Genomic DNA, 55,766 nt, shown 5'->3' on the forward strand with positions numbered 1-55,766 from the left:
ATTAAATATCCTCCTGAAAATTAAACTAGTTTTTTTATAATTAATAATCATGTGATCAATGAGTTACAAAATAATTTTTAGTTCGTTCTTGTTTAACGACAAGCCATACTCTAACAGAAAAATTGATGTTTGTGTGCATTGTTATTGATTTGTAATTTTTTGCTAATATTGTTACACAATCTCATTTAACCCAATTAATTTATGTAATATGAATAGAAATGATACGCTCAGCATTTTTAAAGTATTTGATTTTGAGCAACACAAACATTGTTACATGAATGTAAAATTACTGAAAATTCTTTTTGATAATAATTAACATAGCAATGTGAATAAACAGTATTTGAATTTTTGATATTTTACGTTGATTTGATGATATGATTGAGCAATATTTTGAGAAAGCTATATAAATAGAAAAGAAAATTGATATAATTAAAATCTAATTTGTTACTACTAATTTTTTGAGAGTTGTATAATAGACACTGAAAAATAGATGTTGTCTAGTTAAATTTAGTTTAGCAATCGGGGAGAAGTTTAATTTAAAATACACACTAGGACATCGTGAGGAAGACATATGAGAGAAAATTATTCGATACGTGTTTTTAATAATTTAGCCATTAATACAGAAAAGGCACTGAGTGTAAAGGTATTTTATTGTTTGAAAGGGAAATGTGAAATCACTATCAATGTTCAGAAACATACATTAAAGAAAGATGATATAGCGTTTGTAGTAATGAATGATACGTATTCACTGTTAAGTAATACGGATACCATGTGTTGTATTATCGATATACCAATACATCGATATACTAGTCAGAAGGATACGCAATTTTTAATAAGTGGTACAAAGATTGATGAACGTAGTAGAGATAGAATAAAATACTGGATATTAAAAATATTAGAGTTACATTGTTTATCTTATAATGATGTGTCCGAGATACAAAGATTGATACAATTTTTACTTATTGAATTGAGTTATCTAAAGAAACCAAAACTTGATGTCAATAAAGATTTTTATTTATCTGAAGATATACATCAATATTTAGTGGATCATCATGACAGTAAAATCAACAAACATGAACTAGCTGAAGCTGTTAACCTATCAAATCAAGCACTTACATCTATGTTTAAACAAACGCCATTTCAAACATTTAATCAATATTTAAATCAACTTAGATTAAAATTTTGTCTTATAGATATTTTGACAACCCATAAACCTATCGAAGAAATAGCTATAGATCATGGTTTTCATCATTATTCTCGATTTATACAATTATTCAAAAATACATATGGTTACACACCTAAATTGATTAGAAAAGATTATATAGCGACGTCTATCTTCAAAAATACTGCTGAAGAAATTGATTTAGATAGACATTTTCTTATGAACATTCACGAATTACAAGATTTAGATTCAAAAATAATAAGTAAAAAATATATTGAGATGTCAGATAAAGAGAAAAAATATCGTTCTTATGATATTTATATTGAAGATAACCGAAGTACTATTCTTGATCAGGAGCAGATAATTCATATAAAGCGTAATTTAAGTTTAAGTCAAAAATCAATGCGCTATGTAATAGAGCTTAACTACACTTCTATGATTGAAAACAAAGAGTTATGTCGTTATGAGATGTTGAAAATTTTACGTTTTTGTTCCGGTTTGAATTTAATTCCAACATTTAAAATCATTACCGATCGACATGATACTTTTACATCAAAGGAAAAAATGGCCCTGAAATTAACATTTCAAATGTTATTCATCATGCTAAGAGAATTTAATCAACTTGAGATTGAATTTATTGTAGAGGACATGATGTTAAAACAAGTAGTGCAGTTAAAAAAGATGATTAGTTCTTATTTTGAATATTATAAGTTAAATTATCGTATTAAAAATGAGAAAAATGGAAATGTTAATTATCAAAATTTAGAAAAACAAGTGACTCAAATTTTCATTCCTATTAATCAATTACATTTATATATTAAAGAGATATCATTTGAAAAAGTCATTTTGGAAACTAGCTATTTGACCGATTTAAAAAGTGAGATTGTGGAATATCCATGGATTCAACATATTCATACATTAATTAAAATGTGTGGAGAAGTGAGAGGTGTTTTAATACAACCTTCCTCTGATTACGCTACCACAGTAACATATCATTCAAATTTAAAACCGTATCATATCTTGTCATATGTAATAAGAATGTTTAACCAATTAAGGGGGACAATCGTCTATAAAGATGATGCAATCATTATGACTAAATATAAGTATGAATATCAGGCCATTGCTATCTCTTTAAAAAATACGATTAAGGAAAATGTAAACCATCAACAATTAATTTTTTCAGATATTCAATCACTCAACCATGCAGAATATGAATATATAGAAATGATACCACTTTTAATGAATGAGAATGATGAGCTAGATAGTCATATACCATACCCACATCAATATTGGTTAGCAAAGTTGAAGAGTAAAGAAAGCCAACAAGCAATAGTTGATCTTCCTAAAATGAGTATTGCTCATTTAACATTTCTTTGTTCGTAGTCGTGCAAGGTTGTTGACTAAGAAAGGATTATCATCAAATGCAACAACAGAAGATTAAACAATTCTTAGCCCATTTTGTATTAGATCACGTCACAATAGAATATTTGAAATATGGCTACCAGCTGACAATTGAACAGCTTAAATTATTAATATTTATATTACATTTCACTGAAAATCATAAAGAAGAATTAAGTTTAAATATGATCATCTTTTACAAAAATTATCAAAAAAACAAATTGTTAAAAAGTATTACACATCTATATGAATTTAATTGGATTTCAAAAAAACGACATCCATACGACCAACGTAGACTAGTTATTACGTTAACTCAAAATCAATGTAGTAAAATAACTCAATTAATTGAAGAACTAGAACACTTCTTAGAGGTGAAATCTACATTAATAAACGAAATCAATCATTCAACTTTATTATCGTATTATTTAAAATGCCATAGTCAATTTAGAGTGATTGAAAAATCTTGTACCCCTCAACATTTAACATTAGAAGAATTATACCTTCTTGGGTTACTTATCATTAGTGATAACAAGACTACATTTAAAAGCATAAAAGTACATTCTTTAAAGGGAATCATTTCATTGGGACCTATTATTAAGACCTTACAGTCAAAAGGTTATCTCATTAAAAGTCGTAGTAGAGATGATGAACGCTATATTGTATTAACACTTAGAAAAGAAAAAATTAATGTGATTCAGTCAGAAATCGAGGAATGTTACAATAAATTAGAACAGGGAATACAGCATGTGTAAAATAAAATTTGTATTAACTAAAAGGAGTTGAAAGAATGATTTTAGACAATGTGAATCCAGATGATTTATTTCCTACCGAGAAAAAAGGCCCCTCTGTATTAGGTGTAATTGAGTATAACGTACAGGGCCAGACTAAATTTGAAGGTGCCTTCATAGCAACAAATGAGCGGTTAATTATGAATGTTGATATGAATGGACAATTTTATTATCGAAATATACGTTATGATGAAATTAATCAAATTCATTTTGATGGTTCAGATATTATATTTGAGTTCAATATTGGAACAGTTCCAATGCGTGAAATTAAGACTGAAGATGTACAAGCTTTTGTTGATTATATAAAACAACAAATTCAATAAATATACTAGTTTATTATGTGGTATTTACAATGAACTTAAAATTTTGAATTGTAAAAGATTTGATACCTTTAAAATGCCTTATGTAAAAAATTTGACTGCTCTTTTGATGTATACGAATTAATTCCAATTAAACAGATATGTTATATTAAAATTTTAAAAAATACGATGACGTAATTAGTGATATATTATTAGTATTAATATTTTTAATTACATCAATTTCACTATTATAAATGTTTTGGTTAAGAAATAAATGTATAAATGCATTTTGTAGTTATAAAAATATTGAATTCTTATACTTATTTGTTTAAAATGTACCTTGTAACATGGGCGGAGAAATTTTCGGTTAGATAAAATACATGTGAACCTTGCTACAACAAGATGTGCATCAGAGGAGTGGTTTTATAATGGGAAAAATTAAAGACATCAATGATTTGGTTAATGCGACATTTCAAGTTAAAAAATTTTTTAGAGATACTAAAAAGCAATATAATTTAAATTATGAAGAAATTTATATTCTTAATCACATTTTGAAAAGTGAATCTAACGAAATATCTTCAAAAGAAATTGCTACATGTTCAGAGTTTAAACCGTATTATTTAACTAAAGCATTACAAAAATTAAAAGATTTAAATTTATTATCTAAAAAAAGAAGCGTGCATGATGAAAGAACAGTAATTGTATTTGTATCCGATGAACAACGAGAAAAAATAAAAAAATTGATTTTAGAATTAGAAAACTATATCAAATAATACTAAGACACTGGCGTTTCATGTGTGTTTTTAAGATGAAGATTTCTAAAAAAGACTAGGTATCCCACTTTAAAGTGAGTACCTAGTCTTTTTATTTGAAAAAATTAATATTTTCTTAAGGAGTTAATTTGTCGATGATAAATCGTTTGATTGATATATGATTGAACACGAGTCAAAATTTCTTCTATTATTTGAGTTCTTTTAGTCAAAATACGAACAGCCAATCCATGAGTAGGTAATTGTGAGATACCTATTCTACAGTCGTATTGTTTTTGAAAATCAGCAACCGCCACGTAAATATCGTCTATGAGACTTTGATTTACGTCCGGATGGATAAAATAAGCAGAACCTAGATGTGTATAGTTTTCCATATACCCAATACCGTCGAGTTTACTTTTCTCAGGACTTAACATCATATTATCAAAAACAACTAATTGATTTTCAATGTAAATTTCATTAATAAGATGCATATATTTATACGTAAAATCTTGCCCTTTAGATGAATATCCTGGTGTTAATATATCAGTGTAAAACATAGCACTATCTTCTTTAAGATGGAACGTATTATGCTGGTAAAATTTAGCATTTTCGTAGGCAATAATAGGATCTGCCACAAATTCCATATATGACTGATTTGATAAATGAAATGTTTGATACTGTTCTACATGATCATTGGGCGTCTTATATATTTTAGTTGCACCTTGAGAAGTGAGTACTACTTGTGCTTTATCTTCTAAGTTGACGTTGACCCGGTATCTATCTCCATCTAGATAACCTCCACCAACATTCACAATATAGAAAGTTGGTACAGGAGATTGTTCTAAGTATATAGGGCGTAGGACTTTGAGCGCTTTTTCAAAATATATATTTCGTGCTTTTGAGCTTTGGCCATTATTAAAAACTGTTAAATCCAATTGGCCAGTCCAACTCTGATTACCCATTAAGCTAATCCTTTGAGTAAGACGTCTTGCTCAATCCACTCAATAACTTTTTCTAAACCTTCATCAGTTTTTAAATTTGTAAAAGCAAATGGACGATTTCCACGAAATACTTCAGTATCTTTAGCCATTTGATCTAATGAAGCGCCCACATATGGTGCAAGGTCTGTTTTATTAATAATGAAGAAATCAGATTTAATCATACCTTGACCACCTTTACGTGGTATCTTTTCGCCTTGTGCAACATCAATGATATAAATTGAAAAGTCAACAAGTTCTGGACTAAACGTAGCCGCTAAGTTATCGCCACCTGATTCAATAAAAATGAGTTCAATATCATCATTACGTTCTAATAACTCATCTATGGCTGCGAAGTTCATTGAGGCGTCTTCACGAATCGCTGTATGAGGACAACCTCCAGTTTCTACACCAATGATTCTATCTTCTGGTAAAACACCAGTATTAACTAATATTTTTTCATCTTCTTTAGTATAGATATCATTTGTTATAACGCCAATGCTCATTTCTTTGGCAAGACGTTTAACCACTTTTTCTATTAATTGGGTTTTACCTGCACCAACAGGGCCCCCGATACCAATTTTAATTGGATTTGACATCTCATATGCCTCCTATGAAATAAAGATTCTAACATGAACATTTTCATGTTCCATTTGATTAAGTTCTAAGCCAGGAGCAGTCATACCAAAATCACTCTCAACTAATTCTAGTATGTGATTACGTACCTTCTCGATATGGGATATCATTTCAGTTACGACTTGCTGCCCAGCTGTTTGTCCTAAAGGAATCGCTCTAACTGCATTTTGGGTAAGGCTAGAGATATTTTGATATAAGTAATAATCAATGATGGACTCTACATTGACGCCTAAATCATGTCCTAGCATAGTAAAGCACACAGCTGGATGAAGCTGTATTTTATGACTTTTCATTTGGTCATAATACCATTGAATCCATTCACTTTCATAAAGATCTAAAGCTAATTTTACCATGCGTGTGCCCATTTGCTTAGCGCCAATACGTGTTTCTTTAGGTAAATTTTGTACGAATAGTTTTTGGTTAATATCTAAAATTTTATCTTTATCATTGCGTATTAATGCGTTGTACACAATTCTCATAGCTAACCCATCTGAATAAGTTAATTGTTCATTTATAAACAATGTTAACCATTCAATAAATGTCTCAGTATCATGAACAGCTTCTCTTTGAATATATGTTTCAAGTCCAAATGAATGACTAAATGCACCAGTTGGAAACTGAGAATCACAGAACTGAAATAGTCTTAAATGTTGATGATCAATCATGCGAATGTCCTATATGTCGAAATGCTTGATTGACCTTTCTGTCTTCATGTGAGTAGGGGATACCCAACTCTTTTAATAAATCTTCAACAAGATAGTCATATTGAATAAGCATTTCAGTTTCTGTAAATTGGGCAGGCAGATGTCGATTACCAAGTTGATGGGCAATATCTCCCATTTCTTTTAAACTTCTAGGCTTAATTACTAGTAAGTCTTCACTATTTACATCGACAATAATCATGTTTGTATCGTCTTGATATAAGATATCACCATACTGTAAATCAATGGGTTGTTTAAGACGTATTCCTATTTCATTACCGTGATCTGTTTTAACACGTTGTATACGTTTAACCAAATCTGAGTTTTCAAGATAGACTTTTTCAACATGTTTTTGCTTTTCATCTTGTGATAAATTAGCAATATTTCCTTGTATTTCTTCTATAATCATGATTTACGTCCTCCTAGAATAAGAAGTATCTTTGCGTTAAAGGTAATTCTTTTGCTGCTTCACTCGTAATCTTATTACCATCAACAAATACTTCATATGTTTGTGGATCCACATCTATTTTAGGTGTAGCATTATTATTTTTCATATCTGCTTTAGTTAAATTTCTAATATTTTTAACAGGACGTACCATACGTTTTAAATTAAGTTGACGATAAATACCGTTTTCGTATGCAGTATTAGAAACAAAAGTCATAGCAGTATGTGTAATGTTACCGCCAAATTGACCATACATTTTGCGATATTTCAAAGGCTCTGAAGTTGGTATGGAGCCATTGGCATCACCATTTACTGCTGAGTTAATCATGCCACCTTTAACAACAAGATCGGGTTTGGCACCGAAGAACTCAGGTTCCCACATTACTAAATCGGCAAGTTTACCCGCTTCTACAGATCCAACATAGTCAGAAATACCATGTGTAATGGCAGGATTGATTGTATATTTTGCAATGTAACGTTTAATACGATTATTATCGTGATATTCAAAGTCACCATCTAATGGTCCGCGTTGTTCTTTCATACGGTGTGCAACTTGCCAAGTACGTGTTACAACTTCACCGACACGTCCCATTGCTTGTGAATCTGAACTTACCATACTAAATACGCCCATATCTTGTAATACGTCTTCTGCTGCTATAGTTTCCTTACGTATACGAGAATCTGCAAATGCAATGTCTTCTGGTATTGAAGCATTAAGATGGTGTGTGATCATAACCATGTCTAAATGTTCATCTACAGTGTTATGAGTGTAAGGTAATGTTGGGTTTGTTGAAGAAGGTAAGATGTTTGAATATGCAGCTGATTTGATTAAGTCAGGTGCATGACCACCACCAGCTCCTTCAGTATGATACATATGCAATACACGATCTTTAACAGCAGCCATAGTATCTTCCATAAATCCAGCTTCATTTAATGTATCTGCATGTAAAGCGACTTGAACATCAAACTCATCTGCAACGTCTAATGCATGACTTAATGCTGAAGGTGTAGCTCCCCAATCTTCATGTACTTTAAGACCTATAGCGCCTGCATGAATTTGTTCAATAAGTGCAGTATGATTGACAGCTTGACCTTTACCAGTAAATCCTACATTAATAGGCATCTCTTCTGCTGCTTCTAACATACGATGAATATGCCAAGGTCCTGGTGTTACAGTAGTCGCTTTAGCCCCTTCAGAAGCACCAGTTCCTCCACCGATATGCGTTGTAATACCACTCTCAAGTGCAACTTCAGCTTGTTCCGGATTGATGAAGTGCACGTGTGTATCGATACCGCCAGCAGTAACAATTTTACCTTCAGCAGCAATAATATCAGTTGTTGCACCAATGATGATGTCAACGTTATCCATTATATCTGGGTTTCCAGCTTTACCGATCTTAAAAATATAACCATTTTTAATTCCGATATCTGCTTTAACAATTTTGTCATAATCAATAATTAATGCGTTAGTTAAAACTAAATCAGCTACATTTTTATCATCTCTTGTCACATTAGGATTTTGAGCCATACCATCACGAATTGATTTACCGCCACCGAAAGTAGCTTCATCGCCATAATTTGCATAGTCTTTCTCAACTTGTGCAAATAAGTTCGTATCTCCTAATCTCACAGAGTCTCCTACAGTTGGTCCATAAAGACTAGTGTATTGAGATTGTGTCATTTTAAAACTCATGCTTATTTACCACCTTTTTTATTCGCATTGTCTTCGCCTGCATCGTTTTTAACAGCGGCGTTTTGATTTGAATCATTTGGACGAAATACGCGTTCTTCATCAATATCGCCATCGACTAAACCACGGAATCCATAAATTTTACGTCGTCCAGAATATTCGACAAGTTGTACTTTTTTTTCATCACCAGGTTCAAATCTCACAGCTGCGCCTGCAGGAATATCCAAATGTTTACCATATGCTTTCTCACGATCAAATTCTAATGCCTTATTTGCTTCGAAAAAGTGGAAATGTGAACCTACTTGTATAGGTCTATCGCCTGTATTTTTTACTTCGATCACCGTTTCGGGGTGATGCTTATTGATTTCTATTTCAGTGTTTTTAACAATAATTTCACCAGGAATCATTGATATAGCCTCCTTAAACGATTGGGTGATGGACTGTTATTAACTTAGTACCATCTGGAAAAGTTGCTTCAATTTCAAGTTCTGTAATCATGTTAGCTACGCCTTCCATGACATCGTCCTCATTTAAAATTGTTTTTCCATAACTCATGAGTTCAGCCACCGTTTTACCATCACGCGCGCCTTCTAATAATTCATCACTGATTAAAGCAAGTGCTTCAGGATGATTAAGTTTAAGTCCTCTTGCTTTTCTACGACGTGCAACTTCAGCAGCTACAACTATCATTAATTTGTCTTGTTCACGTTGTGTAAAGTGCAAAACTATCCCTTCTTTCAAATTAATTTGTCTTGCGAATTTTATATTAAAACCATTTAATGAATTATACAAGTATAATACTTTGATAATTTTATAGAATTAACAATGTTTTTTTAAAATTAAGTGTATAAAGTTGAATAAATATGAAAAATATCCAGCGTACATAAACATTATTTTAGTAAAATGTAATTGATATGGTGAATATTTAGTGGTAATTTGAAAATTGTCTTTATTAAATAATTAATGTTGTGAATAAAAGGAGGCTATAAAATTGAAATTGATAAAAGTAATTTTAAGTAGTATCTCTCAAGTGGTTTTAATTAATAATCCATATACTGGATTGTTCATTTTAATTGGATTGTTTGCAGTGAATTGGAAAGTAGCAATCAGTGCTATAATTGCAAGTGTAATGACTTGGATATTGGCACCACATATGAATTACACAAAAGATGAAATCGAAAGTGGATTAGCCGGGTTTAACCCTGTATTAACAGCAATTGCACTTACTTTATTTTTGGATAGCAATTGGAGCGGTATATTAATCACATTCGTATCCACTATTTTAACGTTACCGATTGGAGCAGCGGTAAGAGAAGTATTGAAACCACATAAAATAGCATTTTTAACTAGCCCGTTTGTTATTATGACGTGGATTACTTTGTTAATACCTAATCAACTTAAAACGTTACATACTCAGATTGATATTATTCCGGAGCATATAGAAAAGGTATCTTTAAATAATGACCACATCCGTGTTCATTTTTTTCAATCAGTTTTAGATGGATTTGGACAAATATTTTTAATGCCCAGCATAATAGGTGGTTTATTAATTCTAATAGGGATTTTTATAGGTTCTAAAAAAGCTGGAATTGTTTCTATAATTGCAAACATCATTGGGTTCCTAATAATTATATTATTGGGTGGAGACTATAGTAGTATAAATGACGGCATTTTTGGCTATAATGTAGTTTTATCTGCGATTGCGCTAGGTGTCACTTTTGAGACAGCAATCCATAGTTATCTCGCAATGATTTTAGGAATAGTGCTCACTGCATTCATACATTTAGGTTTGAGTACATTGCTCGCACCTCTAGGTTTACCACCTTTAACATGGCCATTTATTTTTGCTACATGGATTATGTTGTTTGCAGGAATTAAAAATCAATCTGTATAAATAATGCATAATTAAAGTGAAAATATTAAAATTTGCAAATTGAGTTAACCTTAATTGATACACTATGATTATTTTTAAATTTATAATCACAACTGTTTTAGAACAGATATTTAATTCACTACGTTTTATGTCCGAAATTTTAGCATTACTTTATAAAATTTAAATGTATTTGAAAATCAAAATTCTACTAAAAAGCATCTGTCTTCATTATGAATGTGGCGATGATTTTATATTGAAATTTTATAAAAGAAATAAAATTGACTAATTAGATATATTCATAGTTAAGTTATGTATATATTTATTGGTAACTTTTCAATATCAGAGAAAAATGCGTATGAAGATCCATTCGTAAATTTTGAAAAAATAAAGTCGAGTGTTAAACTATGAATAATTAATTTTAAAATAAAATGAGTCATAGGGGGCGTGAATGTGATGGAGTCTTTTTTAATTCACACTGACATTCAAAAGAAGTGGATTCGTAAATTTAAAAAGATTGAAAGTGAATTCAAAACACGTGCAGCTGAAAATGATATTCAATCTAGATTTCCATATGAAAATATTGAATGGCTGATAAAGGAAGGATATACTAAACTAACTTTGCCTGTAGAGTATGGAGGTGAAGGTGCTACTATTGAAGATATGGTGATTTTACAAAGTTATTTGGGTGCTATTGATGGAGCGACTGCTTTATCTATAGGGTGGCATTTGAGTGTAATTGGTCAATTGTACGAGCAACATATGTGGACACCATCAATGTTAGATTCCTTTGCTAAAGAAGTTGTTCACGGTGCACTGATCAATAGAGCAGTCAGTGAAGCGGAAACTGGTAGTCCTACTAGAGGTGGTCGCCCATCTACACATGCTGTTAAAGTTGAAAATGGTTATGTTATAAACGGTGTTAAAACCTTTACATCTATGAGTAAAGCATTGACACATTATATTGTTGGCGCCTATGTTGAAGAAACTAAATCGATAGGATTCTTTTTAATTCCTCGGTCAACTAAAGGAGTAAGTATTGCTGACAATTGGGATATGGTTGGTATGAGAGCGACTGAGAGCCATGATTTAATTCTTGATAATGTTCATGTTCCTAATGAAAATTTTGTAGAATCAAAACGTGAATCAAGACCTAATGGTTGGCTTCTTCATATACCGAGCTGTTATCTAGGTATTGCACAAGCAGCTCGTGACTATGCAGTAGATTTTGCAAAAAATTATCGTCCTAACAGTATTACAGGTACGATTGATAGTTTACCTACAGTGCAACAAAATTTAGGGAAAATGGAAAGTTTATTACTTTCTGCAAGACATTTTCTATGGAGTACAGCTAGAGGATATCAATCATATACAGAGGATGCACAAATATGGAATGAAACCTCAGCAAGTAAAGTGGTGGTAATGAACCAAGGTATAGAAATCGTTGATTTAGCTATGAGAATAGTTGGAGCTAAGAGCCTAGAAATGAACAGACCTCTTCAGCGGTACTATAGAGATATACGTGCTGGATTACATAATCCACCAATGGAAGATATGGCTTACACTAATATTGCTAAAAGTATTACAAACAAACTCTAATGTTATATTGATATTCTTTAAAGGAATGAGATGGAATTTAATGTTCTTCATTGCAACGCATATAAATTTTAAAAAAAGCGCGATGTACATTAATAATTTAATTTAGTCATTGATAGACTTCAAGTTAAGCAAGCCTGTGACAATCTTTTTGTCACAGGCTTTTCTAATGCAATCATAATGAAATCGCTGTGTAACTGCTAAATATTTATAGATTGGCATGTATTCAATGATCAACTTGAAATTATTTGGTGTCATAAAAGATTTCAAATATAATTAAGTTATTCATTAAAAAACGTTAGGAGTATCAACTATGACCAAAGTATATTTTAATCATGATGGTGGCGTTGATGATTTAGTGTCACTATTTTTATTATTACAAATGGAAAATATAGAACTTGTTGGTGTAAGTACGATTGGTGCAGACTGCTATTTAGAACCTTCATTAAGTGCTTCATTAAAGATTATAAATCGTTTTTCAGACGTTGAAATTAATGTAGCACCATCATATGAAAGAGGGAAAAATCCTTTTCCAAAAGAATGGAGAATGCATGCTTTCTTTATGGATGCCCTACCAGTGCTAAATGAGTCTTGTATACCCAAAAGATGTAAGGCTAGTGAGGACGAGGCGTATATAGATATTATTCGTAAGGTGAAGCGTTGTGATGAGAAAGTTACATTGTTATTTACTGGACCGCTTACAGATTTAGCTAAAGCTATAAACTATGACAACTCAATTTTAAAAAATATAGAGAAATTAGTTTGGATGGGTGGAACGTTTTTAGACAAAGGAAATGTTGAAGAACCAGAACATGATGGTACAGCTGAATGGAATGCATTTTGGGATCCCGAGGCTGTAAAAGTTGTATTAGATAGTGATATGATTGTCGATATTGTTGCTTTAGAAAGTACAAATCAAGTCCCTCTAACAATGGAAGTTCGTCAAATGTGGGCAGATAAAAGACAATATTTAGGCGTTGATTTTCTGGGCACAAGTTACGCAGCAGTACCACCACTCACACATTTTGTGACCAATTCAACATACTTTTTATGGGATGTATTAACTACTGCTTATGTGGGTTCTCCAAATTTAGTTGAATCAACGAAATTGAAAATTGATGTAGTCAGTCAAGGACCTAGTCAAGGGAGAACATTCCAATCTGAAAATGGACGTGAAGTTCAAGTCATTACGGATGTAAATAAACAAGCATTTTTTAAATACATAACGGATTTAGCAAAGAAAATTGAGTCCTAAGTTTTATTTGTTAATAAAAAGGTGCATCTACTTCAACTTATTGTAAACTTTTCGTTCATAAAAGTTTACAAGGGTGCTATAATAAAATCTATGTAAGGAGGATGAACAAGTGACTACAAAACATTTAGTATATACAGCTTTAATGACTGCTATCATTTGTATTTTAGGTTTAGTACCAAGTGTACCTCTGCCATTTATGCCAGTACCTATTGTATTACAGAATATAGGAATCTTTTTGGCAGGAATTATTTTAGGGCGAAAACTTGGTACTACAAGTGTTATTGTCTTTTTATTATTAGTAGCTACAGGTTTGCCAGTGCTTTCTGGAGGCCGTGGGGGAATTGGCGTATTTGCAGGACCTTCGGCAGGATTCTTATTCTTATATCCTGTTGTAGCTTACTTTATAGGTATTATTCGTGATGCATATTTGCATAAAATTAATTTCTTAGTGATTTTTATAGCTACACTAGTTATCGGTGTATTAGGATTAGATATATTAGGTACAATCATTATGGGCTTCATTATACATATACCTATCTCTAAGGCATTTATATTATCATTTACATTTATGCCAGGTGATATTATTAAGGCTATTATTGCAAGTTTAATAGGTGCAGCAATTTTAAATCATTCACGTTTCAAGACTCTTATTCAGTAACTAAAAAATAATAATGAAGTTGATGAGGCGATATTTATGTCGAAAATAACTTTTAAAGATATTTATATTGATGGAAATAAAATAACTGAAGATTCTAGAAAGGTGATTTATCTCTTACCTTCTCAACCTTTAAAATATGCGAGTAACACGTGGATTTATAAAACGATGCCAACAATGAATCAATGGCTTAAAGACATTGAGGTTCAAAAGAAAACGCATCTAAATCAATCATCCTATCATCTTTCATTTTCATTTCCAGCTAATGAAAATATAGATGAAGTATTGATGGAAAAAATACGTGACCTAGGTTTTCAGATAGGAGTACTTGAGCTTTATGTCATTGAAGCTAAAGCGTTAAAGGAACTTTCACGCAAAAGAGACGTAGATATTCAACTTGTAACAAGTAGTAATATCAATGATTACCTTCATGTCTATGATGCGTTTGCACGGCCTTTTGGTGATAACTATGCCAACATGGTTAAACAACATATTTATAGCTCACACAACTTGGATGACATTGAACGTTTAGTTGCATATGTTAACCAACAACCAGTAGGAATAGTTGATACTATAATGACGGATAAAGCAATAGAAATAGATGGTTTTGGGGTTTTAAAAGAATTCCAACATCAAGGTATTGGTTCTGAAATACAAGCTTACGTTGGACGTATGGCTAACGAGCGACCTGTTATTCTTGTTGCAGATGGAGAAGATACTGCTAAAGATATGTATCTAAGACAAGGATATGTATATCAAGGTTTTAAGTATCATATTTTAAAAGAAAATATTTAAGTTAATCGAAATTTTACATCGAAGTGATAACCTAAGATGGATTATTAAATCTATCTTAGGTTATTTTTTATATGTTCAAAGGTGATCGGACATGTAGTGTTAACCTTAAAATTCATTTAAGTTTAAAATTAATTTATGATTCTTTCTGGATGACTATAGATATTAAAATGATTTTCTCGAATAAACCCAATTGCGGTAATGTTTAAATCTCTTGCAAGTTGTATTGCAAGTGAGGTAGGGGCAGATTTAGATAATATAATTCCTACACCGATTTTAGATGCTTTGATTAAAATTTCTGATGAAATACGGCCACTAAAAATCAAAACCTTATCTCTCACCGATATATGTCGTTGAATACAATAACCGTATAATTTATCAAGAGCGTTATGACGTCCGATATCGTGGCGATGTTCAAAAAAGTCTTTTCCATCACTGATAGCAGCATTATGAAGACCACCCGTTTGTTTGAAAATAATACTTGCATCCTGTAATTGCGTCATCAAATTAATAACTTGTTTGGGTTGAAGTTGAATGTTTGTCATTGATGTTTTGGCAATAGCAGCATCATTTTGAAAATAAAAGGCTCTGCTTTTACCACAACAGGAAGCAAGCACACGTTTTGTAGGATGTTCGAATTGTTGACCTACTGATTGAGTTAGTTTTACATGAGCGAATCCTTTACTTTCGTCAATATGAATGGATTGTAAGTCATTCCTCTTTAAGAATATACCTTCAGATGCAAGAAAACCTAAAGTCAATTCTTCTAAATGGTTTGGACTACAAATAATAGTTGCAAACTCAATATCGTTGACTTTAATTGTTAATGGCATCTCTGTTACACATGAATCCGATGCTGTATATAAGTGTCCATTCTCAAATTTGATTATAGTTTGTTTTTGCGTCACATCTTTTTTCATTTTTTTACCCCTTTAATCATGACTACTTATTATCTTAAATGTAACTCACTTCTCACTCTTTTGTATATCCTATTATTAGGAAAGGACTTTTAAGAAGATTTTATAAAGTCAATTCGAGTACATTTAGTTGTATAAATAATGACATAATTTATCACATTTTATTTCTTTTTCAAATATTATTTAAAGCGTATAATAAAGGTTAAATGGAGGTAGGCTATCATGAAAATTAAACATATTTTTATTACTATTTTAACATTAAGTATAGTATTAGCAGGTTGTACCAATGAGAGAGGTCTGAATAAAGAACAGAATGAAAAACAATCGCCAAAAGGTGATAAACAAGAACTTCAAGTTTCTGCTGCAGCAAGTTTGACTGAAGTCAGTAAATCATTAGGAAATGAATTTAAAAAGGACCATCCAAATGTAGAGATTAAATTTAACTATGGCGGATCAGGTGCGTTAAGACAACAAATAGAAGCGGGTGCTCCGGCAGATGTCATGATGTCAGCTAACACTAAAGATATAGATCTGTTGAAGAAAAAAAACAAAGCATATGATACTTATAATTATGCAAAGAATCAGCTTGTATTAATTGGTGATAAAAATAAAAGTTATACCTCTGTAAAAGATTTAAATCAAAACGACAAACTCGCACTAGGACAAATAAAAACAGTGCCTGCAGGTAAATATGCAAAACAATATTTAGATGATCAACATTTATATGGTGATGTTAAAGATAAAATTATTTTTGCTAAAGACGTAAAACAAGTATTAAATTATGTAGAAAAAGGAAACGCACAGGAAGGATTCGTATACAAAACAGACTTATATCAACAAAAGAAAAAAGCAAATAAAGTTAAAGTCATCGAAGAAATTAAATTAAGTAAACCAATTACTTATAAAGCAGGTGCAACTTCAGATAAAAAATTAGCTAAAGAATGGATAAACTTCTTAAAATCTAATAAAGCTAAACAAATTCTTAAAGAATATCAATTTTCTGTATAAGGGGTTCTGAGCTATGCCTGATTTAACGTCCTTTTGGATTTCTTTTCGTGTTGCTTTAATTAGTACAATGATAGTTACTATTTTTGGCATATTGATTTCTAAATGGCTATACAATAAAAATAGATATTGGGTAAATCTATTAGAAAGTTTTATCATTTTACCAATTGTGTTACCACCTACTGTTCTTGGTTTTATATTATTAATTATATTTTCAACAAGAAGTCCTGTAGGAGAATTCTTTACTAATATCTTACACTTACCAGTTGTATTTACTTTGACAGGTGCAGTGATTGCATCTGTCATTGTTAGTTTTCCCCTTATGTATCAACATACAGTGAATGGGTTTCGAAGTATAGATTCAAAGATGTTAAATACTGCAAGAACCATGGGAGCAAGTGAAACAAAAATATTTTTTAAATTGGTGTTACCATTATCTAAACGTTCTATTCTTGCAGGTATTATGATGAGCTTTGCAAGAGCAATAGGTGAATTTGGTGCTACTTTGATGGTTGCTGGCTATATTCCAGACAAAACAAACACATTGCCTTTAGAAATTTATTTTTTAGTGGAGCAAGGGAAAGAAAATGAAGCTTGGTTATGGGTGCTTGTATTAGTTGCATTTGCGGTAACTGTCATAGCGACTATTAATCTAGTTAATCGTGATACGTTTAGGGAGGTTGATTAAATGCTCACAATTAAATTGAATGGTGTGCTTAATCAGACGAAAATTAATATAAACATAGATGATCAACTCCCTAAGATATATGCGATACAAGGACCATCTGGAATTGGAAAGACAACAATTTTAAATATAATTGCCGGTTTGAAAGCTATAAATTATTCATATATAAAGGTTGGTAAACGTGTATTAACTGATTCACGACATCATTTGAATGTTAAGGTTCAACAACGTCGTATAGGATATTTATTTCAAGATTATCAACTTTTCCCTAATATGAATGTTTATAACAATATAACGTTTATGACTAAGCCTTCTGAACATATCAATCAACTTATTCATACTCTAAAAATAGAGCATTTACTTGAAAAGTATCCTGTGACCTTATCAGGAGGTGAAGCTCAGCGCGTCGCTTTAGCTAGGGCGCTAAGTACGAAACCCGATTTAATTTTGCTTGATGAGCCTTTTTCAAGTTTAGATGATAAGACAAAAAAAGAAGGTATCAAATTAATTTTAAAAATATTCGAAGCATGGAAAATTCCCATTATATTTGTAACGCATTCAAATTATGAAGCGCAACAAATGGCACATAAGATTATAACAATTGAAGATTAAATAAAAATATAGCAAGAAGTGCTATTTACCTGTTAATTTTAACAATTATTCGTATATTCAAAATATAAAGAGAGGTATAGGGATTTGATGCAAGAAAGATACTCGAGACAAGTGTTGTTTAAGCAAATTGGTTTAAAAGGTCAAAGTCAACTTGAGAAAAAACATGTACTTATAGTAGGTATGGGGGCGTTAGGAACACACTTAGCTGAGGGATTAGTGAGAGCAGGAATAAATAAGTTAACTATTGTTGATAGAGACTACATTGAATTTAGCAACTTACAACGACAAACACTCTTTACAGAGCGTGATGCAGAAGATGTACTACCAAAAGTAATCGCTGCACAGAAAGTTTTAAAAGAGATACGTAAAGATGTAGAGATAGATGCTTATATTGAGCATGTCAATTACAATTTCTTAGAGCAACATGGAATAGATGTCGATATTATATTAGATGCAACTGATAATTTTGATACGCGTCAGTTAATTAATGACTTTGCTTATAAACATCAGATTCCTTGGATATATGGTGGTGTTGTTCAAAGTACATATGTTCAGGCAACGTTTATTCCTGGGCAAACACCGTGTTTTAATTGCTTAATGCCTCAATTACCATCTATTAATTTAACATGTGATACGGTTGGAGTTATTCAACCAGCTGTAACAATGACAACCAGTTTACAACTCAGTGATGCATTAAAGTTATTGACTGGTAATAAGGTTAACACACACTTCACTTACGGGGATATTTGGGAAGGGGATTATTATACATTTGGTTTTAGTCGTATGCAAAATGAAGATTGTAAAACATGTGGTCATGCTCCAACATATCCACACCTTAATCAACATCAACAAGATTACGCGACCTTATGTGGAAGAGACACTGTTCAATATAAAAATGCTGATATTTCTCAGGAAATATTACTATCATTTCTCGAACGAAATCATATTCAACATCGTACGAATTTATATATGACAATGTTTAGGTTTAGAGAATATCGAATTGTTGCATTTTCTGGTGGTAGATTTTTGATACATGGAACGACAGAACCTAAAAAAGCAATTCAATTAATGCATCAACTATTTGGTTAAATATAAGGGAGTGGATAAACATGCACAAACATCAACATCAGAATATTCATTTAAACAGACCGATTCATGTAGCAATTTTGACTGTATCGGATACGAGAGATTATGATTCTGATAAAGGTGGTCAACTGATTCAATCTTTGATAAATCAACATGAAAATCATGTTGATATTAATTATTATCGAATTGTTAAAGACGATATAGAAGCTATTACACACCAACTTAAGCTTTGGTTAGCTTCACCAAATCAACTAGATGTCATTATTACAACGGGAGGAACAGGTATCTCACAAAGAGATGTGACAATAGAAGCTGTTCGCCCATTATTAACTAAAGAATTAGAAGGTTTTGGTGAATTATTTAGATACTTAAGTTATACCGAAGATGTTGGTACAAGAGCATTATTAACTCGAGCTATTGCAGGTACCTGTGATAATACCTTGATTTTTGCACTTCCTGGCTCAACAGGTGCAATTAAACTTGCAATAGAAAAATTAATTAAACCTGAATTGAGTCACTTAGTGTTTGAATTAAATAAAGACATAAGGAATTAAGTAATTTCAAGATTTTAGATATAATGTAGGAATTTTTAATGTATATAATGAATAGAATTATAAATTTTTTCTGTGGAAGTCGCCAGATTTACCACCAGATTTAGATTCTAAGTACGTTTCGCCAATTACCATGCCTTTGTCTATAGCTTTTGTCATATCGTAGATTGTAAGTGCTGTAACTGAAGCAGCAGTCAATGCTTCCATTTCAACACCAGTTTTGCCTGTTGTAGACACGACCGCTGTAATATTTAAACGATATGAATCATCATTATTTGAACCCCATTTGAAGGATACATCTATACCTGTAAGTGGTAATGGATGACACATTGGAATGATTGTAGAAGTGTTTTTAGCTGCCATGATACCAGCAATTTGCGCAGTATTAAGTACATTTCCTTTACTATTAGTATTTTGAGTAATTTGTCTATAAATTTTTTCATTAACTATTATACTTGAGTGTGCTTCTGCTACACGTTTTGTAATTTTCTTATTAGAAACATCAACCATTTTAGCATTACCTTGTTTATTAATATGTGTGAAATGAGTCATTTTTTCCCTCCTATTAGGAGTAAGTATATCATGAAAATTAATATTTTTTGGAGATGAGTGTATGTCTGTAGAGAAAAGAACGCCAATATCAGTTAAAGAAGCAATTAATCGTATTATGAAACAACATGTAGAAGTGAAGAATATCAATGTTAATTTAGATGAAAGTTTAGGACATATTCTTGCTGAAGATATTGTTGCGACCTATGATATACCAAGGTTTAATAAATCACCTTATGATGGATTTGCAATTAGAAGTGAAGATTCACAAGGTGCAAGTGGCGAAAACCGTATTGAATTTGAAGTAATAGATCATATCGGTGCAGGTTCAGTTTCAGAAAAAACAATTGATAAAAACCAAGCAATACGAATAATGACTGGTGCTCAGATTCCTTCTGGAGCTGATGCAGTAGTAATGTTTGAACAAACTATTGAATCTGAAACAACTTTTACAATTAGAAAATCTTTTAAACATTTAGAAAATATTTCACTACAAGGTGAAGAAATAAATGCTGGTGATATCGTACTGCATAAAGGTATGCGTATTAACTCTGGTGTGATAGCAGTCTTAGCAACATACGGTTATACTAAAGTGCGAGTGTCTCGAAAACCAACTGTTGCAGTAATTGCTACAGGTAGTGAATTGCTTGAAGTAGAAGATGAGCTTGAACCAGGAAAGATACGAAATTCAAACGGACCGATGATTAAAGCATTAGCTAAACAATTCGGAATACAAGTTGGAATGTATAAAGTTCAGCATGATAATCTAGAAAAGAGTATTGAGGTCGTAAGAAAAGCTTTATCAGAGCATGATTTAGTAATTACTACTGGAGGTGTGTCGGTAGGAGATTTTGATTACTTACCAGAAATATACAAGTCCATCCAAGCGCAGATACTATTTAACAAAGTGGCTCAAAGACCAGGTAGTGTTACTACGGTTGCATTTGTAGATGGTAAATATTTATTTGGCTTATCTGGAAATCCTTCAGCCTGCTATACAGGATTTGAATTATATGTTAAACCCGCTGTAAATAAGCTCATGGGAGCTAAAGCTTGTTATCCGCAAATAATCAAAGCTACACTTATGGAAGATTTTAATAAAGCTAACCCATTTACACGATTGATTCGTGCTAAGGCAACATTAACAAAAGCTGGAATGACAGTAATACCATCTGGATTTAATAAATCAGGTGCAGTTGTAGCTATTGCGCACGCTAATGCTATGATTATGCTTCCTGGTGGTACACGTGGATTTAAAGCAGGTAACATTGTTGATGTGATTTTGACCGAATCTAATAGTTTTGAAGAGGAATTGATACTATGATTTTACAAATTGTAGGTATGAAAAATTCAGGGAAAACTACATTGATGAACCATGCGATATCATTTTTAAAAGAACGAGGTTATTCAGTAGCAACAATTAAACATCACGGGCATATTGGTGAAGAAATTGAATTACAGTCATCTGATGTTGACCACATGAAACATTTTGCTGCGGGCGCAGATCAAAGTATTGTTCAGGGGCATCATTTACAGCAAACAGTGACACGTAATAAGAAACAATCGCTTAGAGAAATAATTGAAAATTCTGTTACAATTGATTGTAGTATCATTTTAGTTGAGGGCTTTAAAGAAGAAAATTATGATAAAATTATCGTTTATAAAAATAATGATGAATTAAGAACTCTACAAAGACTTTCTCACGTCATAGGGAAAATAGAAACCAATCATCCACGAGCAAATAATCAACTTGAGCACTTACTCAACAAATTAATTAAGGATAAGGGAATGAATTAAATGAAGCAATTTGAAATCGTGACTCAACCTATTGAAACAGAACAATATAGGGATTTTACGATTAACGAACGTCAAGGTGCCGTAGTCGTATTTACTGGTCACGTAAGAGAGTGGACTAAAGGTATTCGTACACAACACTTAGAATATGAGGCTTATATACCAATGGCTGAGAAAAAATTAGCTCAAATTGGAAAAGAAATTGAAGAAAAGTGGCCTGGAACAATAACAACAATTGTACATCGAATTGGGCCGTTACAAATATCAGATATAGCAGTTTTAATTGCAGTATCTTCTCCTCATAGAAAAGCGGCATATGAAGCAAATGAATACGCCATAGAGCGCATAAAAGAAATTGTTCCAATTTGGAAAAAGGAAATTTGGGATGATGGTGCTGAATGGCAAGGCCAACAAAAGGGAACATATAATGAAGCAAAAAAGGGGTAAGCAAGATGAAAATTTTATATTTTGCAGAGTTAAAAGAGTTGCTCAATCGATCTACTGAAACAATACATTTAGATACGACATTAACTGTTCAAGAATTCGAGTCATATTTATTAAAACGCCATAGAGAACTTAAATCTAAAAAATTTCAAATTGCTGTTAATGAAGAATTCGTCAGACAAGATGATATGGTCCAACCAGGAGATACAATTGCGCTCATTCCACCGGTCAGTGGGGGTTGATCAAGATGAAAGCAATTATTTTAGCAGGTGGAGAATCTAGCCGATTTGGTAAAGCTAAAGCTTTTGCTAAAATTGATAATCAATATTTTTATCAAAAAATTATAGAAACGTTAAAATCTACAAATATGTTTAATCGCATTATCATTAGCACTAATTCACAATTAGCTTCTCAGTTTGAATATGAATATGTGATTATTGATGACGAACATCATCAAAATAAAGGGCCGCTAACAGGAATTTACTCAGTGATGAAGCAATACATGGATGAAGAATTGTTTTTCATTGTATCTGTTGATACACCAATGATTACAAGTAAAGCAGTGAATGGGTTATATCATTTCATGGTATCAAAATTAATTGAATCACGTATAGATATTGTAGCATTTAAAGAAGGACAAATATGTATACCGACGATTGGTTTTTATACACTTTCGACGTTTCCTTTTATTGAAAAAGCTTTAAATTCAAATCATTTAAGTCTAAAGCATGTCTTTAAACAATTATCAACAGATTGGTTAGACGTTACTGAAATTGACTCGCCTCATTATTGGTATAAGAATATTAATTTTCAGCATGATTTGGACTCTTTAAAAATGCAGATAAATGAATAAGGAGGTCCAACAATGAAAGCGGTAATACAAGATAAATTAGGCCGTCCAATACGGGATTTAAGAATATCGGTCACTGATCGATGTAATTTCAGATGTGATTATTGTATGCCAAAGGAAATCTTTGGAGATGATTACACTTTTTTACCTAAGGATGAATTGCTTACTTTTGAAGAATTAACACGAATTTCAAAGATTTATGCTCAATTAGGAGTTAAAAAGATAAGAATTACAGGAGGAGAGCCTCTCTTACGACGCAATCTTTATAAACTTATAGAGCAATTAAATCTCATAGATGGTATAGAGGATATTGGATTGACTACTAATGGCTTGTTATTAAAAAAACATGGAAAAAATTTATATCAAGCTGGTTTACGACGTATTAATGTAAGTTTAGATGCGATTGAGGATAACGTTTTTCAAGAAATTAACAATAGAAATATTAAAGCGTCTACAATTTTAGAACAAATTGATTATGCAGTATCAATAGGTTTTGAAGTTAAAGTAAACGTGGTTATTCAAAAAGGGGTTAATGATAATCAAATTATTCCGATGATTGATTATTTTAAAAATAAAAATATTGAAGTACGTTTTATTGAATTTATGGATGTAGGTAACGATAATGGATGGAATTTCAATAAAGTTGTAACTAAAGAAGAAATGCTTAATATGATAGAACAACATTTTGAGATAAGTCCTGTAGCGCCTAAATATTATGGGGAAGTTGCTAAATATTTTCGACATAAAGATAGTGATGCACAATTTGGTCTAATTACGAGTGTATCTGAATCATTTTGTTCCACATGTACGCGTGCTCGATTGTCTTCAGATGGTAAATTTTATGGTTGTTTATTTGCCACCTCAGAAGGGTTTGATGTAAAAGCCTTAATACGTAATGGAGCTACAGATGATGATTTAAAAGCACAATTTAAACGATTGTGGAGTATTAGAAACGATCAGTACTCTGATAAGCGTACGATGCAAACTATTGAGAATAATAGAAAGAAAAAAATTAATATGAATTATATAGGTGGATAGGCGTAGTTTAGAATTTTACTACTTATGGGATTTGGACATTATATTATAAGCATTTAAATTTAGTTTCAAAAGTTTATAATACTAATAAATTATATTAAATGAGCAAGAAACAATTAATGCAGTTTTGAGTATTTATAGACAATATATGCTTAAGTCTTCATGTTAAACATTTTAAATCCATAATTTTATACATTTAGTTAGTTAATATAGCTACGACAAAACCTATTTAGATATTTTAAATGCCTTTCAACATATAACTGATTGTTTAAATTGTTTAATTTCAAAACAATATTTAGAGGCAATTTTAATATTTGTTATAGATTAAATGCAAAACCTGTAATATAATAAAAATAAGCAATTGAGTTTTATCACACAAACACAACATCCAAGAATCAACTTAGGAGGCATATTATTATGAGTAACAAAGTACAACGTTTTATTGAATCAGAGAGAGAATTAAGTCAATTAAAGCATTGGCTTAAAACAACATATCGTATTTCTATTGAAGAATTTGTAGTTCTTTACAAGGTTTATGCAGACACTAAAATTAGTGGTAAAGAGTTACGAGACACATTACATTTCGAGATGTTATGGGATACTAGTAAAATTGATGTGATTATTCGTAAAATCTATAAGAAAGAACTCATTTCTAAATTACGCTCAGAAACCGATGAAAGACAAGTTTACTATTTCTTCGATGCAAAGCAAAAGAAATTATTGGACAAAATGACTGGAGAAATTGAAACAATTAGTATTGCAAATTAAGGACAGTAAATTTTAAATCTAAAAGTGACTAAATAAATTATAAAATAGCAGCTACCTTATGAATATTAAGGTAACTGCTATTTTTGTTATTATTTATATCCTAATATGAGTGATATAGCGATGTTGGAATAAAATTTACATAAAAGTCACTTTGGCATATTTAGGTTTGTTAACTTAGAAGTTTTTAAAAAAATCTAGCAGTTAATATGCAGTGCTGTGAACCTTACGTCCGTGAACAATAATATAGATGACTAAAGTTGCAAATCCTAAAATACCCATGATTCCATATAATTGACTATAAGAAATCGTATGTGTGAAAAGACCTAGTAAGGATGGTCCAAATCCAATTCCTATATCTAAACCAATAAAGTAAGTTGATGTAGCTAAGCCATATTTATTTGATGGAGATACTTTTATTGCGATAGCTTGCATAGAAGATGACAAGTTACCATAACCAATTCCTAATGCGATACCTGCAATAAGTAATACCCATCCGTTAAAACTAAGCATCAGTAGAACAAAAGATAATACTAAGAAGATAAATGCTGGATAAACAACTACATTTTCGTTTTTATCATCCATCAATCTTCCAGCAATAGGTCTTGTTATGAGGGACGCAATAGCGTAAAAAATGAAAAAGTAACTTGCTGATGTAACTAGATCTCTTTCAACAGCAAAAGCCTGTAAATAAGTTAAAATAGCAGCGTAAGTAACACCGATTAATAACATGACGAATGCTACCGGAATGGCTTCTTTGGCTACAAAATGAGCCAAATTAAACCGTTTATGTGTAATTGTGTTTTCTTTAACTGTTGTGAAATTAATTTTAATTAACAGTGATAATAGACCACTTATGACACCTAAAATTACACAAATAGTAAATAAAATATTGATAGAAAAGGAATTCATCAATAACATACCAAAAAATGGGCCAATAGCGGTTCCCAACACCAAACTTAATGAGAATAAACTGATACCTTCACTTTTGCGTGTAGGTGGTGTAATATATGCTGCTATTGTTCCTGTAGCAGTTGTGGCAACCGCTGTTGCTAAGCCGTTCAGTAAACGCACCATCATTAAGAACCAAACAGAACCAGGTATAAAATAAAGTAGCTGTGTTACTACTAAACATATTAAACCAAAAATGAGAATTTTTTTTGGACCAAATCGATTGACGTATTTACCTGTTACAAATCGACCTATTAATGATCCTACTATAAAAAGTCCGACTACGAGTCCAGCAACAGAATCAGAAGCATGGTATTCTGATTTACTATAGCTCGCGATAACGACAATTAATAAATACATACATAGATAAACAAAAAAGTTAATAGCAAAGTTAATATTAAAACTCTTTGTAAAGATGGGGTCTTTAGTTATTGTAGACTGATTCATTACTGTTCCTCCTTTATCATTGCTTCATGAATTTGAGACATCGCATTTGTAATATCAAATACTTGCTCATCAGTTAATCCAGTTTTTTTTATAATATCTTGTTGAATGACAGTGACCTTTTTATTAATAGTTTCAAAGAGGCTTTGACCTTTGTCAGTTAAACTTAATAATTTCTCTCTCTTATCAACTCCTGTTTTTGTCATAACCCAACCATTGTCTAACAATACTTTAATCAACTTTCGTGTTGTAGGTTTTTCTATTGAACGACGATGAGAAATTTTTACAAGTGTAGTAGGTTGATAATTGGCGATATCTCTTAGCACAAGCCATTGGCCAGTATGAATCTGATGCTGATCTAATATAGGTTGTGTAAGTTTAATATAGGGTCTATATATACCTATAAAACTATTGAAAAATTCATTGGTTAAAATATCTAACACCTCATTGTTATATTAGTTAGCCTAGCTAACCATTTAAAAGACAGAGACAATTATATGACTAAAATGTGAATTTTGCAATGGTCTTTGATTCCTTTTTAATATTTAAAGTAATTAAAGTTAGATTTTGTTAAAATGAGCAATAACATGTGGAGGGGATAAAGTTGAACTTAAAATTAGACCATATCATTCACTATTTACATCAATTAGAGTCATTTAAGTTTCCTGGAGAAATATTAGAATTGCAAAATGGTGGAAGACATCATCATTTGGGCACCTTTAATCAAATAGCACCGATTAAAAATAGTTATATCGAATTGCTAGATGTTGAAAATGAGTCAAAACTTAACAATGTAGCTAAAACTGAAGAAGGTCGTGTATCATTTGCTACAAAAATAGTGCAGGATCATTTTAAACAAGGCTTTAAAGGTATTTGTTTTAGAACAAAGGATATAGATCAAGTTAAAAGTACTTTAGAAAATAGAGGCGTTGATGTAATTGGTCCTATTGACATGGAAAGAGAAAATAAGAAGGGGCATCAATTACGTTGGAGATTGCTATATATTGCTAACCCTGACTATAGAGTCAAACCACCTTTCTTTATAGAATGGGATAACAGCAGAAAGCAAAACCTATCACAAATACATAATTTCAACTTGTCAGAATTTGAAATTAAAGAGGTGATTATTACTAGTACTCAACGTGAAACAACAGTAAGTCTTTGGAAAGAATGGTATAAAATGAAAATAGTAAATGAAACAGCTACATCTACTGATCTCAAATTAGAAACTGATAAAGTTATTTATAAAATAGAAGACGGCAAAGATTCCGGTTTTCATACATTAATAATGACCGATATCCATGCCACAGCTCCATACTCAATATTTATACGTGGTGCTAAATATCGTTTTGAGCCACCCAACTAGTATAAATATAGATATGCACTGTGAATAATTAAACCGATGTGTACGAAAGCGAAAACGGTAGATAAAATACTTAGAATCAATTCATAGTTTGTAGTACGTAAAAAAATAAAAAATATGGATATAATAAATATAAATGCTACGAAGATGACACGAAGACTAAAATATGAAATTGTTAGTGGGTGATTGATTGTAATAATGATTGCTACGAGATTTAGGATAATAAATAATAATAAAATAAACTTTCTCATATAAAAACCTCTTTACTAGTTGTTAGTAACCATTATATCAAGGGTAATAGTATTGAAAGAACTAAAACGGTTTGAAAGTGACATCGTCGACATCGTTCTTATTAAGATGTATAATTAAAATTACTGTAAAATAAAGGAGATATTTTAAACCATGGAAAAGATGAACATCACTAATCAACAACATGACGCATTTGTGAAATCTCATCCCAATGGTGATTTATTACAATTATCTAAGTGGGCAGATACGAAAAAATTAACAGGATGGTATTCGAGAAGAATTGCTGTCGGTGAAAATGGTCAAATTAAAGGTGTTGGCCAGCTACTATTCAAAAAAATACCTAAACTCCCATACACTTTATGCTATGTATCTAGGGGATTTGTAGCTGATTATAATAATAAAGAAGTGTTAGAAGCTCTACTTAGCTATGCTAAAGAAGTAGCAAGAGATGAAAAGTCGTATGCTATCAAAATAGATCCCGATGTCGAAGTTGATAAAGGTGCAGAAGCACTTAAAAATTTACGTGAGCTTGGGTTTAAACATAAAGGTTTTAAAGAAGGATTATCTAAAGACTATATTCAACCAAGAATGACTATGATTACGCCTATCGATAAAACAGATGATGAATTAGTTCAAAGTTTCGAACGTCGAAATCGTTCAAAAGTAAGACTTGCGCTTAAGCGTGGAACTAAAGTAGAACGGTCAAATCGCGAGGGGCTTAAAGTCTTTGCTAATTTAATGAAGATAACTGGAGAGAGAGATGGTTTTTTAACTAGAGATATTAGTTATTTTGAAAATATATATGATGCACTTCATGAAGACGGTGATGCAGAACTCTTCCTTGTTAAATTAGAGCCCAAGCCAGTATTAGATATGGTTAATCAAGACCTTGAAGCACAATTAGCTGAGAAAGAGAAATTACAATCAAAAAAGCAAGATAAAAAGACACTCAATAAACTTAATGATATTGAAAATAAAATTAAAAAAACAAATGAATTAAAATCTGATTTAACAGAACTTGAAAAAAGCGAGCCAGAAGGTATTTACTTGTCAGGTGCGCTCTTAATGTTTGCAGGAAACAAATCGTACTATCTCTATGGTGCTTCATCGAATGACTATCGTGATTTCTTACCAAACCATCACATGCAATTTGAAATGATGAAATATGCACGAGAGCATGGTGCAACAACCTATGACTTTGGTGGTACAGATAATGATCCTGATAAAGATTCAGAACATTATGGGCTGTGGGCATTTAAACGAGTTTGGGGTACATATTTAAGTGAAAAAATTGGAGAATTTGATTATGTATTAAATCAACCGTTATATCATTTAGTTGAGAAAGTGAAACCTCGTTTAACGAAAGCCAAAATTAAAATATCACGTAAACTTAAAGGTAAATAACTACTACATTCAGATCTGAACGCTTCTATGATAAATTGAGAGCGTTCAGATTTTTTATAAGAAAGGAAAAATTGCATGATTAAAAAATTATTACAATTTTCGTTAGGTAATAAATTCGCTATTTTTTTGATGGTAGTTTTAATTATATTAGGTGGTGTTTATTCAAGCGCCAAATTAAAACTTGAATTATTACCAGATGTTGAAAATCCAGTTATTTCAGTTCAAACTACAATGTCTGGAGCAACACCCCAGTCAACACAAGATGAAATAAGTAGCAAGATTGATAATCAAGTACGTTCGTTGGCCTACGTAAATAGTGTGAAGACCGAATCTATACCAAATGCTTCTATAGTAACTGTAGAATATGATAATGGTACAGATATGGATAAAGCTGAAGAACAATTAAAAAAAGAAATCGATAAAATTAAGTTTAAAGACGGCGTTGGTGAACCTGAATTAACAAGGAACTCTATGGATGCTTTTCCAATTGTGGCATATTCTTTTTCAAGTAATAATCAAAAGTTAAAAGACGTTACTAATAAGTTAAATCAACAGCTCGTACCAAAATTGCAAACCATTGATGGTGTGCAAAATGCACAATTAAACGGTCAAACTAATCGTGAAGTATCGTTAAAGTTTAAACAAAAAAATTTAGATGAAAAAGGTTTAACTGCAAATGATGTTGAGAACTATATAAAAACGGCTACACGTGAAACGCCATTAGGACTTTTCCAATTTAATAAGAGTAATAAATCTATTATTGTTGATGGTCAATTTAAATCTGTAGACGCTTTTAAAAATCTTAAAATCCCTTTATCTATTTCTGGACAATCTGTACAAAATGATAGCGATTCCGACAGTGATAGTCTAATGCCAAGTGATAATACTCGCTCGACTAATAGTTCAACTCATATGGCACAAAAAGGCCAAATGCCATCTGTACCACTTAAAGATTTAGCAGATATTAGTGTCGGTGATGAACGTACTTCTATATCCAAGACAAATGGAAAAGATGCTGTTAACTTACAAATTATGAAATCACAAGATGCTAATACTGTGCAAGTTGCGAGAGAAGTTCAGAAAAAAGTAGATGAATTTGTACGTAATGAGAGTGGAATGAAATCTATTAAAACTATGGATACTGCTAAACCTATTGAAGATTCTCTTTATACTATGGTTGAAAAGGCCGCTCTCGGTACGATCGTTGCTATTATTGTTATTCTTCTGTTTTTAAGAAATATAAGAACTACAGCTATTTCAATTGTATCTATACCAATGTCAATATTAATTGCGCTCATAGCATTAAAATTAAGCAACGTATCATTAAATATTCTTACTTTAGGTGCATTAACGGTTGCAATCGGGCGAGTTATAGATGATTCTATAGTTGTCGTTGAGAATATATTTAGAAGATTATCTGATCCGAATGAGAAGCTCAAAGGGGAAAATTTAATTATAAGCGCTACTAGAGAAGTATTTAAACCTATTATGTCATCGACCCTTGTTACTATTGTAGTGTTTTTACCACTAGTGTTTGTGTCAGGTTCAGTAGGTGAAATGTTTAGACCATTTGCGCTAGCTATTACTTTTAGTTTATTAGCTTCACTACTTGTTTCGATTACCCTAGTGCCTTCTTTAGGTGCAACATTTTTTAAAAATGGAGTTAAAAATAGGGAACAAAAGGGAGGTCTAGGAGCAGTTGGGAGTGCCTATCGAAGCGCTTTGAATTGGTCACTTAATCATAAATGGATTGTGCTTATAGTTAGTATTTTTATTTTAGTTGGAAGTGTGGTCATAGGCGCAAGAAATCTAGGAACGAGTTATATTTCAACTGGAGATAATAAATTTTTAGCTCTAACATATACTCCAAAACCTGGAGAAACACAGAAATCTGTAACACAACATGCTGAAGAAGTACAAAATTATTTAGATAAAAAAGCTAAAGTAGAAACTGTTCAATATTCAATAGGTGGTCCTACACCACAAGATCCTACTGGTAGTACTAACAGCATGGCAATTATGATTAAATATCAATCTGACACGCCTAATTTTGACGAAGAGCCTGATAAAGTACTTAAACATATCGAGACATTTAAACAACCTGGAGAATGGAAAAATCAAGATTTAGGAACAGGAGCAGGTAATAATTCTGTTGAAGTAACTGTCAAAGGACCTAATACAAGTGCAATGAAAGATACAGTCAACCGTGTAGAGAAAATGATGACTGATATTAAAGGCATAACGAATGTTAAATCTGATTTATCACAGACGTATGACCAATATGAAATAAAAGTTGACCAAAATAAAGCTGCAGATAATGGTATTTCTGCTGCACAACTTGCGATGAATCTTAATGAAAACTTACCTGAGAAAACAATTTCTACAGTTAATGAAAAGGGTAAATCTGTCGATGTAAAGGTCAAACAAAATAAGCAAACAGATTGGTCTTCTCAAAAAATTAAAAACATTAAACTAAATAAGCCTACGGGCGGTACGATTAAACTTAGTGAAATAGCATCTCTCAAAAAATCATATACACCAAGTAAACTGACACAAGAAGATGGCGATTATGCTACGACTGTTACAGGTAAAGTGACTGATAAAGATGTGGGTGGTAAATCTCAACAAGTCATGGCTAAAGTGAAAGATCTTGAGAAACCTGGTCATATTAAAATTAATGTCGGCGGTGCTACTGATGACATTGATAAGGCTATTTCTCAGCTTGCAATGGCGATGATAGCAGCAATTATCATAGTTTATTTAATTTTAGTTATTACATTTAGAGGTGGTCTGGCACCATTTACAATCTTATTCTCATTACCATTTACGGTTATCGGTGTAGTACTGGCACTCATCATTACTGGAGAAACCATTTCAGTTCCAAGTTTAATAGGTATGCTTATGTTAATTGGTATCGTTGTTACGAATGCTATAGTATTAATCGATCGTGTCATTAACAATGAAAAACAAGGTATGCCGATGAAACCGGCATTGATAGAAGCGGGGGGTACACGAATAAGACCCATATTAATGACAGCAATTGCAACAATAGGTGCACTAGTACCATTGTTATTTGGTCAAGACAGTTCAATATTAATTTCCAAAGGTATGGCTGCAACAGTAATAGGTGGATTAATTTCTTCAACGCTACTCACACTATTTGTAGTACCGGTTATGTACGAAATTTTATTCACTTTAAAAAATAAACTTACTAAAAAATTTAATATGTAAAAAAAGACTTAGGTAAGATGATTATACTTACCTAAGTCTTTTTTATTATTTAATATAATATAAAAATTAAAATAATAAATATAACAAATAATAAAAGTGATAAGATATTTAAGATGCTAACACCTTTTTTATCATCTTTTAATTCTTTAAAACCAGTCACTTCAACATTACCAACTAAAAGTAATAAAACGACAAATACCCACCAATTTTCTTTAGGGAACTGTAACGTCGTCAAAGCAACTACAAATAGTAACAATATGCCCATAACAATTCTCAAGATTCGAGTTATGACAGAATGCATTTTAAAAATACTAATGTACGAAACAATTAAGTATAAAACAGGCAATAAAATAAGATAAAGTTTCATAAAAAGCCACCCTTTCTATTACGAATAATATATTAGCACGATAAAAATCATATGACTAGAATGCGAGTAGAGATGAGTCGTATTAATTGGTTATCGTAGCTTCATACGTTGCTTTGTAAACCAAAATTTAAAAATTCTAGAAATACGTGTTTGTTAAATCGCTTATTGATTGTCAATATGGTAACAATGTTTAAAACATTGATTTTTAGATTCTAATGTCATCTAAAATTGGCAAAAAAATTTTAATAAATTTTGTAGTTTAAATTTATACTTATGGGTTAAACAATCAACGTGCTAAATTTTAGGATTGTTGATTTAATTTTGAACGTACATAGGCGATTTCTTGTTCAATATTTTCAAGTTGTTTAAGTAGAGGGTCAATATCTTGATGAAGCGACTCACGTTTTTCTAAATCGTTTTGTAATCGTGTATAATCATATTTAAGTTCTGATAACTTTGAATTCAAGTCCATCGTATCATTCTCCTCTTCATAGAGTTAATAGTAGTAATTTTTACATTTAATAAAGATTATATCACGAAATACGACACTTCTAAATAAGAGGGACACGATATCAAAGTACTTATTTGTATAAACTAGAAAGAAGGAATCAATGTGACTGAACAATTTGTCATAATTATATTATTAATAGTACTTGGTTATTTTCTTAAACGTATGAATTACTTGAAAGCAACTGATAGTCAAGTACTTTCAACTTTAGTGTTAAATGTTACATTACCTTCACTCGTTATAGTTAACTTAAATAGTGCGAAATTAGATGTATCTTTTTCAATATTGCCTATAATGATGATTATTTACGGTATAGTAGCTAAAATTATTGTAATTTGGTTCTTTAGAAAATATGATAACCATATGCGTGGTTCTGTTGGTATGATGACTGGATCCATGAATATTGGTTTATTTGCATATCCTTTGGTTGAAGCGATATGGCCATCTAAAGGTATGATATATTTTGGAATGGTTGATATTGGTGGGGCCATTATCATGTTTGGTATTACTTATTTTGTAGGAAGTTATTATAGCGAAGGTAGTGACCAATTTAACTTCAAATTTTTAGGGAAAAAATTAGTTCAATCAGTCCCATTAGTAACCTATATGATTATGTTTGGATTGAATATGTCTCATATTCATATATGGCAACCAGCTATTGATTTCTTTAGTGTATTATCAAAGGCGAATATGCCTTTATCCATGATATTATTAGGTGTAATGCTTAATTTTAGTATTGAGAGAGAATACCTCCCTGTAACAATAAAATATCTTTGTTTACATTACGGGTTAGGTGTGTTAGCTGGAACACTAGTTCACTTTTTATTACCTGTATCTGATGATATGATTAAAACAACCTTGCTTATAACGTGGTTATTACCAGTAGGAGTAGCAATTATACCGTATTCGATTCAATTCAAATATAAGACATTACCGTTTGTTGGAATGGTAACTAATTTAACCATTATTATTAGCATTATCATTTTGTATATTTATCAAGCTGTATTTGTATAAAAATTGATTGTACAATTAATATGCTCATTTATATATAACTAAAAAAAGCTATGAAGAAATATATCATTGTAGATATCTTCATAGCTTTTTTATTATAGTTTGTAACTTATATTCAGCCGATGACTGATGCTTTTTAAGACTACTATTCACTATCAAATGATGACACTTTATTTCTAGTTAAAATTGAAAAAATGCAACTTAGCCTTTACCACCCATAAATGCTGGATAGTTCATCATGCCACCATCAACGTACAATGTTGTACCGTGTATATAACTTGCAAGATCTGAAGATAGGAATAGTACTGCATTAGCTATATCTTGAGCATTTCCAATTTCACGTGCGGGTATCATTTTTATTGTTTCTTCACGCGTCGTTGGGTCAGAAAATTTTTCTTCAGTGTGTTCAGTAAAAATTGCCCCTGGGGATATATTATTAATACGAATACCATACTGAGCATATTCCATTGACATTGTTTCCATCATTAATTTTAAGCCACCTTTACTTGCGGCATAGTGTACATAATTAGGCCATGGAATAGTGTCATGAACACTTGAAATGTTAATAATAGTACCTTTTTTGTTTTCCTTTAAAAATTGATTGATGGCTTCTCTTGAACCTACAAAGGCGCCAGTTAAGTTTATGTCAATCACTTTTTGCCAGTCATCAATCGACATTTCATGAGTTGGGATTGAATTTTCGAATCCAGCATTATTAATTATAATGTCTAAAGTTCCAAAGTGATTAATTGTTGTTTCGATCATTCGTTTAATATCTTCTTCAATTGAAACATCACCTTGAACCACCAATGTTTGACCACCAAATTTAGCAACAGTTTGTTTAATTTCCTCAATTTCATCATGATGTCGATCAGAACGGTAATTTATAACAACCTTGGCCTTAGCTTTACCAAAGTTTTCAGCAATAGATTTGCCAATTCCAGTGGCAGCTCCGGTAACAAGAACCACTTTATTTTCTAATTCTTCAAACATTATGTTACCTCCCTAAAGTTTAAAATTCTATTTTAAGTTGCCTAAAATGATTGAAGCTATAACTATAACAATAATACCTGACCAAATACCAATCATTTGGCGACGATCTTTTTTCTCCCCTAGAATAAAGATACCCCCTAAAGTTGAAACAATAACTAGGAGTTGTGATAATGAGAAACTAGTTGCAACACCAACTTTAGGTTGTGAATAAAACATAAATAAGTTACCGATACCCCAGATAACACCTGGTATAAGATTTAAAGCAGTAGATTTAATTGAAGTATTATGGTTCATTGAAAGAACTAATCCTCCAATTGCCATACCAATTGATTGGAAGAAGAGAGCATCTGTACCGCTTACTCCAAAAATATCTCCAAGAACTACATAACCTACGTAACCGATTGTTGATAGAAGTAATATTCCCATTGCTTTTTTAAATTCCGGGTTATCGGATTTGCCTTCACTTTTGGCTTTAAGTGATGTTAAAGAAATACCTACAACCAATAAAATCATTGCTATAAGTCCCAGCACTACTTGAACAATCGTGCTCCATTCACCTAAGAAAATAGCGCTAAATAGAGTGGTACCGACAAGTTGCATACCCGTTGAAATAGGCATCGTTTTAGATACACCTATTAAATGCACTGATTTTAATTGATTTCCTTGACCAAAAGCCCATAGAGCTCCTGATACTAAACCGACAATAATTACTGTTAGATTATCAAACGCTGCGTGTCCAGTAGCTAGTAGAGAAAATCCGATAAAAAGTGTCCCTAAAGTTGTACCTCGAATCTGATTATATGGTCCACCACCTACAAAAACATTTATAATGACTACACTACCCCAAAACAGGGCTGGTAAAAGTGCTATCAAAAAATCTACAATTTGCACTTATTACTCACTCTCCTAAGAACAAAATTAAGTGTCCCAATTACACTCGAAGTCATTCTATAGTAATTAAAAAAAGAAGTAAAAAACAACACCTTAAAAGTGCTGAAATTTTTAGTAAGGAAAATATTCATAATAAGAGATAATGAGTTTTTGAATAATATGATTGAACAAGATATGTACATATATATAACTATCTTAATTAATTTTATATATAGTAATATACAAAAAAAGATACATGTTACAATGTATGTAATTCTATAACATGATGTACTTTATAAATGTGAAAGGAAAATTAAAATGAAATCTTTAATCTTAGCTGAAAAACCATCGGTTGGAAGAGATATCGCTAATGCTTTGAATCTTCAACAAAAAAGTAATGGTTATATAGAAGGGAAACAGTATATTGTGACTTGGGCATTGGGGCATCTTGTGACAAATGCAACGCCTGAACAATATAACCCTTCATATAAAGAATGGAATTTAGAAGATTTACCTATCATTCCTAAGAAAATGAAAACAGTAGTGATTAGTAAAACAAATAGACAATTTAAAGTTGTAAAATCTTTAATTTTAGATAAAAATGTTAAAGAAATTATTATAGCAACAGATGCTGGACGAGAAGGTGAACTTGTAGCTCGTCTTATTTTAGATAAAGTAGGTAATAAAAAACCAATCAAGCGTTTGTGGATTAGTTCAGTTACAAAAAAAGCCATACAAGAAGGATTTAAACAGTTGAAAAATGGCAACGCGTATCAAAATTTATATAAAGCAGCACTTGCACGAAGTGAAGCAGATTGGATAGTAGGGATTAATGCAACACGTGCACTAACGACAAAATATGATGCGCAATTATCATTAGGTCGCGTACAAACTCCAACAATACAGTTAGTTAAATCAAGACAAGATGAGATTAACTATTTTAAATCTGAAAAATATTACACGTTATCCATTAATGTTGATGGTTACGATTTAAATCTTAACCAACAAAAGCGATATAAAGATAAAAAAGAATTAGAATTGATTGAACATGAAATTAAACATCAAGAAGGAAAAATATTAGAAGTTAAAGGAAAAAATAAGAAATCTTACGCGCAACCTTTATTTAATTTAACAGATTTACAACAAGAGGCATATAAACGTTACAAGATGGGGCCAAAGGAGACACTAAATACATTACAACATTTATATGAGAGACATAAGTTAGTAACCTATCCCCGTACAGATTCTAATTATTTAACACATGATATGGTCGATACAATTCAAGAACGATTAAGAGCAATTCTAGCTACAGATTATAAATCTCATGTTCGAGATTTAATATCTGAGACCTTTTCTTCTAAAATGCATATTTTTAATAATCAAAAAGTTTCAGATCATCATGCGATTATTCCTACGGAAGTTAGACCTTCAATTGAACAATTGAGTCAACGAGAGTTTAAAATTTATATGCTAATAGCAGAAAGATTTTTAGAAAATTTAATGAATCCTTATTTATATGAAGTTTTAACAATCCATGCACAACTGAAAGGTTACCATTTTGTTTTAAAAGAGAAAATACCTAAACAATTAGGATATAAAGCGTTAAAAGATCAACCCTCCTCGAATACTTTAACGCATTCTTTTAAAGAAGGTCAGTTATTTAATGTACATCGTATTGAGATTCATGAACATGAAACAAAGGCACCGGAATATTTTAATGAAGGTTCATTACTTAAAGCCATGGAGAATCCACAAAATCATATTGATTTGAATGATAAAAAGTATGCAAAAACACTTAAACATACGGGGGGGATTGGAACTGTAGCAACTAGGGCTGATATTATAGAAAAGTTATTTAACATGAATGCTTTAGAGTCGCGAGATGGCAAAATTAAAGTTACATCAAAAGGAAAACAAATTTTAGAATTGTCTCCAAGTGAATTAACCTCACCTATACTAACAGCCCAATGGGAAGAAAAATTAATGCTTATCGAAAAGGGGAAATATAATTCTCAGAAATTCATACAAGAAATGAAAAACTTTACATTTAAAGTGGTAAATAAAATTAAAAGCAGTGAGCAAAAATATAAACATGATAATTTAACAACAACTGAGTGTCCAACATGTGGTAAGTTTATGATTAAAGTCAAAACTAAAAATGGACAGATGCTTGTATGTCAAGATCCAAAATGTAAAACTAAGAAAAATATTCAACGAAAGACCAATGCACGTTGCCCTAATTGTAAGAAAAAAATGACCTTATTCGGTAAAGGAAAAGAAGCTGTTTATAGATGTGTATGTGGCCATACAGAAACTCAATCACAAATGGACAAAAGAATGAGAGAAAAAACGAATGGTAAAGTGTCACGTAAGGAAATGAAAAAATATATAAATAAAAAAGAGGAAATCGACAATAATCCATTTAAAGATGCTCTGAAAAATCTCAAATTGTAGATAAATATCGAACTTCTTTGTGACTTCAGACTAAAAAGTTCGTTTTTGGTATTGTTTTTTAAGAAATTTGATATTAAACTATTAAAGTATTTCAAATAAAGGAGCATTCATTGTGAAAAAGTACTTCCAGTTTGATAAGCATGGGACAAGTTATAAAAATGAAATTTTAGGTGGAATTACGACCTTCCTATCAATGGCATATATTCTAGCTGTAAACCCGCAAATTTTAAGTTTAGCTGGTGTAAAAGGTGCAACAAGTGATATGAAGATGGACCAAGGAGCAATCTTTGTAGCGACAGCTTTAGCAGCGTTTGTTGGATCATTATTTATGGGATTAATTGCTAAATATCCAATAGCTTTAGCACCTGGTATGGGGTTAAATGCATTTTTTGCTTTTACAGTAGTATTAACTATGGGAATTCCTTGGCAAGTGGGATTAACAGGTGTTCTATTTTCTGGTATATTCTTTGCATTACTTACTGTTACTGGTTTAAGAGAAGTTATTATCAATGCTATCCCTCATCAAATGAAGCTAGCTGTTTCGGCAGGGATTGGTTTATTTATCACATTTGTGGGGTTACAAAGTTCAGGGATAATAATTAAAAGTGATTCAACTTTAGTAAAACTAGGACATTTGACTGAGGCACCAGTACTTTTAGCTATTTTCGGAATTATTGTTACGGTCATTTTATATGCTATGAAGGTTCCTGGTTCAATTTTTGTAGGTATGATTGTAACTGCCGTAGCGGGTATGCTGACTGGTCAAATTCATCCACCATCAGGAATAATTGGAGAAGTGCCAAGTATCAAGCCAACCTTTGGTGCGGCATTTGAATCATTTAAAGATCCTGGTCAACTGTTTACAATTCAATTCCTAATTGTTATTTTGACGTTCTTATTCATTGATTTCTTTGATACAGCGGGTACGTTAGTAGCTGTTGCCACGCAAGCAGGATTGATGAAAGATAACAAATTACCGAGAGCTGGAAGAGCGTTATTCTCTGACTCTTTAGCGACTATTGTAGGGTCTGTGTTTGGTACAACTACCACAACATCATATATTGAGTCTACTTCTGGTGTAGCTGTAGGTGCTAGAACAGGATTTGCAAGTATAGTTACGGGTGTTTGTTTCTTATTAGCATTATTCTTCAGTCCGTTAATTGAAGTTGTAACAAGTGCAGTAACTACACCTGCTTTAGTCGTAGTAGGTGTACTGATGGCGGCTAATTTTGCTGATATAAATTGGAAGCAATTTGAAGTTGCGGTACCAGCTTTTATTACAATCATTATGATGCCATTGTCTTATTCTATTGCCACTGGTATTGCATGTGGATTTATTTTTTATCCAATAACAATGATTATTACTAAAAAATATAAAGAAGTTCATCCTATTATGTACTTTTTAATGGCTTTGTTCATATTATATTTTATATTCGTTCATAAATAATAAAAAGGAGTTGAAACGTTGAAGTTTCAGCTCCTTTTTGTATATTAGTATGAATTTTAATCATTATCTTCTTTAATCCGTTCTTTATATTGAGTATAAACGACCCTCGCATTTTTATTAGGGATATAAGTGGGTGCAACCAAGACAATAAATACAAAGAAAATCATTAAGAAGAATAAAATCCAATGAATTACCATACCTATCACTGGTAAGAACGCTATGAAAGACCCTATTAAGCCTAAGAATGGAATGACAAACATAGGTTTAATTGAGTTCTGTGAATCCACTAATAAAATAATGATGAGTACAAGATATAGAAGAGCGTTAAACAACAATGGTTGCCATCCAAAACTTAGAATTACACTGCCTCCTAGAAATGGAATACCATAGAAAAATTCACAAACAATAAGAAAGACTCCGATGATTGCCAAAGACATTTTCACTCCATTTTTCATATTATCACTCCCATTCAACTACTATTATATATAATAATTGAGAATAATAATATTGATTTGATTTAGAATGTTTAGTGAAAGAAAATAAAAAGTAAAAAAAATTCTCTAAAATGGTTGAACAACATCATCATTTAAAGTACAATTATCAAGTATGTGTTAGACAGTTATATATAAGATTACTGAAAAACCTTGAATCATCAATGTTTTTCATGTATTATATCTAATGTTGGACTTTATGAAAAGCGATGAAGCGAAAGGTTACTGACACACCCGGCCGCTTTGCCATGGCGTTGTGTGAGATAGTTTTCGTGGAGAAGTCTATCACTTAAATGTAGACGAATAAGGAGGGAAAATTATGGCAAAACAAAAAATCAGAATCAGATTAAAAGCTTATGATCATCGTGTGATTGATCAATCAGCAGAAAAAATTGTTGAAACTGCAAAACGTTCTGGTGCAGATGTTTCTGGACCGATTCCGTTACCAACAGAAAAATCAGTTTATACAATTATTCGTGCTGTGCATAAGTACAAAGATTCTCGTGAACAATTCGAACAACGTACTCATAAACGTTTAATCGACATTGTTAACCCAACACCTAAAACGGTAGATGCTCTAATGGGCTTAAACTTACCATCAGGTGTAGACATCGAAATTAAATTATAATAGAACAATATAGGAGGTGGACTTTCGATGACCAAAGGAATCTTAGGAAGAAAAATTGGGATGACACAAGTTTTCGGTGAAAATGGTGAATTAATCCCTGTAACAGTTGTAGAAGCTAGTCAAAACGTTGTATTACAAAAGAAAACTGAAGAAGTTGATGGTTATAATGCTATCCAAGTAGGTTTTGAAGATAAACAAGCATATAAGAAAGGTTCTAAATCTAATAAATATGCTAATAAACCAGCTGAAGGTCATGCTAAAAAAGCTGACACAGCACCTAAGCGCTTCATTCGTGAATTCCGTAACGTTAACGTTGACGAATACGAAGTAGGTCAAGAAGTCTCAGTTGATACATTCGAAACTGGTGACATCATTGATGTTACAGGCGTTTCAAAAGGTAAAGGTTTCCAAGGTGCTATTAAACGTCATGGACAAGGTCGTGGACCAATGGCTCACGGTTCTCATTTCCATAGAGCACCAGGTTCAGTAGGTATGGCGTCAGACGCTTCAAAAGTGTTTAAAGGACAAAAAATGCCAGGACGCATGGGTGGAAACACTGTTACTGTTCAAAACTTAGAAGTCGTTCAAATTGACACTGAAAATAGTGTGATTTTAGTAAAAGGTAATGTACCTGGACCTAAAAAAGGTTTAGTAGAAATCACAACTTCAATTAAAAAAGGTAATAAATAATTAAGAAGCGAAAGGAGGAAATTGCATAATGGCTAATTATGATGTTTTAAAAGTAGACGGATCAAAATCAGGTTCAGTTGAATTAAACGATGCAGTATTTGCTATCGAACCTAATAATAGCGTTCTATTTGAAGCTATCAACTTACAACGTGCGTCATTACGCCAAGGTACTCACGCTGTTAAGAATCGTTCAGCAGTACGTGGTGGTGGACGTAAACCATGGAGACAAAAAGGTACAGGTCGTGCACGTCAAGGTACAATCCGTGCGCCACAATGGCGTGGTGGTGGTGTAGTATTCGGACCAACACCAAGAAGCTATGCATATAAAATGCCAAAGAAAATGCGTCGTTTAGCATTACGTTCTGCATTATCTTTTAAAGTTCAAGAAAACAGCTTTACAATTGTAGATACTTTTGGTTTTGAAGCACCAAAAACAAAAGAATTCAAAAATGTATTAACTACACTTGAACAACCTAAGAAAGTATTAGTTGTAACAGAAAACGAAGATGTAAATGTTGAATTATCAGCACGTAACATCCCTGGTGTTCAAGTTACAACTGCTCAAGGATTAAATGTACTTGATCTAACAAGCGCTGACAGTGTAATCATTACAGAAGCAGCTGCGAAAAAAGTTGAGGAGGTGCTCGCATAATGGAAGCAAGAGATGTTCTTAAGCGCCCCGTAATCACTGAAAAATCTTCTGAAGCTATGGCAGAAGATAAATACACTTTCGATGTTGATACTCGTGCAAATAAAACACAAGTTAAAATTGCTGTTGAAGAAATCTTCGACGTTAAAGTTGACAGTGTAAATATTATCAACTATAAACCTAAGAAAAAACGTATGGGCCGTTACCAAGGCTATACAAACAAAAGAAGAAAAGCGATTGTTAAACTAAAAGAGGGTTCAATCGATTTATTTAACTAAAAAATTACCAATAAGGAGGTAAGCGACAATGGCTCTTAAAAAATATAAGCCAATTACGAATGGTCGTCGTAATATGACTACTTTAGATTTCGCTGAAATCACAAAAACAACACCTGAAAAGTCATTATTACAACCGCTACCGAAAAGAGCGGGACGCAATAACCAAGGTAAATTGACTGTTCGCCATCATGGTGGTGGGCACAAACGTCAATACCGTGTTATCGATTTTAAACGTAACAAAGATGGAATCACTGCTAAAGTTGATTCAATTCAATATGATCCAAACCGTTCAGCAAACATTGCATTATTAGTTTATGCTGATGGTGAAAAACGATATATCATCGCACCGAAAGGATTACAAGTAGGTCAAACTGTCGAAAGTGGTGCTGAGGCAGATATCAAAGTTGGTAATGCCTTACCATTACAAAATATTCCAGTTGGGACAGTAATTCATAACATCGAGCTAAAACCTGGTAAAGGTGGACAACTTGCTCGTTCTGCTGGTGCTAGCTCTCAAGTATTAGGTAAAGAAGGTAAATATGTATTAATCAGATTAAGATCTGGTGAAGTACGTATGATTTTATCTACATGTCGTGCAACAATTGGTCAAGTGGGTAATTTACAACATGAATTAGTAAATGTTGGTAAAGCAGGACGTTCTAGATGGAAAGGCGTTCGCCCAACTGTACGTGGTTCTGTAATGAACCCTAATGATCATCCACACGGTGGTGGTGAAGGTCGTGCTCCAATCGGCAGACCATCTCCAATGTCACCATGGGGTAAACCTACGCTTGGTAAGAAAACTCGTCGTGGTAAAAAATCTTCTGACAAACTTATTGTTCGTGGACGTAAGAAAAAATAATATTAAAAACTTATTTGGGTGTGCGGCGTAAAGCTGCACGCACACAATAAGAAGGGAGGCGCCCAAATGGCTCGTAGTATTAAAAAAGGACCTTTCGTCGATGATCACTTAATGAAAAAAGTAGAAGCTCAAGACGGAAGTGAAAAGAAACAAGTGATTAAAACATGGTCTCGTCGTTCTACAATTTTCCCAAATTTCATTGGTCATACTTTTGCAGTATACGATGGACGTAAACATGTACCTGTATATGTCACTGAAGATATGGTAGGTCACAAATTAGGTGAATTTGCTCCTACACGTACTTTTAAAGGACATGCAGCAGACGACAAGAAAACAAGAAGATAATTTTAATAAGTAGAGGAGGAAATCCTGATGGAAGCAAAAGCGGTTGCTAGAACAATAAGAATCGCACCTCGTAAAGTAAGACTTGTTCTTGATTTAATCAGAGGTAAAAATGCTGGAGAAGCTATTGCTATTTTAAAATTAACTAATAAAGCTTCATCACCAGTAATTGAAAAAGTATTAATGTCCGCTTTAGCAAATGCTGAGCACAACTATGATATGAATACAGATGAATTAGTTGTAAAAGAAGCGTATGCTAATGAAGGACCAACTTTAAAACGTTTCCGCCCACGTGCACAAGGACGTGCAAGTGCAATTAATAAACGTACAAGCCACATTACAATCGTCGTAAGTGACGGTAAAGAAGAAGCTAAAGAAGCTTAATAACTTTCTAAGGAGGGAATACTGTGGGTCAAAAAATTAATCCAATCGGACTTCGTGTCGGTGTTATCCGTGATTGGGAAGCAAAATGGTATGCTGAAAAAGACTTTGCTTCACTTTTACATGAAGACTTAAAAATCCGTAAATTTATTGATAATGAATTAAAAGAAGCGTCAGTTTCTCACGTAGATATTGAACGTGCAGCAAATCGCATCAATATTGCAATCCATACTGGTAAGCCAGGAATGGTTATTGGTAAAGGCGGTTCAGAAATTGAAAAACTTCGTAACAAATTAAATACCTTAACTGATAAAAAAGTACACATTAACGTAATTGAAATTAAGAAAATTGATATTGATGCACGTTTAGTTGCAGAAAATATTGCACGTCAATTAGAAAATCGTGCTTCATTCCGTCGTGTACAAAAGCAAGCTATTACAAGAGCTATGAAAAATGGTGCTAAAGGTATCAAAACTCAAGTATCAGGTCGTTTAGGCGGAGCTGACATCGCTCGTGCTGAACAATACTCAGAAGGAACTGTTCCACTTCATACATTACGTGCTGACATTGATTATGCACACGCTGAAGCCGATACAACATATGGTAAATTAGGCGTTAAAGTATGGATATACCGTGGAGAAGTTCTTCCTACTAAGAACACTAGTGAAGGAGGAAAATAATAATGTTACTACCAAAACGTGTAAAATATCGTCGTCAGCATCGTCCAAAAACAACTGGTCGTTCTAAAGGCGGTAACTACGTAACATTTGGTGAGTATGGATTACAAGCTACAACTACGTCTTGGATCACATCTCGTCAAATCGAATCAGCTCGTATTGCAATGACACGTTACATGAAACGTGGCGGGAAAGTTTGGATTAAAATCTTCCCTCATACACCATATACTAAAAAACCTTTAGAAGTACGTATGGGTGCTGGTAAAGGTGCGGTTGAAGGCTGGATAGCAGTTGTTAAACCTGGTAGAATTTTATTCGAAGTAGCTGGTGTACCTGAAGAAGTTGCTCGTGAAGCATTACGTTTAGCAAGTCACAAACTTCCAGTAAAATCTAAGTTTGTAAAACGTGAAGAATTGGGTGGTGAAACAAATGAAAGCTAAGGAAATTAGAGACTTAACCACTTCAGAAATCGAAGAACAAATCAAATCTTCAAAAGAAGAGCTTTTTAACCTACGCTTTCAGTTAGCTACAGGTCAATTAGAGGAAACGGCACGTATTCGCACAGTAAGAAAAACGATTGCACGTCTAAAAACTGTTGCTCGTGAAAGAGAAATTGAACAAAGCAAGGCTAATCAATAATAATTGAAAGAGGAGGTTACAAAAGTGAGCGAAAGAAACGATCGTAAAGTTTATGTAGGTAGAGTTGTTTCAGATAAAATGGACAAAACAATCACTGTTTTAGTGGAAACTTACAAAACACACAAATTATACGGCAAACGAGTAAAATACTCTAAAAAATATAAAACTCATGATGAAAACAATTCAGCTAAATTAGGAGACATTGTTAAAATTCAAGAAACTCGTCCTTTATCAGCAACAAAACGTTTTCGTTTAGTAGAAATTGTTGAAGAGTCAGTAATTATTTAATCAAGATTAGAGATAAGGGAGGTTTAACGAATGATCCAACAAGAAACACGTTTAAAAGTAGCAGACAACTCTGGTGCTCGTGAAGTTCTTACAATTAAAGTATTAGGTGGATCTGGTCGCAAAACAGCGAACATTGGTGATATCATTGTATGTACTGTTAAAAATGCAACACCAGGTGGCGTTGTCAAAAAAGGTGACGTTGTAAAAGCTGTTGTAGTTCGTACAAAATCAGGTGTTCGTCGTGAAGACGGTTCATATATTAAATTTGACGAAAATGCATGTGTTATCATCCGTGATGACAAAGGCCCACGTGGTACTCGTATCTTTGGTCCTGTTGCTCGTGAATTACGTGAAGGAAACTTCATGAAAATTGTATCACTAGCTCCAGAAGTACTATAATACCAATCAAATAAATTAACATAATTTAAGGAGGTGCCTACATGCATATCAAAAAAGGTGACAACGTAAAAGTTATCGCAGGTAAAGACAAAGGTAAAGAAGGTAAAGTAGTAGCTACTGAACCTAAAAAAGACCGTGTCGTTGTGGAAGGTGTTAACGTTATAAAAAAACACCAAAAACCAACTCAATTAAACCCTGAAGGTGGAATTCTAGAAACAGAGGCAGCAATCCATGTTTCTAACGTACAATTATTAGATCCTAAAACAAATGAACCTACACGTGTAGGATATAAAACAGTTGATGGTAAAAAAGTTCGTTTCGCTAAAAAATCAGGCGAAGAAATTAAAGCTAATAATTAATAACTAGTTGAAAGGAGGATCCACTTTGAACCGTTTAAAAGAAAGATTTAATACAGAAGTTACTGAAAACTTAGTGAAAAAATTCAATTATAGTTCAGTAATGGAAGTACCAAAAATTGAAAAAATAGTTGTAAATATGGGTGTAGGTGACGCAGTTCAAAATTCTAAAGTATTAGACAATGCTGTTGAAGAGTTAGAATTGATCACTGGTCAAAAACCATTAGTAACAAAAGCTAAAAAATCAGTTGCAACATTCCGTTTACGTGAAGGTATGCCAATCGGTGCGAAAGTCACTCTTCGCGGAGAAAGAATGTATGAATTCTTAGACAAACTCATTGCAGTTTCATTACCACGTGTACGTGACTTCCAAGGTGTTTCTAAAACAGCTTTTGATGGTCGTGGAAATTACACACTTGGTGTTAAAGAACAATTAATTTTCCCAGAAATTGACTACGATAAAGTAACAAAAGTTAGAGGAATGGATATTGTTATCGTAACAACTGCTAACACTGACGAGGAAGCTCGTGAATTGTTAACAAACTTCGGTATGCCATTTCGTAAATAATCTCTAAAAGGAGGCTAATAAAGTGGCTAAAACTTCAATGGTTGCTAAGCAACAAAAAAAACAAAAATTCGCTGTACGTGAATATACTCGTTGTGAACGCTGTGGTCGTCCACATTCTGTGTATCGTAAATTTAAACTATGCCGTATTTGTTTCCGTGAATTAGCTTACAAAGGTCAGATTCCTGGCGTACGTAAAGCTAGCTGGTAATAATAAGAGTCTGAAAGGAGGCAACAATCAATGACAATGACAGATCCAATCGCAGATATGCTTACTCGTGTAAGAAACGCTAATATGGTTCGCCACGAGAAATTAGAATTACCTGCGTCTAATATTAAAAAAGAAATTGCTGAAATCTTAAAGAGTGAAGGTTTCATTAAAAATGTTGAATATGTAGAAGACGATAAACAAGGTGTTATTCGTTTGTTCTTGAAATATGGTCAAAACAATGAACGTGTTATCACAGGTTTAAAACGTATTTCTAAACCAGGTTTACGTGTTTACGCTAAAGCAAATGAAGTGCCAAAAGTATTAAATGGCTTAGGTATTGCATTAGTTTCAACTTCTGAAGGTGTAATCACTGATAAAGAAGCAAGAAAACGTAATGTTGGTGGAGAAATTATCGCATACGTTTGGTAATAAATAATAAGGAGGTGCCATAACATGAGTCGTGTTGGTAAGAAAATTATTGACATTCCTAGTGACGTAACAGTAACTTTTGACGGAAGTCATGTGACTGTAAAAGGTCCAAAAGGTGAATTAGAAAGAACTTTAAATGAAAGAATGACATTTAAACAAGAAGAAAACACTGTTGAAGTTGTAAGACCATCTGATTCTAAAGAAGATAGAACAGATCATGGTACAACTCGTGCTTTATTAAATAATATGGTACTAGGTGTTTCTCAAGGTTACGAAAAAACACTTGAGCTTGTTGGTGTAGGTTACCGTGCACAAATGCAAGGTAAAGATTTAGTACTTAATGTTGGATACTCTCACCCAGTTGAAATTAAAGCAGAAGAAGGCATTACTTTCGCTGTTGAGAAAAATACAACTGTTAAAGTATCTGGTGTTTCTAAAGAACAAGTTGGTGCGATTGCTTCTAACATACGTTCTGTAAGACCTCCAGAACCTTATAAAGGTAAAGGTATTCGCTACCAAGGTGAATATGTACGCCGTAAAGAAGGTAAAACTGGTAAATAATAGATAACACTCTAAAGAAAGGAGTATTGAAATGATCAGTAAAATTGATAAAAACAAAGTACGTTTGAAAAGACATGCTCGTGTTCGTACTAAATTATCAGGTACAGCTGAAAAGCCACGTTTAAATGTGTATCGTTCAAACAAACACATCTATGCACAAATTATTGATGACGTTAAAGGCGTAACACTTGCTCAAGCATCATCACAAGATAAAGATATTGCAAACACATCAGCTTCAAAAGTTGACTTAGCAACTACTGTAGGTCAAGAAATTGCTAAAAAAGCTAACGATAAAGGTATTAAAGAAATCGTGTTCGATCGCGGAGGATATTTATACCACGGACGTGTTAAAGCTTTAGCTGATGCTGCAAGAGAAAATGGATTAGAATTTTAATTTAAAGGAGGGACACATTCATGGCTCGTAGAGAAGAAGAAACTAAAGAATTTGAAGAACGCGTTGTTACGATTAACCGTGTTGCTAAAGTTGTAAAAGGTGGTCGTCGTTTCCGTTTCACTGCATTAGTGGTTGTTGGAGATAAAAATGGTCGTGTAGGTTTCGGTACTGGTAAAGCGCAAGAGGTACCAGAAGCTATCAAAAAAGCTGTTGAAGCAGCTAAAAAAGATTTAGTAGTTGTTCCACGTGTAGAAGGTACGACTCCTCATACTATCACTGGTCAATATGGCTCAGGTAGCGTATTTATGAAACCAGCAGCACCTGGTACAGGAGTTATCGCTGGTGGACCAGTTCGTGCTGTATTAGAGTTAGCAGGAATTACTGATATCTTAAGTAAATCTTTAGGATCAAATACTCCTATTAATATGGTTCGTGCGACTATCAACGGTTTACAAAACTTAAAAAATGCAGAAGATGTTGCTAAATTACGTGGCAAATCTGTAGAAGAATTATACAATTAAGGAGGGAAAATAAGTTATGGCTAAATTACAAATTACCCTCACTCGTAGTGTTATTGGTCGTCCTGAAACACAACGTAAAACTGTTGAAGCTTTAGGTCTTAAAAAGACTAATAGTTCAGTAGTTGTTGAAGATAACCCTGCAATTCGTGGGCAAATCAACAAAGTTAAGCATTTATTAACAATTGAAGAAAAATAATTAAGGAGGTGCCGAAATGAAATTACATGAGTTAAAAGCAGCTGAAGGATCACGTCGTGTACGTAACCGTGTAGGTCGTGGTGCTGCAACTGGTAACGGTAAAACAAGTGGCCGTGGTCAAAAAGGTCAAAAAGCACGTTCAGGTGGTAAAGTAAGACCAGGATTTGAAGGTGGACAATTACCTTTATTCCGTCGTTTACCTAAACGTGGTTTCACTAACATTAACCGTAAAGAATATGCTATTGTTAACTTAGACCAACTCAATAAATTTGAAGATGGTACTGAAGTTACTCCAGCTTTATTAGTAGAATCTGGTGTTGTTAAGAATGAAAAATCTGGTATCAAAGTACTAGGTAACGGTTCACTAGACAAGAAATTAACAGTGAAAGCTCATAAATTCTCAGCTTCAGCAGCAGAAGCTATTGATGCAAAAGGTGGAGCACACGAGGTGATCTAATGTTTCAAACGTTTGTACGTTTCTTTACAACTAAAGAAGTACGAAACAAGATTTTCTTCACTCTAGCAATGTTAGTTATTTTTAAAATAGGAACGTATATTCCTGCTCCAGGAGTTAATCCTGAAGCCTTTAATCATCCACAGGGATCTCAAGGTGCCACTGAGTTATTAAATACTTTTGGTGGCGGTGCCTTGAAACGTTTCTCAATATTTGCGATGGGAATCATGCCTTATATCACTGCGTCCATCGTCATGCAATTACTGCAAATGGATATTGTTCCTAAATTTACAGAGTGGGCAAAACAAGGTGAAATGGGTAGAAGAAAAATTAATAACGTAACTCGTTATTTTGCTATAATTTTAGCTTTTATCCAATCTATAGGTATGGCTTTCCAATTTAATAACTATCTCAAAGGACAACTTATTATAGAACAGTCCGTTATGAGTTATTTATTAATTGCAGTTGTATTAACAGCGGGAACAGCTTTCTTAATTTGGCTTGGTGACCAAATCACACAGTTTGGTGTTGGTAACGGTATTTCTCTTATCATCTTTGCAGGTATATTATCAACTTTACCTTCAAGTCTAGAACAATTTGCACAATCAGTTTTTGTTGGGCAAGACGATACTTCACTCGCTTGGCTGAAAATACTAGGATTGATAGTAGCGTTGATTCTACTAACAGTAGGCGCAATATTTGTTCTTGAAGCTAAACGTAAAATACCTATTCAATATGCAAAGAAACAATCTGCTCAACGATTAGGTTCACAAGCAACTTATCTACCTTTGAAAGTTAACTCTGCCGGTGTTATTCCAGTAATCTTTGCGATGGCATTTTTCTTGTTACCAAGAACATTGACTTTATTCTTCCCGAAAGCAGAATGGGCACAGAATATTGCTGATACTGCCAACCCGTCAAGTAATATTGGAATGATTATTTATGTGGTTTTAATTATTGCATTTGCATATTTTTATGCTTTTGTACAAGTTAATCCAGAGAAAATGGCAGATAACCTTAAAAAACAAGGTAGTTATGTCCCAGGAATTAGACCTGGTGAACAAACAAAAAAATATATTACTAGAGTACTTTATAGATTGACTTTTGTTGGTTCAATTTTCTTAGCGGCTATAGCTATTTTACCTATAATTGCGACTAAATTTATGGGCTTACCACAATCAATTCAAATTGGTGGTACGAGTCTTTTGATCGTAATTGGTGTAGCTATTGAAACTATGAAAACTTTAGAAGCACAAGTCACTCAAAAAGAATATAAAGGCTTTGGTGGTAGATAATTTGTAGGAGGGCATTTATGAATATCATTTTAATGGGCTTACCTGGTGCAGGTAAAGGGACTCAGGCGAGTGAAATTGTTAAGAAATTCCCAATACCACATATTTCTACTGGTGACATGTTCAGAAAAGCGATTAAAGATGAAACAGATTTAGGAAAAGAAGCTAAATCATATATGGATCGTGGAGAATTAGTTCCTGATGAAGTTACTGTAGGTATCGTTAAAGAAAGAATTTCTGAAGACGATGCAAAAAAAGGATTCTTGTTAGATGGATTCCCAAGAACTATAGATCAAGCTGAGTCATTAAGTCAAATTATGTCTGAGCTTGATAGAGAAATTGATGCTGTCATTAATATCGAAGTTCCTGAGGAAGAATTAATGAATCGTCTTACAGGTCGTCGTATCTGTGAGAAATGTGGTACAACATATCATCTTGTATTTAATCCTCCAAAGGTTGATGGTATATGTGATATCGATGGTGGAAAGTTATATCAACGCGAAGATGACAACCCAGAAACAGTATCTAATCGTTTGAGCGTTAATGTTAAACAATCTAAGCCTATTTTAGAATATTACAACAACAAAGGTGTCTTGAAAAACATTGATGGTTCAAAAGATATTGACGAAGTAACCAAAGATGTCATTGATATTTTAGATCATTTATAATAGATCAACACTATACGATCTATGTTTCAGTGAGTATTAGAGTTAAATTTAATAGAATGAGTGACAAATAACGATATTTAATTCCCGTATTTTTGTTGAACTTATATTAAACCATCACGAATAGATTCGTATCGTTAAGTTGTCTATTGACGATTACCTTACTATTGCAAAAAGGGGGAAGTTAATCAATGGCTAAACAAGATGTAATTGAATTAGAAGGTACAGTACTAGATACTTTACCAAACGCAATGTTTAAAGTAGAATTAGAAAATGGTCATGAGATTTTAGCTCACGTAAGTGGTAAAATCAGAATGAATTACATTCGTATTCTACCTGGCGACAAAGTAACTGTTGAGATGTCTCCGTATGATTTATCGCGCGGTAGAATTACTTATCGTTATAAATAATCGTCACTCCATAATATAGGGAGGTATAAAAATGAAAGTAAGACCATCAGTAAAACCAATATGCGAAAAATGCAAAGTCATTAAACGTAAAGGTAAAGTAATGGTAATTTGTGATAATCCAAAACACAAACAAAGACAAGGTTAATAAAAGAGAGGTGTAAATTAATATGGCACGTATTGCAGGAGTGGATATTCCACGTGAAAAACGCATTGTTATCTCATTAACATACGTATATGGTATTGGTACTTCAACTGCTAATAAAATTGTAGAAGAAGCTAACGTATCAGCAGATACTCGCGTTAAAGATTTAACTGACGATGAATTAGGTCGTATCCGTGAAGTTGTAGATGGTTACAAAGTAGAAGGTGACTTACGCCGTGAACAAAACTTAAACATTAAACGTTTAATGGAAATTTCATCATACCGTGGAATTCGTCATCGTCGTGGCTTACCAGTTCGTGGACAAAAAACTAAAAACAATGCTCGTACACGTAAAGGTCCAGTTAAAACAGTAGCTAATAAGAAAAAATAATAGGTAAAGGAGGCAAAATTTAATGGCACGTAAACAAGTATCTCGTAAACGTAGAGTGAAAAAGAATATTGAAAATGGTGTAGCTCACATCCGTTCAACATTCAATAATACTATCGTAACTATCACTGATGAATTCGGTAATGCATTATCTTGGTCATCAGCTGGTGCATTAGGATTCAAAGGATCAAAAAAATCAACTCCATTTGCAGCTCAAATGGCTTCAGAAACTGCTTCTAAAACAGCTATGGAACATGGCTTGAAAACAGTAGAAGTAACAGTAAAAGGACCTGGTCCAGGCCGTGAATCTGCTATCCGTGCACTACAATCTGCAGGTTTAGAAGTAACTGCAATTAGAGACGTTACTCCAGTACCGCACAACGGTTGTCGTCCACCAAAACGTCGTCGCGTATAATTTTTAAATGTATTGTTACAAGTCACTGAGCAAACAGTTTAAATCTAGTCGACGTATTTAAGGAGGATATTTGTAAATGATAGAAATTGAAAAACCTAGAATTGAGACAATTGAAGTTAGTGAAGATGCTAAATTCGGTAAATTCGTTGTTGAACCACTTGAACGTGGCTATGGTACTACACTAGGAAACTCCTTACGTCGTATCCTACTATCTTCATTACCAGGTGCAGCCGTTAAGTACATCGAGATTGAAGGAGTTTTACACGAATTTTCAGCAGTAGATAATGTAGTAGAAGATGTTTCAACAATCATTATGAACATTAAAAAACTTGCATTAAAAATTTACTCTGAAGAAGATAAAACTTTAGAAATTGATGTAAAAGATGAAGGCGAAGTAACTGCAAGTGACATTACTCACGACAGTGATGTTGAGATTTTAAATCCAGAACTTAAAATCGCAACAGTGTCTAAAGGTGGACATCTTAAAGTGCGTCTTGTTGCTAATAAGGGTAGAGGTTACGCATTAGCTGAACAAAATAATACTAGTGATTTACCAATTGGTGTAATTCCTGTTGATTCACTATATTCACCTGTTGAACGTGTAAACTATACAGTTGAAAATACACGTGTAGGTCAAAGTAGTGATTTTGATAAATTAACTTTAGATGTTTGGACAAATGGTTCAATCACACCACAAGAGTCAGTATCATTAGCAGCTAAAATAATGACTGAACACTTGAATATCTTTGTAAGTCTAACTGATGAGGCTCAAAACGCTGAAATCATGATTGAAAAAGAAGAAGATCAAAAAGAAAAAGTACTTGAAATGTCTATTGAAGAATTAGACTTATCCGTACGTTCTTATAACTGCTTAAAACGCGCAGGAATCAATTCTGTACAAGAGTTAGCTGATAAATCTGAAGCTGACATGATGAAAGTGCGTAATTTAGGTCGTAAATCTCTAGAAGAAGTAAAATATAAATTAGAAGATTTAGGATTAGGATTAAGAAAAGAAGATTGATAAAGGAGGTTAACTCATGGGTTACAGAAAATTAGGTCGTACTTCTGATCAACGTAAAGCAATGTTACGTGACTTAGCAACTTCATTAATCGTTAGTGAACGTATCGAGACAACTGAAGCTCGTGCTAAAGAAGTTCGTAGTTTAGTAGAGAAATTGATCACACTTGGTAAAAAAGGTGATTTAGCATCTCGTCGTAATGCTGCTAAAACTTTACGTAATGTTGAAATTTTAAATGAAGATGACTCTACACAAACTGCTCTTCAAAAATTATTTGGTGAAATCGCTGAACGTTATAGTGAACGTCAAGGTGGTTACACTCGTATTCTTAAAGTAGGCCCTCGTCGTGGTGACGGCGCTGAATCAGTAATTATTGAATTAGTTTAATCAAGTTTTAAGACACAAGTTATAACTTAGTTGTCTAACCTTAATAAATACACATTTACTACTTATATATAAAGCAAATGAGTGCAACGATAATGTTTGCCACATACAAATATTGTCTAGCTCAGAGTACCCCATCCAACTAAATAATTATTTAAGCGTGAACTCAACATTTGATGGGGTGCGCGCTTTTTTATTTAAGCTATAGTTAATAACACTATAGCTTTTTTTATAATTCATATTACAAATGATTAAATTATACATATCTGATATACAGTCAATTTGAATTATTGTAGAATGTTTAGTGATATAAAAATATTAGGAGTGATTGATGTGAATGAGTCAAATCCTATCATTGAATTTAAAGATGTATCATTTCAATATCAAAGTGACGCTGCTTTCACATTAAATCGCGTTTCATTTTCAATACCAGCTGGAC

The 55,766-nt window shown here is 32.6% G+C and carries 74 protein-coding genes (1 of these 74 running past the window's edge); 57 read left to right on the plus strand and 17 right to left on the minus strand.

All coding sequences use genetic code 11. The features are described from left to right. The first annotated feature begins 571 nt into the window (after positions 1-571). The 4 genes from ACVBFA_RS05000 (at position 572) to ACVBFA_RS05015 (ending at position 4,420) form a co-directional block, all read left to right on the plus strand. Complete coding sequence (locus ACVBFA_RS05000; RefSeq protein WP_126122530.1) at positions 572-2,545, plus strand: helix-turn-helix transcriptional regulator; 1,974 nt, start codon at positions 572-574, stop codon at positions 2,543-2,545. A gap of 38 nt (positions 2,546-2,583) precedes the next feature. Further along, a complete protein-coding gene (locus tag ACVBFA_RS05005; protein WP_126122529.1) occupies positions 2,584-3,312 on the plus strand; it encodes a transcriptional regulator, SarA/Rot family in 729 nt (242 codons plus the stop codon). A 35-nt stretch (positions 3,313-3,347) separates the two neighbouring features. Beyond that, the gene (locus ACVBFA_RS05010) at positions 3,348-3,671 is read left to right on the plus strand and encodes a PH domain-containing protein (protein WP_002447289.1); all 324 of its coding nucleotides are present in this window, start codon (positions 3,348-3,350) and stop codon (positions 3,669-3,671) included. 404 nt (positions 3,672-4,075) lie between these two features. Next, positions 4,076-4,420 carry a SarA family transcriptional regulator gene (locus ACVBFA_RS05015; RefSeq protein WP_002457969.1) on the plus strand — a complete coding sequence of 115 codons (345 nt, stop codon included), beginning with the start codon at positions 4,076-4,078 and terminating at the stop codon, positions 4,418-4,420. 104 nt (positions 4,421-4,524) lie between these two features. Here ACVBFA_RS05015 and ACVBFA_RS05020 read toward each other — a convergent pair whose 3' ends face one another. The 7 genes from ACVBFA_RS05020 to ACVBFA_RS05050 are packed head-to-tail and all read right to left on the minus strand — an operon-like array spanning position 4,525 to position 9,571. Continuing rightward, positions 4,525-5,361 (minus strand): urease accessory protein UreD, encoded by an 837-nt coding sequence (locus ACVBFA_RS05020; RefSeq protein ID WP_002491569.1) that lies wholly within the window; start codon positions 5,359-5,361, stop codon positions 4,525-4,527. Then, positions 5,361-5,975, minus strand: coding sequence for an urease accessory protein UreG (ureG, locus tag ACVBFA_RS05025; RefSeq protein WP_002447292.1), 615 nt, complete (start codon positions 5,973-5,975; stop codon positions 5,361-5,363). The genes ACVBFA_RS05020 and ureG overlap by 1 nt, the downstream gene beginning before the upstream one ends. 12 nt (positions 5,976-5,987) lie before the next feature. Further along, positions 5,988-6,677 carry an urease accessory protein UreF gene (locus ACVBFA_RS05030; protein WP_002491557.1) on the minus strand — a complete coding sequence of 230 codons (690 nt, stop codon included), beginning with the start codon at positions 6,675-6,677 and terminating at the stop codon, positions 5,988-5,990. Beyond that, a complete protein-coding gene (gene ureE / locus ACVBFA_RS05035; RefSeq protein ID WP_002457967.1) occupies positions 6,670-7,122 on the minus strand; it encodes an urease accessory protein UreE in 453 nt (150 codons plus the stop codon). The genes ACVBFA_RS05030 and ureE overlap by 8 nt, the downstream gene beginning before the upstream one ends. Positions 7,123-7,135: 13 nt before the next feature. After that, on the minus strand, positions 7,136-8,851 hold the full coding sequence (gene ureC, locus ACVBFA_RS05040; RefSeq protein WP_002476243.1) for an urease subunit alpha: 1,716 nt from the start codon (positions 8,849-8,851) through the stop codon (positions 7,136-7,138). Between the two features lie 2 nt (positions 8,852-8,853). Further along, a complete protein-coding gene (locus ACVBFA_RS05045; protein ID WP_002447296.1) occupies positions 8,854-9,255 on the minus strand; it encodes an urease subunit beta in 402 nt (133 codons plus the stop codon). Between the two features lie 13 nt (positions 9,256-9,268). Then, positions 9,269-9,571: an urease subunit gamma gene (locus tag ACVBFA_RS05050; protein ID WP_002476246.1), complete on the minus strand. Its 303-nt coding sequence runs from the start codon at positions 9,569-9,571 to the stop codon at positions 9,269-9,271. A gap of 268 nt (positions 9,572-9,839) precedes the next feature. Between ACVBFA_RS05050 and yut the strand changes: the two genes are divergently transcribed. From yut to ACVBFA_RS05075, 5 genes are all read left to right on the plus strand, one after another. Next, on the plus strand, positions 9,840-10,742 hold the full coding sequence (gene yut, locus ACVBFA_RS05055) for an urea transporter (RefSeq protein ID WP_002487085.1): 903 nt from the start codon (positions 9,840-9,842) through the stop codon (positions 10,740-10,742). Between the two features lie 432 nt (positions 10,743-11,174). Continuing rightward, positions 11,175-12,317, plus strand: a complete 1,143-nt coding sequence (locus ACVBFA_RS05060; RefSeq protein WP_447158791.1) for an acyl-CoA dehydrogenase family protein — start codon at positions 11,175-11,177, stop codon at positions 12,315-12,317. A gap of 310 nt (positions 12,318-12,627) precedes the next feature. Continuing rightward, positions 12,628-13,569: a nucleoside hydrolase gene (locus ACVBFA_RS05065; protein WP_002447300.1), complete on the plus strand. Its 942-nt coding sequence runs from the start codon at positions 12,628-12,630 to the stop codon at positions 13,567-13,569. A gap of 109 nt (positions 13,570-13,678) precedes the next feature. Then, positions 13,679-14,227 carry a biotin transporter BioY gene (locus ACVBFA_RS05070; RefSeq protein WP_002473886.1) on the plus strand — a complete coding sequence of 183 codons (549 nt, stop codon included), beginning with the start codon at positions 13,679-13,681 and terminating at the stop codon, positions 14,225-14,227. A 36-nt stretch (positions 14,228-14,263) separates the two neighbouring features. Continuing rightward, positions 14,264-15,019 (plus strand): GNAT family N-acetyltransferase, encoded by a 756-nt coding sequence (locus ACVBFA_RS05075; RefSeq protein WP_002490199.1) that lies wholly within the window; start codon positions 14,264-14,266, stop codon positions 15,017-15,019. A 128-nt stretch (positions 15,020-15,147) separates the two neighbouring features. On the opposite strand, the gene fdhD is transcribed toward ACVBFA_RS05075, so the two are convergent. Beyond that, positions 15,148-15,936, minus strand: a complete 789-nt coding sequence (gene fdhD, locus ACVBFA_RS05080) for a formate dehydrogenase accessory sulfurtransferase FdhD (RefSeq protein WP_002490203.1) — start codon at positions 15,934-15,936, stop codon at positions 15,148-15,150. Positions 15,937-16,155: 219 nt separating this feature from the next. Here fdhD and modA point away from each other — a divergent pair, with 219 nt between their 5' ends. The 5 genes from modA (at position 16,156) to ACVBFA_RS05105 (ending at position 19,875) form a co-directional block, all read left to right on the plus strand. Then, complete coding sequence (gene modA / locus ACVBFA_RS05085) at positions 16,156-16,941, plus strand: molybdate ABC transporter substrate-binding protein (RefSeq protein WP_002487079.1); 786 nt, start codon at positions 16,156-16,158, stop codon at positions 16,939-16,941. 13 nt (positions 16,942-16,954) lie between these two features. Then, positions 16,955-17,626 carry a molybdate ABC transporter permease subunit gene (gene modB / locus ACVBFA_RS05090; protein WP_001832420.1) on the plus strand — a complete coding sequence of 224 codons (672 nt, stop codon included), beginning with the start codon at positions 16,955-16,957 and terminating at the stop codon, positions 17,624-17,626. Beyond that, the gene (locus tag ACVBFA_RS05095; RefSeq protein WP_046044414.1) at positions 17,627-18,235 is read left to right on the plus strand and encodes an ATP-binding cassette domain-containing protein; all 609 of its coding nucleotides are present in this window, start codon (positions 17,627-17,629) and stop codon (positions 18,233-18,235) included. It abuts the gene before it with no gap. Between the two features lie 87 nt (positions 18,236-18,322). Beyond that, positions 18,323-19,324, plus strand: coding sequence for a ThiF family adenylyltransferase (locus tag ACVBFA_RS05100; RefSeq protein WP_447158792.1), 1,002 nt, complete (start codon positions 18,323-18,325; stop codon positions 19,322-19,324). Positions 19,325-19,344: 20 nt separating this feature from the next. Next, on the plus strand, positions 19,345-19,875 hold the full coding sequence (locus tag ACVBFA_RS05105) for a MogA/MoaB family molybdenum cofactor biosynthesis protein (RefSeq protein WP_002447308.1): 531 nt from the start codon (positions 19,345-19,347) through the stop codon (positions 19,873-19,875). Positions 19,876-19,932: 57 nt separating this feature from the next. Here ACVBFA_RS05105 and moaC read toward each other — a convergent pair whose 3' ends face one another. Then, positions 19,933-20,424 carry a cyclic pyranopterin monophosphate synthase MoaC gene (moaC, locus tag ACVBFA_RS05110; protein ID WP_002447309.1) on the minus strand — a complete coding sequence of 164 codons (492 nt, stop codon included), beginning with the start codon at positions 20,422-20,424 and terminating at the stop codon, positions 19,933-19,935. A gap of 61 nt (positions 20,425-20,485) precedes the next feature. On the opposite strand from moaC, the gene ACVBFA_RS05115 reads away from it, so the two are divergent. From ACVBFA_RS05115 to ACVBFA_RS05145, 7 genes are all read left to right on the plus strand, one after another. After that, entirely contained in the window at positions 20,486-21,745 is a 1,260-nt protein-coding gene (locus tag ACVBFA_RS05115) for a molybdopterin molybdotransferase MoeA (protein ID WP_126122698.1), read from the plus strand. Beyond that, positions 21,742-22,218 carry a molybdopterin-guanine dinucleotide biosynthesis protein B gene (gene mobB / locus ACVBFA_RS05120; protein ID WP_002475355.1) on the plus strand — a complete coding sequence of 159 codons (477 nt, stop codon included), beginning with the start codon at positions 21,742-21,744 and terminating at the stop codon, positions 22,216-22,218. The genes ACVBFA_RS05115 and mobB overlap by 4 nt, the downstream gene beginning before the upstream one ends. After that, on the plus strand, positions 22,219-22,662 hold the full coding sequence (locus ACVBFA_RS05125; RefSeq protein ID WP_002487084.1) for a molybdenum cofactor biosynthesis protein MoaE: 444 nt from the start codon (positions 22,219-22,221) through the stop codon (positions 22,660-22,662). A gap of 5 nt (positions 22,663-22,667) precedes the next feature. Next, complete coding sequence (gene moaD, locus ACVBFA_RS05130) at positions 22,668-22,901, plus strand: molybdopterin converting factor subunit 1 (protein WP_002475369.1); 234 nt, start codon at positions 22,668-22,670, stop codon at positions 22,899-22,901. Between the two features lie 5 nt (positions 22,902-22,906). Then, the gene (gene mobA, locus ACVBFA_RS05135) at positions 22,907-23,512 is read left to right on the plus strand and encodes a molybdenum cofactor guanylyltransferase MobA (RefSeq protein WP_126122697.1); all 606 of its coding nucleotides are present in this window, start codon (positions 22,907-22,909) and stop codon (positions 23,510-23,512) included. 12 nt (positions 23,513-23,524) lie between these two features. Next, positions 23,525-24,547, plus strand: a complete 1,023-nt coding sequence (gene moaA / locus ACVBFA_RS05140; RefSeq protein WP_126122744.1) for a GTP 3',8-cyclase MoaA — start codon at positions 23,525-23,527, stop codon at positions 24,545-24,547. A 414-nt stretch (positions 24,548-24,961) separates the two neighbouring features. After that, a complete protein-coding gene (locus ACVBFA_RS05145) occupies positions 24,962-25,312 on the plus strand; it encodes a SarA family transcriptional regulator (RefSeq protein WP_001832414.1) in 351 nt (116 codons plus the stop codon). 201 nt (positions 25,313-25,513) lie between these two features. On the opposite strand, the gene ACVBFA_RS05150 is transcribed toward ACVBFA_RS05145, so the two are convergent. Further along, positions 25,514-26,707, minus strand: a complete 1,194-nt coding sequence (locus ACVBFA_RS05150) for an MFS transporter (RefSeq protein WP_002475365.1) — start codon at positions 26,705-26,707, stop codon at positions 25,514-25,516. After that, positions 26,707-27,147: a MarR family winged helix-turn-helix transcriptional regulator gene (locus tag ACVBFA_RS05155; protein WP_002447317.1), complete on the minus strand. Its 441-nt coding sequence runs from the start codon at positions 27,145-27,147 to the stop codon at positions 26,707-26,709. The genes ACVBFA_RS05150 and ACVBFA_RS05155 overlap by 1 nt, the downstream gene beginning before the upstream one ends. Before the next feature lie 161 nt (positions 27,148-27,308). Between ACVBFA_RS05155 and ACVBFA_RS05160 the strand changes: the two genes are divergently transcribed. After that, entirely contained in the window at positions 27,309-28,070 is a 762-nt protein-coding gene (locus tag ACVBFA_RS05160) for a VOC family protein (RefSeq protein WP_002475363.1), read from the plus strand. On the opposite strand, the gene ACVBFA_RS05165 is transcribed toward ACVBFA_RS05160, so the two are convergent. After that, on the minus strand, positions 28,067-28,318 hold the full coding sequence (locus tag ACVBFA_RS05165) for a hypothetical protein (protein WP_079994902.1): 252 nt from the start codon (positions 28,316-28,318) through the stop codon (positions 28,067-28,069). The two genes, ACVBFA_RS05160 and ACVBFA_RS05165, sit on opposite strands and share 4 nt — an antisense overlap. 151 nt (positions 28,319-28,469) lie before the next feature. Between ACVBFA_RS05165 and ACVBFA_RS05170 the strand changes: the two genes are divergently transcribed. Beyond that, positions 28,470-29,720 (plus strand): lipid II:glycine glycyltransferase FemX, encoded by a 1,251-nt coding sequence (locus tag ACVBFA_RS05170; RefSeq protein ID WP_002447319.1) that lies wholly within the window; start codon positions 28,470-28,472, stop codon positions 29,718-29,720. 75 nt (positions 29,721-29,795) lie between these two features. Beyond that, positions 29,796-32,951, plus strand: coding sequence for an efflux RND transporter permease subunit (locus tag ACVBFA_RS05175; protein WP_046044419.1), 3,156 nt, complete (start codon positions 29,796-29,798; stop codon positions 32,949-32,951). 49 nt (positions 32,952-33,000) lie between these two features. Here ACVBFA_RS05175 and mspA read toward each other — a convergent pair whose 3' ends face one another. After that, a complete protein-coding gene (mspA, locus tag ACVBFA_RS05180) occupies positions 33,001-33,318 on the minus strand; it encodes a membrane stabilizing protein MspA (RefSeq protein WP_002438539.1) in 318 nt (105 codons plus the stop codon). A 301-nt stretch (positions 33,319-33,619) separates the two neighbouring features. Next, positions 33,620-33,790: an SE1832 family protein gene (locus ACVBFA_RS05185; protein ID WP_002447321.1), complete on the minus strand. Its 171-nt coding sequence runs from the start codon at positions 33,788-33,790 to the stop codon at positions 33,620-33,622. A 141-nt stretch (positions 33,791-33,931) separates the two neighbouring features. Here ACVBFA_RS05185 and ACVBFA_RS05190 point away from each other — a divergent pair, with 141 nt between their 5' ends. Next, positions 33,932-34,840 carry an AEC family transporter gene (locus ACVBFA_RS05190; protein ID WP_002487080.1) on the plus strand — a complete coding sequence of 303 codons (909 nt, stop codon included), beginning with the start codon at positions 33,932-33,934 and terminating at the stop codon, positions 34,838-34,840. A gap of 198 nt (positions 34,841-35,038) precedes the next feature. Here ACVBFA_RS05190 and ACVBFA_RS05195 read toward each other — a convergent pair whose 3' ends face one another. Further along, positions 35,039-35,830 (minus strand): glucose 1-dehydrogenase, encoded by a 792-nt coding sequence (locus ACVBFA_RS05195; protein WP_002447323.1) that lies wholly within the window; start codon positions 35,828-35,830, stop codon positions 35,039-35,041. A 27-nt stretch (positions 35,831-35,857) separates the two neighbouring features. Further along, a complete protein-coding gene (locus ACVBFA_RS05200; RefSeq protein WP_002447324.1) occupies positions 35,858-36,721 on the minus strand; it encodes a GRP family sugar transporter in 864 nt (287 codons plus the stop codon). Between the two features lie 297 nt (positions 36,722-37,018). On the opposite strand from ACVBFA_RS05200, the gene ACVBFA_RS05205 reads away from it, so the two are divergent. Further along, positions 37,019-39,154 carry a DNA topoisomerase III gene (locus ACVBFA_RS05205; protein WP_126122168.1) on the plus strand — a complete coding sequence of 712 codons (2,136 nt, stop codon included), beginning with the start codon at positions 37,019-37,021 and terminating at the stop codon, positions 39,152-39,154. A 112-nt stretch (positions 39,155-39,266) separates the two neighbouring features. Beyond that, complete coding sequence (locus ACVBFA_RS05210; protein ID WP_002447326.1) at positions 39,267-40,601, plus strand: NCS2 family permease; 1,335 nt, start codon at positions 39,267-39,269, stop codon at positions 40,599-40,601. Between the two features lie 56 nt (positions 40,602-40,657). On the opposite strand, the gene ACVBFA_RS05215 is transcribed toward ACVBFA_RS05210, so the two are convergent. Continuing rightward, positions 40,658-41,056: a hypothetical protein gene (locus ACVBFA_RS05215; RefSeq protein WP_002447327.1), complete on the minus strand. Its 399-nt coding sequence runs from the start codon at positions 41,054-41,056 to the stop codon at positions 40,658-40,660. Between the two features lie 355 nt (positions 41,057-41,411). Between ACVBFA_RS05215 and rpsJ the strand changes: the two genes are divergently transcribed. The 30 genes from rpsJ to ACVBFA_RS05365 form a co-directional block, all read left to right on the plus strand. Beyond that, positions 41,412-41,720: a 30S ribosomal protein S10 gene (rpsJ, locus tag ACVBFA_RS05220; protein WP_001118667.1), complete on the plus strand. Its 309-nt coding sequence runs from the start codon at positions 41,412-41,414 to the stop codon at positions 41,718-41,720. Positions 41,721-41,747: 27 nt separating this feature from the next. After that, on the plus strand, positions 41,748-42,410 hold the full coding sequence (gene rplC / locus ACVBFA_RS05225) for a 50S ribosomal protein L3 (RefSeq protein WP_002447328.1): 663 nt from the start codon (positions 41,748-41,750) through the stop codon (positions 42,408-42,410). Between the two features lie 28 nt (positions 42,411-42,438). Next, a complete protein-coding gene (rplD, locus tag ACVBFA_RS05230) occupies positions 42,439-43,062 on the plus strand; it encodes a 50S ribosomal protein L4 (RefSeq protein WP_001829775.1) in 624 nt (207 codons plus the stop codon). Next, positions 43,062-43,337, plus strand: coding sequence for a 50S ribosomal protein L23 (gene rplW / locus ACVBFA_RS05235; RefSeq protein WP_001829755.1), 276 nt, complete (start codon positions 43,062-43,064; stop codon positions 43,335-43,337). The genes rplD and rplW overlap by 1 nt, the downstream gene beginning before the upstream one ends. Positions 43,338-43,365: 28 nt before the next feature. Then, entirely contained in the window at positions 43,366-44,199 is an 834-nt protein-coding gene (rplB, locus tag ACVBFA_RS05240; RefSeq protein ID WP_002447329.1) for a 50S ribosomal protein L2, read from the plus strand. Positions 44,200-44,265: 66 nt separating this feature from the next. After that, positions 44,266-44,544, plus strand: coding sequence for a 30S ribosomal protein S19 (rpsS, locus tag ACVBFA_RS05245; protein WP_001829710.1), 279 nt, complete (start codon positions 44,266-44,268; stop codon positions 44,542-44,544). A 27-nt stretch (positions 44,545-44,571) separates the two neighbouring features. After that, on the plus strand, positions 44,572-44,925 hold the full coding sequence (gene rplV / locus ACVBFA_RS05250) for a 50S ribosomal protein L22 (RefSeq protein WP_001829734.1): 354 nt from the start codon (positions 44,572-44,574) through the stop codon (positions 44,923-44,925). A gap of 23 nt (positions 44,926-44,948) precedes the next feature. After that, positions 44,949-45,602, plus strand: coding sequence for a 30S ribosomal protein S3 (rpsC, locus tag ACVBFA_RS05255; RefSeq protein ID WP_001829791.1), 654 nt, complete (start codon positions 44,949-44,951; stop codon positions 45,600-45,602). A gap of 2 nt (positions 45,603-45,604) precedes the next feature. Then, on the plus strand, positions 45,605-46,039 hold the full coding sequence (rplP, locus tag ACVBFA_RS05260) for a 50S ribosomal protein L16 (protein ID WP_001829782.1): 435 nt from the start codon (positions 45,605-45,607) through the stop codon (positions 46,037-46,039). Beyond that, positions 46,029-46,238: a 50S ribosomal protein L29 gene (gene rpmC / locus ACVBFA_RS05265; RefSeq protein WP_000644737.1), complete on the plus strand. Its 210-nt coding sequence runs from the start codon at positions 46,029-46,031 to the stop codon at positions 46,236-46,238. The genes rplP and rpmC overlap by 11 nt, the downstream gene beginning before the upstream one ends. Positions 46,239-46,262: 24 nt before the next feature. Further along, positions 46,263-46,526, plus strand: coding sequence for a 30S ribosomal protein S17 (rpsQ, locus tag ACVBFA_RS05270; RefSeq protein WP_002432741.1), 264 nt, complete (start codon positions 46,263-46,265; stop codon positions 46,524-46,526). A gap of 30 nt (positions 46,527-46,556) precedes the next feature. Further along, positions 46,557-46,925, plus strand: a complete 369-nt coding sequence (gene rplN / locus ACVBFA_RS05275) for a 50S ribosomal protein L14 (protein WP_001829742.1) — start codon at positions 46,557-46,559, stop codon at positions 46,923-46,925. Positions 46,926-46,966: 41 nt separating this feature from the next. After that, complete coding sequence (gene rplX / locus ACVBFA_RS05280) at positions 46,967-47,284, plus strand: 50S ribosomal protein L24 (RefSeq protein ID WP_126122170.1); 318 nt, start codon at positions 46,967-46,969, stop codon at positions 47,282-47,284. A 25-nt stretch (positions 47,285-47,309) separates the two neighbouring features. Beyond that, on the plus strand, positions 47,310-47,849 hold the full coding sequence (rplE, locus tag ACVBFA_RS05285; RefSeq protein WP_002490200.1) for a 50S ribosomal protein L5: 540 nt from the start codon (positions 47,310-47,312) through the stop codon (positions 47,847-47,849). 22 nt (positions 47,850-47,871) lie between these two features. Next, positions 47,872-48,057 (plus strand): type Z 30S ribosomal protein S14, encoded by a 186-nt coding sequence (locus ACVBFA_RS05290; RefSeq protein WP_001829713.1) that lies wholly within the window; start codon positions 47,872-47,874, stop codon positions 48,055-48,057. A gap of 30 nt (positions 48,058-48,087) precedes the next feature. Continuing rightward, a complete protein-coding gene (gene rpsH / locus ACVBFA_RS05295; RefSeq protein ID WP_001829768.1) occupies positions 48,088-48,486 on the plus strand; it encodes a 30S ribosomal protein S8 in 399 nt (132 codons plus the stop codon). A 24-nt stretch (positions 48,487-48,510) separates the two neighbouring features. Further along, complete coding sequence (gene rplF / locus ACVBFA_RS05300) at positions 48,511-49,047, plus strand: 50S ribosomal protein L6 (RefSeq protein WP_001829740.1); 537 nt, start codon at positions 48,511-48,513, stop codon at positions 49,045-49,047. A gap of 31 nt (positions 49,048-49,078) precedes the next feature. Further along, positions 49,079-49,441 carry a 50S ribosomal protein L18 gene (rplR, locus tag ACVBFA_RS05305; protein WP_001829747.1) on the plus strand — a complete coding sequence of 121 codons (363 nt, stop codon included), beginning with the start codon at positions 49,079-49,081 and terminating at the stop codon, positions 49,439-49,441. 20 nt (positions 49,442-49,461) lie between these two features. Beyond that, entirely contained in the window at positions 49,462-49,962 is a 501-nt protein-coding gene (gene rpsE / locus ACVBFA_RS05310; RefSeq protein ID WP_001829701.1) for a 30S ribosomal protein S5, read from the plus strand. 16 nt (positions 49,963-49,978) lie between these two features. After that, entirely contained in the window at positions 49,979-50,158 is a 180-nt protein-coding gene (gene rpmD, locus ACVBFA_RS05315) for a 50S ribosomal protein L30 (RefSeq protein ID WP_002432330.1), read from the plus strand. A 16-nt stretch (positions 50,159-50,174) separates the two neighbouring features. Further along, a complete protein-coding gene (rplO, locus tag ACVBFA_RS05320) occupies positions 50,175-50,615 on the plus strand; it encodes a 50S ribosomal protein L15 (RefSeq protein ID WP_001829796.1) in 441 nt (146 codons plus the stop codon). After that, a complete protein-coding gene (gene secY / locus ACVBFA_RS05325; protein WP_002447333.1) occupies positions 50,615-51,907 on the plus strand; it encodes a preprotein translocase subunit SecY in 1,293 nt (430 codons plus the stop codon). Before rplO ends, secY begins: the two co-directional genes overlap by 1 nt. Positions 51,908-51,924: 17 nt before the next feature. Continuing rightward, positions 51,925-52,572, plus strand: a complete 648-nt coding sequence (locus tag ACVBFA_RS05330) for an adenylate kinase (RefSeq protein ID WP_002447334.1) — start codon at positions 51,925-51,927, stop codon at positions 52,570-52,572. Positions 52,573-52,760: 188 nt separating this feature from the next. Beyond that, entirely contained in the window at positions 52,761-52,979 is a 219-nt protein-coding gene (gene infA, locus ACVBFA_RS05335) for a translation initiation factor IF-1 (protein WP_001829792.1), read from the plus strand. Positions 52,980-53,010: 31 nt separating this feature from the next. Beyond that, on the plus strand, positions 53,011-53,124 hold the full coding sequence (gene rpmJ, locus ACVBFA_RS05340) for a 50S ribosomal protein L36 (RefSeq protein WP_001829709.1): 114 nt from the start codon (positions 53,011-53,013) through the stop codon (positions 53,122-53,124). A gap of 22 nt (positions 53,125-53,146) precedes the next feature. Then, positions 53,147-53,512 (plus strand): 30S ribosomal protein S13, encoded by a 366-nt coding sequence (gene rpsM / locus ACVBFA_RS05345; protein WP_001829703.1) that lies wholly within the window; start codon positions 53,147-53,149, stop codon positions 53,510-53,512. A 22-nt stretch (positions 53,513-53,534) separates the two neighbouring features. Beyond that, positions 53,535-53,924: a 30S ribosomal protein S11 gene (gene rpsK / locus ACVBFA_RS05350; RefSeq protein ID WP_001829725.1), complete on the plus strand. Its 390-nt coding sequence runs from the start codon at positions 53,535-53,537 to the stop codon at positions 53,922-53,924. 76 nt (positions 53,925-54,000) lie between these two features. Next, on the plus strand, positions 54,001-54,945 hold the full coding sequence (locus tag ACVBFA_RS05355) for a DNA-directed RNA polymerase subunit alpha (RefSeq protein ID WP_001829787.1): 945 nt from the start codon (positions 54,001-54,003) through the stop codon (positions 54,943-54,945). Between the two features lie 16 nt (positions 54,946-54,961). After that, entirely contained in the window at positions 54,962-55,330 is a 369-nt protein-coding gene (gene rplQ, locus ACVBFA_RS05360; protein WP_002447335.1) for a 50S ribosomal protein L17, read from the plus strand. 330 nt (positions 55,331-55,660) lie between these two features. After that, on the plus strand, positions 55,661-55,766 hold the 5' portion of the coding sequence (locus ACVBFA_RS05365; protein WP_123213802.1) for an energy-coupling factor transporter ATPase. Its footprint extends 704 nt past the window's final position; the window shows 106 of its 810 coding nt (coding positions 1-106); the start codon lies at positions 55,661-55,663; its stop codon lies beyond the right edge, outside the window.

The organism is Staphylococcus sp. MSU001, from assembly GCF_052976705.1.

What these genes read in the sequence shown, in the direction of transcription:
- rpmD (WP_002432330.1), top strand. Translation starts at nt 49,979, where the DNA reads ATGGCTAAATTACAAATTACCCTCACTCGTAGTGTTATTGGTCGTCCT.
- ureE (WP_002457967.1), bottom strand. Translation starts at nt 7,122, where the DNA reads ATGATTATAGAAGAAATACAAGGAAATATTGCTAATTTATCACAAGAT.
- ACVBFA_RS05030 (WP_002491557.1), bottom strand. Translation starts at nt 6,677, where the DNA reads ATGATTGATCATCAACATTTAAGACTATTTCAGTTCTGTGATTCTCAG.
- ACVBFA_RS05185 (WP_002447321.1), bottom strand. Translation starts at nt 33,790, where the DNA reads ATGGACTTGAATTCAAAGTTATCAGAACTTAAATATGATTATACACGA.
- rplX (WP_126122170.1), top strand. Translation starts at nt 46,967, where the DNA reads ATGCATATCAAAAAAGGTGACAACGTAAAAGTTATCGCAGGTAAAGAC.
- ACVBFA_RS05195 (WP_002447323.1), bottom strand. Translation starts at nt 35,830, where the DNA reads ATGTTTGAAGAATTAGAAAATAAAGTGGTTCTTGTTACCGGAGCTGCC.
- ACVBFA_RS05125 (WP_002487084.1), top strand. Translation starts at nt 22,219, where the DNA reads ATGAAGCAATTTGAAATCGTGACTCAACCTATTGAAACAGAACAATAT.
- ACVBFA_RS05150 (WP_002475365.1), bottom strand. Translation starts at nt 26,707, where the DNA reads ATGAATCAGTCTACAATAACTAAAGACCCCATCTTTACAAAGAGTTTT.
- infA (WP_001829792.1), top strand. Translation starts at nt 52,761, where the DNA reads ATGGCTAAACAAGATGTAATTGAATTAGAAGGTACAGTACTAGATACT.
- moaD (WP_002475369.1), top strand. Translation starts at nt 22,668, where the DNA reads ATGAAAATTTTATATTTTGCAGAGTTAAAAGAGTTGCTCAATCGATCT.
- ACVBFA_RS05000 (WP_126122530.1), top strand. Translation starts at nt 572, where the DNA reads ATGAGAGAAAATTATTCGATACGTGTTTTTAATAATTTAGCCATTAAT.
- rplW (WP_001829755.1), top strand. Translation starts at nt 43,062, where the DNA reads ATGGAAGCAAGAGATGTTCTTAAGCGCCCCGTAATCACTGAAAAATCT.
- modB (WP_001832420.1), top strand. Translation starts at nt 16,955, where the DNA reads ATGCCTGATTTAACGTCCTTTTGGATTTCTTTTCGTGTTGCTTTAATT.
- ACVBFA_RS05170 (WP_002447319.1), top strand. Translation starts at nt 28,470, where the DNA reads ATGGAAAAGATGAACATCACTAATCAACAACATGACGCATTTGTGAAA.
- rplO (WP_001829796.1), top strand. Translation starts at nt 50,175, where the DNA reads ATGAAATTACATGAGTTAAAAGCAGCTGAAGGATCACGTCGTGTACGT.
- ACVBFA_RS05065 (WP_002447300.1), top strand. Translation starts at nt 12,628, where the DNA reads ATGACCAAAGTATATTTTAATCATGATGGTGGCGTTGATGATTTAGTG.
- rplQ (WP_002447335.1), top strand. Translation starts at nt 54,962, where the DNA reads ATGGGTTACAGAAAATTAGGTCGTACTTCTGATCAACGTAAAGCAATG.
- rpsE (WP_001829701.1), top strand. Translation starts at nt 49,462, where the DNA reads ATGGCTCGTAGAGAAGAAGAAACTAAAGAATTTGAAGAACGCGTTGTT.
- ACVBFA_RS05075 (WP_002490199.1), top strand. Translation starts at nt 14,264, where the DNA reads ATGTCGAAAATAACTTTTAAAGATATTTATATTGATGGAAATAAAATA.
- rplB (WP_002447329.1), top strand. Translation starts at nt 43,366, where the DNA reads ATGGCTCTTAAAAAATATAAGCCAATTACGAATGGTCGTCGTAATATG.
- ACVBFA_RS05020 (WP_002491569.1), bottom strand. Translation starts at nt 5,361, where the DNA reads ATGGGTAATCAGAGTTGGACTGGCCAATTGGATTTAACAGTTTTTAAT.
- mspA (WP_002438539.1), bottom strand. Translation starts at nt 33,318, where the DNA reads ATGAAACTTTATCTTATTTTATTGCCTGTTTTATACTTAATTGTTTCG.
- rpsM (WP_001829703.1), top strand. Translation starts at nt 53,147, where the DNA reads ATGGCACGTATTGCAGGAGTGGATATTCCACGTGAAAAACGCATTGTT.
- rplP (WP_001829782.1), top strand. Translation starts at nt 45,605, where the DNA reads ATGTTACTACCAAAACGTGTAAAATATCGTCGTCAGCATCGTCCAAAA.
- ACVBFA_RS05175 (WP_046044419.1), top strand. Translation starts at nt 29,796, where the DNA reads ATGATTAAAAAATTATTACAATTTTCGTTAGGTAATAAATTCGCTATT.
- secY (WP_002447333.1), top strand. Translation starts at nt 50,615, where the DNA reads ATGTTTCAAACGTTTGTACGTTTCTTTACAACTAAAGAAGTACGAAAC.
- rplC (WP_002447328.1), top strand. Translation starts at nt 41,748, where the DNA reads ATGACCAAAGGAATCTTAGGAAGAAAAATTGGGATGACACAAGTTTTC.
- ACVBFA_RS05105 (WP_002447308.1), top strand. Translation starts at nt 19,345, where the DNA reads ATGCACAAACATCAACATCAGAATATTCATTTAAACAGACCGATTCAT.
- fdhD (WP_002490203.1), bottom strand. Translation starts at nt 15,936, where the DNA reads ATGAAAAAAGATGTGACGCAAAAACAAACTATAATCAAATTTGAGAAT.
- rplD (WP_001829775.1), top strand. Translation starts at nt 42,439, where the DNA reads ATGGCTAATTATGATGTTTTAAAAGTAGACGGATCAAAATCAGGTTCA.
- rpmJ (WP_001829709.1), top strand. Translation starts at nt 53,011, where the DNA reads ATGAAAGTAAGACCATCAGTAAAACCAATATGCGAAAAATGCAAAGTC.
- ureG (WP_002447292.1), bottom strand. Translation starts at nt 5,975, where the DNA reads ATGTCAAATCCAATTAAAATTGGTATCGGGGGCCCTGTTGGTGCAGGT.
- ACVBFA_RS05145 (WP_001832414.1), top strand. Translation starts at nt 24,962, where the DNA reads ATGAGTAACAAAGTACAACGTTTTATTGAATCAGAGAGAGAATTAAGT.
- rpsJ (WP_001118667.1), top strand. Translation starts at nt 41,412, where the DNA reads ATGGCAAAACAAAAAATCAGAATCAGATTAAAAGCTTATGATCATCGT.
- rpsH (WP_001829768.1), top strand. Translation starts at nt 48,088, where the DNA reads ATGACAATGACAGATCCAATCGCAGATATGCTTACTCGTGTAAGAAAC.
- mobB (WP_002475355.1), top strand. Translation starts at nt 21,742, where the DNA reads ATGATTTTACAAATTGTAGGTATGAAAAATTCAGGGAAAACTACATTG.
- rpsK (WP_001829725.1), top strand. Translation starts at nt 53,535, where the DNA reads ATGGCACGTAAACAAGTATCTCGTAAACGTAGAGTGAAAAAGAATATT.
- rpmC (WP_000644737.1), top strand. Translation starts at nt 46,029, where the DNA reads ATGAAAGCTAAGGAAATTAGAGACTTAACCACTTCAGAAATCGAAGAA.
- ACVBFA_RS05010 (WP_002447289.1), top strand. Translation starts at nt 3,348, where the DNA reads ATGATTTTAGACAATGTGAATCCAGATGATTTATTTCCTACCGAGAAA.
- ACVBFA_RS05355 (WP_001829787.1), top strand. Translation starts at nt 54,001, where the DNA reads ATGATAGAAATTGAAAAACCTAGAATTGAGACAATTGAAGTTAGTGAA.
- ACVBFA_RS05165 (WP_079994902.1), bottom strand. Translation starts at nt 28,318, where the DNA reads ATGAGAAAGTTTATTTTATTATTATTTATTATCCTAAATCTCGTAGCA.
- ACVBFA_RS05205 (WP_126122168.1), top strand. Translation starts at nt 37,019, where the DNA reads ATGAAATCTTTAATCTTAGCTGAAAAACCATCGGTTGGAAGAGATATC.
- rpsS (WP_001829710.1), top strand. Translation starts at nt 44,266, where the DNA reads ATGGCTCGTAGTATTAAAAAAGGACCTTTCGTCGATGATCACTTAATG.
- ACVBFA_RS05045 (WP_002447296.1), bottom strand. Translation starts at nt 9,255, where the DNA reads ATGATTCCTGGTGAAATTATTGTTAAAAACACTGAAATAGAAATCAAT.
- rplF (WP_001829740.1), top strand. Translation starts at nt 48,511, where the DNA reads ATGAGTCGTGTTGGTAAGAAAATTATTGACATTCCTAGTGACGTAACA.
- moaA (WP_126122744.1), top strand. Translation starts at nt 23,525, where the DNA reads ATGAAAGCGGTAATACAAGATAAATTAGGCCGTCCAATACGGGATTTA.
- mobA (WP_126122697.1), top strand. Translation starts at nt 22,907, where the DNA reads ATGAAAGCAATTATTTTAGCAGGTGGAGAATCTAGCCGATTTGGTAAA.
- rplV (WP_001829734.1), top strand. Translation starts at nt 44,572, where the DNA reads ATGGAAGCAAAAGCGGTTGCTAGAACAATAAGAATCGCACCTCGTAAA.
- ACVBFA_RS05095 (WP_046044414.1), top strand. Translation starts at nt 17,627, where the DNA reads ATGCTCACAATTAAATTGAATGGTGTGCTTAATCAGACGAAAATTAAT.
- modA (WP_002487079.1), top strand. Translation starts at nt 16,156, where the DNA reads ATGAAAATTAAACATATTTTTATTACTATTTTAACATTAAGTATAGTA.
- ACVBFA_RS05330 (WP_002447334.1), top strand. Translation starts at nt 51,925, where the DNA reads ATGAATATCATTTTAATGGGCTTACCTGGTGCAGGTAAAGGGACTCAG.
- ureC (WP_002476243.1), bottom strand. Translation starts at nt 8,851, where the DNA reads ATGAGTTTTAAAATGACACAATCTCAATACACTAGTCTTTATGGACCA.
- rplR (WP_001829747.1), top strand. Translation starts at nt 49,079, where the DNA reads ATGATCAGTAAAATTGATAAAAACAAAGTACGTTTGAAAAGACATGCT.
- ACVBFA_RS05215 (WP_002447327.1), bottom strand. Translation starts at nt 41,056, where the DNA reads ATGAAAAATGGAGTGAAAATGTCTTTGGCAATCATCGGAGTCTTTCTT.
- ACVBFA_RS05005 (WP_126122529.1), top strand. Translation starts at nt 2,584, where the DNA reads ATGCAACAACAGAAGATTAAACAATTCTTAGCCCATTTTGTATTAGAT.
- ACVBFA_RS05015 (WP_002457969.1), top strand. Translation starts at nt 4,076, where the DNA reads ATGGGAAAAATTAAAGACATCAATGATTTGGTTAATGCGACATTTCAA.
- ACVBFA_RS05060 (WP_447158791.1), top strand. Translation starts at nt 11,175, where the DNA reads ATGGAGTCTTTTTTAATTCACACTGACATTCAAAAGAAGTGGATTCGT.
- ACVBFA_RS05115 (WP_126122698.1), top strand. Translation starts at nt 20,486, where the DNA reads ATGTCTGTAGAGAAAAGAACGCCAATATCAGTTAAAGAAGCAATTAAT.
- moaC (WP_002447309.1), bottom strand. Translation starts at nt 20,424, where the DNA reads ATGACTCATTTCACACATATTAATAAACAAGGTAATGCTAAAATGGTT.
- ACVBFA_RS05100 (WP_447158792.1), top strand. Translation starts at nt 18,323, where the DNA reads ATGCAAGAAAGATACTCGAGACAAGTGTTGTTTAAGCAAATTGGTTTA.
- rplN (WP_001829742.1), top strand. Translation starts at nt 46,557, where the DNA reads ATGATCCAACAAGAAACACGTTTAAAAGTAGCAGACAACTCTGGTGCT.